Origin of the sequence: Streptomyces brasiliensis (genome assembly GCF_014647875.1) — a bacterium.
Classification (GTDB): domain Bacteria; phylum Actinomycetota; class Actinomycetes; order Streptomycetales; family Streptomycetaceae; genus Streptomyces; species Streptomyces brasiliensis.
On the sequence record NZ_BMQA01000015.1, the window covers coordinates 1 to 57671 of the forward strand.

The 57671-nt window shown below is 71.8% G+C and carries 43 protein-coding genes and 5 pseudogenes (1 of these 48 running past the window's edge); 26 read left to right on the forward strand and 22 right to left on the reverse strand.

Going from position 1 to position 57671, the window contains the following annotated elements; genetic code table 11:
- The 4 genes from IEZ19_RS22800 to IEZ19_RS22815 all read left to right on the forward strand — a co-directional run.
- The coding region (locus IEZ19_RS22800) for an alpha-glucosidase C-terminal domain-containing protein (RefSeq protein ID WP_189313131.1) at positions 1-229 on the forward strand (229 nt) is incomplete at its 5' end.
- A 31-nt stretch (positions 230-260) separates the two neighbouring features.
- Positions 261-1622: a maltokinase N-terminal cap-like domain-containing protein gene (locus IEZ19_RS22805; RefSeq protein ID WP_189313132.1), complete on the forward strand. Its 1362-nt coding sequence runs from the start codon at positions 261-263 to the stop codon at positions 1620-1622.
- A 4-nt stretch (positions 1623-1626) separates the two neighbouring features.
- Positions 1627-3849: a 1,4-alpha-glucan branching enzyme gene (gene glgB / locus IEZ19_RS22810; protein WP_189313133.1), complete on the forward strand. Its 2223-nt coding sequence runs from the start codon at positions 1627-1629 to the stop codon at positions 3847-3849.
- 104 nt (positions 3850-3953) lie between these two features.
- Positions 3954-5858, forward strand: coding sequence for an AMP-dependent synthetase/ligase (locus tag IEZ19_RS22815; protein WP_189313134.1), 1905 nt, complete (start codon positions 3954-3956; stop codon positions 5856-5858).
- A gap of 7 nt (positions 5859-5865) precedes the next feature.
- Here IEZ19_RS22815 and IEZ19_RS22820 read toward each other — a convergent pair whose 3' ends face one another.
- Positions 5866-6687 (reverse strand): methyltransferase domain-containing protein, encoded by an 822-nt coding sequence (locus tag IEZ19_RS22820; protein WP_189313135.1) that lies wholly within the window; start codon positions 6685-6687, stop codon positions 5866-5868.
- A 319-nt stretch (positions 6688-7006) separates the two neighbouring features.
- Here IEZ19_RS22820 and IEZ19_RS22825 point away from each other — a divergent pair, with 319 nt between their 5' ends.
- The 3 genes from IEZ19_RS22825 (at position 7007) to IEZ19_RS22835 (ending at position 11485) form a co-directional block, all read left to right on the forward strand.
- Positions 7007-8386 carry an NAD(P)/FAD-dependent oxidoreductase gene (locus IEZ19_RS22825; RefSeq protein WP_189313136.1) on the forward strand — a complete coding sequence of 460 codons (1380 nt, stop codon included), beginning with the start codon at positions 7007-7009 and terminating at the stop codon, positions 8384-8386.
- Between the two features lie 111 nt (positions 8387-8497).
- Entirely contained in the window at positions 8498-10771 is a 2274-nt protein-coding gene (locus IEZ19_RS22830; protein WP_229840644.1) for an FUSC family protein, read from the forward strand.
- 258 nt (positions 10772-11029) lie between these two features.
- On the forward strand, positions 11030-11485 hold the full coding sequence (locus tag IEZ19_RS22835) for a cyclic nucleotide-binding domain-containing protein (protein WP_189313137.1): 456 nt from the start codon (positions 11030-11032) through the stop codon (positions 11483-11485).
- Positions 11486-11575: 90 nt separating this feature from the next.
- On the opposite strand, the gene IEZ19_RS22840 is transcribed toward IEZ19_RS22835, so the two are convergent.
- Together IEZ19_RS22840 and IEZ19_RS22845 are read right to left on the reverse strand one after the other, a co-directional pair.
- Positions 11576-12877 (reverse strand): MFS transporter, encoded by a 1302-nt coding sequence (locus IEZ19_RS22840; RefSeq protein ID WP_189313138.1) that lies wholly within the window; start codon positions 12875-12877, stop codon positions 11576-11578.
- Between the two features lie 91 nt (positions 12878-12968).
- A complete protein-coding gene (locus IEZ19_RS22845) occupies positions 12969-13583 on the reverse strand; it encodes a LysE/ArgO family amino acid transporter (protein WP_189313139.1) in 615 nt (204 codons plus the stop codon).
- A 66-nt stretch (positions 13584-13649) separates the two neighbouring features.
- Here IEZ19_RS22845 and IEZ19_RS22850 point away from each other — a divergent pair, with 66 nt between their 5' ends.
- Positions 13650-14549 (forward strand): LysR family transcriptional regulator ArgP, encoded by a 900-nt coding sequence (locus IEZ19_RS22850; RefSeq protein ID WP_189313140.1) that lies wholly within the window; start codon positions 13650-13652, stop codon positions 14547-14549.
- A 188-nt stretch (positions 14550-14737) separates the two neighbouring features.
- Here IEZ19_RS22850 and IEZ19_RS22855 read toward each other — a convergent pair.
- A pseudogene (locus tag IEZ19_RS22855) lies at positions 14738-15430 on the reverse strand (TetR/AcrR family transcriptional regulator); the annotation flags it as partial.
- Positions 15431-15558: 128 nt separating this feature from the next.
- Here IEZ19_RS22855 and IEZ19_RS22860 point away from each other — a divergent pair.
- A complete protein-coding gene (locus IEZ19_RS22860) occupies positions 15559-16779 on the forward strand; it encodes a saccharopine dehydrogenase family protein (RefSeq protein WP_189313142.1) in 1221 nt (406 codons plus the stop codon).
- A gap of 165 nt (positions 16780-16944) precedes the next feature.
- Here the strand turns inward: IEZ19_RS22860 and IEZ19_RS22865 are convergent, their stop codons facing one another.
- The gene (locus IEZ19_RS22865; protein ID WP_189313259.1) at positions 16945-18219 is read right to left on the reverse strand and encodes an RNA-guided endonuclease InsQ/TnpB family protein; all 1275 of its coding nucleotides are present in this window, start codon (positions 18217-18219) and stop codon (positions 16945-16947) included.
- On the opposite strand from IEZ19_RS22865, the gene IEZ19_RS22870 reads away from it, so the two are divergent.
- Positions 18130-18366, forward strand: a complete 237-nt coding sequence (locus tag IEZ19_RS22870) for a WhiB family transcriptional regulator (protein ID WP_189313143.1) — start codon at positions 18130-18132, stop codon at positions 18364-18366. The two genes, IEZ19_RS22865 and IEZ19_RS22870, sit on opposite strands and share 90 nt — an antisense overlap.
- Positions 18367-18387: 21 nt before the next feature.
- Here the strand turns inward: IEZ19_RS22870 and IEZ19_RS22875 are convergent, their stop codons facing one another.
- From IEZ19_RS22875 to IEZ19_RS22890, 4 genes are read right to left on the reverse strand one after another with little or no spacing between them, the layout of a single operon-like run.
- Positions 18388-20211, reverse strand: coding sequence for a sensor histidine kinase (locus tag IEZ19_RS22875; RefSeq protein WP_189313144.1), 1824 nt, complete (start codon positions 20209-20211; stop codon positions 18388-18390).
- Complete coding sequence (locus IEZ19_RS22880; protein ID WP_189313145.1) at positions 20208-20918, reverse strand: response regulator transcription factor; 711 nt, start codon at positions 20916-20918, stop codon at positions 20208-20210. The genes IEZ19_RS22875 and IEZ19_RS22880 overlap by 4 nt, the downstream gene beginning before the upstream one ends.
- A gap of 10 nt (positions 20919-20928) precedes the next feature.
- Positions 20929-21696 carry a L,D-transpeptidase family protein gene (locus tag IEZ19_RS22885; RefSeq protein ID WP_189313146.1) on the reverse strand — a complete coding sequence of 256 codons (768 nt, stop codon included), beginning with the start codon at positions 21694-21696 and terminating at the stop codon, positions 20929-20931.
- 41 nt (positions 21697-21737) lie between these two features.
- On the reverse strand, positions 21738-23168 hold the full coding sequence (locus IEZ19_RS22890) for a M1 family metallopeptidase (RefSeq protein WP_373297037.1): 1431 nt from the start codon (positions 23166-23168) through the stop codon (positions 21738-21740).
- Between the two features lie 213 nt (positions 23169-23381).
- Here IEZ19_RS22890 and IEZ19_RS22895 point away from each other — a divergent pair, with 213 nt between their 5' ends.
- The gene (locus IEZ19_RS22895; RefSeq protein ID WP_189313147.1) at positions 23382-23732 is read left to right on the forward strand and encodes a DUF488 domain-containing protein; all 351 of its coding nucleotides are present in this window, start codon (positions 23382-23384) and stop codon (positions 23730-23732) included.
- A gap of 67 nt (positions 23733-23799) precedes the next feature.
- Here the strand turns inward: IEZ19_RS22895 and IEZ19_RS22900 are convergent, their stop codons facing one another.
- Together IEZ19_RS22900 and IEZ19_RS22905 are read right to left on the reverse strand one after the other, a co-directional pair.
- Positions 23800-25473 (reverse strand): FAD-binding dehydrogenase, encoded by a 1674-nt coding sequence (locus IEZ19_RS22900; protein ID WP_189313148.1) that lies wholly within the window; start codon positions 25471-25473, stop codon positions 23800-23802.
- A 17-nt stretch (positions 25474-25490) separates the two neighbouring features.
- The gene (locus IEZ19_RS22905) at positions 25491-26123 is read right to left on the reverse strand and encodes a TetR/AcrR family transcriptional regulator (protein WP_189313149.1); all 633 of its coding nucleotides are present in this window, start codon (positions 26121-26123) and stop codon (positions 25491-25493) included.
- Between the two features lie 128 nt (positions 26124-26251).
- Here IEZ19_RS22905 and IEZ19_RS22910 point away from each other — a divergent pair, with 128 nt between their 5' ends.
- The 3 genes from IEZ19_RS22910 (at position 26252) to IEZ19_RS22920 (ending at position 28976) form a co-directional block, all read left to right on the forward strand.
- Positions 26252-26878 (forward strand): alpha-ketoglutarate-dependent dioxygenase AlkB, encoded by a 627-nt coding sequence (locus tag IEZ19_RS22910; RefSeq protein ID WP_189313150.1) that lies wholly within the window; start codon positions 26252-26254, stop codon positions 26876-26878.
- Between the two features lie 85 nt (positions 26879-26963).
- Positions 26964-27710: an MBL fold metallo-hydrolase gene (locus IEZ19_RS22915; protein ID WP_189313151.1), complete on the forward strand. Its 747-nt coding sequence runs from the start codon at positions 26964-26966 to the stop codon at positions 27708-27710.
- 30 nt (positions 27711-27740) lie between these two features.
- The gene (locus IEZ19_RS22920; RefSeq protein WP_189313152.1) at positions 27741-28976 is read left to right on the forward strand and encodes a DUF4032 domain-containing protein; all 1236 of its coding nucleotides are present in this window, start codon (positions 27741-27743) and stop codon (positions 28974-28976) included.
- Between the two features lies 1 nt (position 28977).
- Here IEZ19_RS22920 and IEZ19_RS22925 read toward each other — a convergent pair whose 3' ends face one another.
- Positions 28978-29850, reverse strand: coding sequence for a universal stress protein (locus IEZ19_RS22925; protein WP_189313153.1), 873 nt, complete (start codon positions 29848-29850; stop codon positions 28978-28980).
- A 75-nt stretch (positions 29851-29925) separates the two neighbouring features.
- Between IEZ19_RS22925 and IEZ19_RS22930 the strand changes: the two are divergent.
- The 5 genes and pseudogenes from IEZ19_RS22930 to IEZ19_RS22950 all read left to right on the forward strand — a co-directional run.
- Positions 29926-30267, forward strand: a pseudogene (locus tag IEZ19_RS22930) (VOC family protein); the annotation flags it as partial.
- A gap of 139 nt (positions 30268-30406) precedes the next feature.
- Positions 30407-32083 (forward strand): NAD(P)/FAD-dependent oxidoreductase, encoded by a 1677-nt coding sequence (locus tag IEZ19_RS22935; protein ID WP_189313154.1) that lies wholly within the window; start codon positions 30407-30409, stop codon positions 32081-32083.
- On the forward strand, positions 32080-33531 hold the full coding sequence (locus IEZ19_RS22940) for an ATP-binding protein (protein WP_189313155.1): 1452 nt from the start codon (positions 32080-32082) through the stop codon (positions 33529-33531). The genes IEZ19_RS22935 and IEZ19_RS22940 overlap by 4 nt, the downstream gene beginning before the upstream one ends.
- The gene (locus IEZ19_RS22945) at positions 33528-33875 is read left to right on the forward strand and encodes a UBP-type zinc finger domain-containing protein (RefSeq protein WP_189313156.1); all 348 of its coding nucleotides are present in this window, start codon (positions 33528-33530) and stop codon (positions 33873-33875) included. The genes IEZ19_RS22940 and IEZ19_RS22945 overlap by 4 nt, the downstream gene beginning before the upstream one ends.
- 136 nt (positions 33876-34011) lie before the next feature.
- The gene (locus IEZ19_RS22950; protein WP_189313157.1) at positions 34012-36954 is read left to right on the forward strand and encodes a helix-turn-helix transcriptional regulator; all 2943 of its coding nucleotides are present in this window, start codon (positions 34012-34014) and stop codon (positions 36952-36954) included.
- A 22-nt stretch (positions 36955-36976) separates the two neighbouring features.
- Here the strand turns inward: IEZ19_RS22950 and IEZ19_RS22955 are convergent, their stop codons facing one another.
- Genes IEZ19_RS22955 through IEZ19_RS22970 form a run of 4 tightly spaced genes read right to left on the reverse strand, consistent with a single transcriptional unit; the run spans position 36977 to position 43600 of the window.
- On the reverse strand, positions 36977-38185 hold the full coding sequence (locus IEZ19_RS22955) for an SGNH/GDSL hydrolase family protein (protein ID WP_189313158.1): 1209 nt from the start codon (positions 38183-38185) through the stop codon (positions 36977-36979).
- The gene (locus tag IEZ19_RS22960) at positions 38182-40536 is read right to left on the reverse strand and encodes a glycosyl hydrolase family 95 catalytic domain-containing protein (protein WP_189313159.1); all 2355 of its coding nucleotides are present in this window, start codon (positions 40534-40536) and stop codon (positions 38182-38184) included. The genes IEZ19_RS22955 and IEZ19_RS22960 overlap by 4 nt, the downstream gene beginning before the upstream one ends.
- A 25-nt stretch (positions 40537-40561) precedes the next feature.
- The gene (locus IEZ19_RS22965; RefSeq protein ID WP_189313160.1) at positions 40562-42370 is read right to left on the reverse strand and encodes an alpha-galactosidase D; all 1809 of its coding nucleotides are present in this window, start codon (positions 42368-42370) and stop codon (positions 40562-40564) included.
- Positions 42371-42406: 36 nt separating this feature from the next.
- The gene (locus IEZ19_RS22970; RefSeq protein WP_189313161.1) at positions 42407-43600 is read right to left on the reverse strand and encodes an ROK family transcriptional regulator; all 1194 of its coding nucleotides are present in this window, start codon (positions 43598-43600) and stop codon (positions 42407-42409) included.
- 352 nt (positions 43601-43952) lie between these two features.
- Here IEZ19_RS22970 and IEZ19_RS22975 point away from each other — a divergent pair, with 352 nt between their 5' ends.
- From IEZ19_RS22975 to IEZ19_RS22995, 5 genes and pseudogenes are all read left to right on the forward strand, one after another.
- On the forward strand, positions 43953-45167 hold the full coding sequence (locus tag IEZ19_RS22975) for a serine hydrolase domain-containing protein (protein WP_189313162.1): 1215 nt from the start codon (positions 43953-43955) through the stop codon (positions 45165-45167).
- A 99-nt stretch (positions 45168-45266) separates the two neighbouring features.
- Positions 45267-46631 carry a CAP domain-containing protein gene (locus IEZ19_RS22980; RefSeq protein ID WP_189313163.1) on the forward strand — a complete coding sequence of 455 codons (1365 nt, stop codon included), beginning with the start codon at positions 45267-45269 and terminating at the stop codon, positions 46629-46631.
- 81 nt (positions 46632-46712) lie between these two features.
- A pseudogene (locus IEZ19_RS22985) lies at positions 46713-47389 on the forward strand (AIM24 family protein).
- 326 nt (positions 47390-47715) lie between these two features.
- The gene (locus IEZ19_RS22990; protein WP_189313164.1) at positions 47716-48675 is read left to right on the forward strand and encodes a threonine/serine dehydratase family protein; all 960 of its coding nucleotides are present in this window, start codon (positions 47716-47718) and stop codon (positions 48673-48675) included.
- A gap of 129 nt (positions 48676-48804) precedes the next feature.
- Positions 48805-49028: pseudogene (locus IEZ19_RS22995) on the forward strand (DUF2238 domain-containing protein); the annotation flags it as partial.
- A 40-nt stretch (positions 49029-49068) separates the two neighbouring features.
- Here IEZ19_RS22995 and IEZ19_RS23000 read toward each other — a convergent pair.
- From IEZ19_RS23000 to IEZ19_RS23015, 4 genes are all read right to left on the reverse strand, one after another.
- Complete coding sequence (locus IEZ19_RS23000; protein ID WP_189313165.1) at positions 49069-50052, reverse strand: aldo/keto reductase; 984 nt, start codon at positions 50050-50052, stop codon at positions 49069-49071.
- An 86-nt stretch (positions 50053-50138) separates the two neighbouring features.
- Positions 50139-50723, reverse strand: coding sequence for a TetR/AcrR family transcriptional regulator (locus IEZ19_RS23005; protein ID WP_189313166.1), 585 nt, complete (start codon positions 50721-50723; stop codon positions 50139-50141).
- Positions 50720-52213 carry an MFS transporter gene (locus IEZ19_RS23010; RefSeq protein WP_189313167.1) on the reverse strand — a complete coding sequence of 498 codons (1494 nt, stop codon included), beginning with the start codon at positions 52211-52213 and terminating at the stop codon, positions 50720-50722. The genes IEZ19_RS23005 and IEZ19_RS23010 overlap by 4 nt, the downstream gene beginning before the upstream one ends.
- 87 nt (positions 52214-52300) lie before the next feature.
- Positions 52301-53503, reverse strand: a complete 1203-nt coding sequence (locus tag IEZ19_RS23015) for an FAD-dependent monooxygenase (protein WP_189313168.1) — start codon at positions 53501-53503, stop codon at positions 52301-52303.
- A gap of 261 nt (positions 53504-53764) precedes the next feature.
- On the opposite strand from IEZ19_RS23015, the pseudogene IEZ19_RS23020 reads away from it, so the two are divergent.
- Positions 53765-54019: pseudogene (locus IEZ19_RS23020) on the forward strand (ABC transporter ATP-binding protein); the annotation flags it as partial.
- The gene (locus tag IEZ19_RS23025) at positions 54016-56367 is read left to right on the forward strand and encodes an ABC transporter permease (protein WP_189313169.1); all 2352 of its coding nucleotides are present in this window, start codon (positions 54016-54018) and stop codon (positions 56365-56367) included. The pseudogene IEZ19_RS23020 and the gene IEZ19_RS23025, both read left to right, overlap by 4 nt.
- 364 nt (positions 56368-56731) lie before the next feature.
- Here the strand turns inward: IEZ19_RS23025 and IEZ19_RS23030 are convergent, their stop codons facing one another.
- Both IEZ19_RS23030 and IEZ19_RS23035 read right to left on the reverse strand, forming a co-directional pair.
- Positions 56732-57187, reverse strand: coding sequence for an NUDIX domain-containing protein (locus IEZ19_RS23030; protein WP_189313170.1), 456 nt, complete (start codon positions 57185-57187; stop codon positions 56732-56734).
- A 371-nt stretch (positions 57188-57558) separates the two neighbouring features.
- Positions 57559-57671, reverse strand: the end of a protein-coding gene (locus IEZ19_RS23035; protein ID WP_189313171.1) for a ribonuclease H family protein. It continues 583 nt past the right edge of the window; only the last 113 of its 696 coding nucleotides appear in the window; the start codon falls outside the window, past its right edge — the gene reads right to left on this strand; its stop codon occupies positions 57559-57561.

The window sequence follows — 57671 nt, forward strand, 5'->3', positions numbered from 1 at the left end:
GCGCGAGTACCAGGACGACCTGGTGCTGTGCGTCCACAACTTCTCCCGGTTCGCACAGCCCACCGAACTGGACCTGCGGGAGTACGACGGGCGGCATCCCGTCGAACTGATCGGCGGGGTGCGCTTCCCCGCCATCGGTGAACTGCCCTACCTCCTGACCCTCGCGGGCCACGGCTTCTACTGGTTCCGGCTCTCCCGAGTCGCATCCCGCATCGGACGCCGCCGCTGACCGCCCGGCACCGAGGAAAGGACGCGTCACCATGTCGAAAGCCGTTTCGCACAGACCGGGAAGCACGACCGGCTCCGGCCGGCCCCTGGCCTCGCTGGCCGGGCTGCTGCGCGACTGGCTGCCGAGGCAGCGCTGGTTCGCGGGCAAGGACCGGCCCGTCACCGACCTCTCCGTGCTCTCCCTGACCGAGCTGTTCCCCGGTTGTCTGCATCTGCTGGTCCACACCGGCGGTGGCGTCCCCGCTCCCGGCGGCACTCCCCCGGCCGGCGACTGCTACCAGTTGCTGCTCAGCGTGCGCAAACAGCTCGCGCCGCGCCTGGACCGGGCGTTCATCGGCCGGGCCGAGGAGGGTTCGCTGGCCGGACTCGCCGTGTACGACGCCCTGTACGACCCGCGCGCTGCCCAGCTGCTCCTGGAGCGGCTGCGCCGGCCCGGCACGGCCGGCCCGCTGCGGTTCGAGTCCGACGCGGCCGCACGGGTGCCCGGCGGTCTCGCGCCGCGGCTGCTCGACGCGGAGCAGTCCAACTCCTCGCTGGTGTACGGCGACGCGTACATCCTCAAGGTCTTCCGACGCATCCAGCCCGGCGTCAACCCGGACCTCGAGGTGCCGGGGGCGCTGGCCGCACAAGGCTGTGCGCGGGTGCCCGCGCCGGTGGCCTGGTTCCGCACGGAGGAGCCGTGGCCCGCGACGCTCGGGGTGCTCCAGCCGTTCCTGCCCGACGCCGCCGACGGCTGGACGCTGGCCCTGCGCGCGCTCGTCGCGGGCGACGACTTCACCACCGAGGCACACGAGTTGGGGCGGGCCGTGGCCGAGGTGCACCTCGCGCTGGCCACAGCCTTCCCGCCCGGCGTGCACGGCGAGACCAGCCGTACGGTGGCGGCGATGACCGCGCGCCTCGACGCCGCGGCACGCTGCGTGCCCGCCCTGGCGCCGTTCGTGCCGGGGCTGCGCACCGCGTTCGCCGCGCTCGCCACCTGCGACGCCGGGCCGCCCGCCCAGCGCATCCACGGTGACGTGCACCTCGGGCAGGTGCTGCGGGCAGGCGAGGACTGGTTCGTCATCGACTTCGAGGGCGAGCCGTCGCGCCCCCTCAGTGAGCGGTGCAGCGCGCAGTCCCCGGTGCGGGACATCGCCGGCATGCTGCGGTCGTTCGACTACGCGGCCCGGCAGCGCCGCCCCTGGCGCCCGGATTGGGCCCGTCTGTGCCGGGAGGCCTTCTGCGCGGGGTACGCCGCACGGGCGGGCTGGGACCCGCGTACGAAACACGCGCTGCTGCGCGCCCATGAGACGGACCGGGCGGTGTACGAGGTGCTGTACGAAGCCAGGCACCGCCCGGACTGGCTGCCCGTTCCGATGGCCGCGATCGAGCGGCTCGCCGTCAGGGGAGGATGACTTCATGGCACTGCGCGACACCTCGCTCCCGGAGCCGTCAGGACCGCTGCCGCGCTCGGCCGTCCCCCTGGACCGCGCCGACCGTGAGCGTCTGCTGTCCGGCACGCATCACGATCCGCACGCCCTGCTGGGCGCCCACGCGGTGGCGGGCGGGACCCTGTTCCGGGCGCTGCGCCCGTTCGCCCGTTCGGTGAGCGTGCTGGCCGACGGGATGCGCAGCAGGCTGGTCTCGGAGGGCGGCGGCCTCTTCTCGGCCGTCCTGCCGTACGACGCGATCCCCGCGTACGCACTGCTGGTGGAGTACGACGACGGGGCGGGCGAGCACGAGGTGCACGACCCGTACCGCTTCCTGCCCGCCCTCGGCGAACTGGACCTGCATCTGATCCGTGAAGGCCGGCACGAGCAGCTGTGGAAGGCGCTGGGCGCCGAGCCGATGACGCACCAGGACGTCACCGGCACCCGCTTCACCGTGTGGGCGCCGAACGCCCAAGGAGTGCGGGTCGCCGGGGACTTCACCTGCTGGGACGGCACGCAGTACCCCATGCGCTCGCTGGGCGCGTCCGGAGTGTGGGAGCTGTTCCTGCCGGGGATCGGCGAGGGCGCCCGGTACAAATTCGAGATCACGTCACGGTACGGCGGCCGGTTCCTGAAGGCCGACCCGATGGCGCGCCGGACGGAGGTCCCGCCCGACACGGCGTCCGTCGTGACGGCCTCGCACCACGAGTGGGGCGACGCGGAGTGGCTGGCGCACCGCGCGGACACGCCCGTGCACGAGGCGCCGTTCTCGGTGTACGAGATCCATCTCCCCTCCTGGCGACCGGGACTGACCTACCGTCAACTGGCCGAGGAACTCCCGCCCTACGTCAGGGACATGGGTTTCACGCACGTCGAGCTGATGCCGGTCGCCCAGCATCCCTTCAGTGGCTCCTGGGGTTACCAGGTCACGTCGTACTACGCGCCGATGGCCCGCCTCGGTACCCCCGACGACTTCAAGTACCTCGTCGACGCCCTGCACCGGGCCGGTATCGGCGTGATCATGGACTGGGTCCCGGCCCACTTCCCCAAGGACGACTGGGCGTTGGCGCGCTTCGACGGGGATCCGCTGTACGAGCCCGGGGACTCACGGCGGGCCGAGCATCCGGACTGGGGGACGTACGAGTTCGACTTCGGGCGGACCGAGGTGCGCAACTTCCTCGTGGCGAACGCCGTGTACTGGTGCGAGGAGTTCCACATCGACGGCCTGCGCGTCGACGCGGTCGCCTCGATGCTCTACCTCGACTACTCGCGTGACTCCGGCCAGTGGACCCCGAACGTGTTCGGCGGGCGGGAGGACCTGGACGCGGTCGCCTTCCTCCAGGAGATGAACGCCACCGTCTACCGGCGGGCACCGGGCGTGGTGACCATCGCCGAGGAGTCGACCGCCTGGGACGGCGTGACCCGGCCCACGGACAGCGGCGGCCTGGGGTTCGGCCTGAAGTGGAACATGGGCTGGATGCACGACTCTCTGGAGTACGTCAAGCACGAGCCCGTGCACCGCAAGTACCACCACAACGAGATGACCTTCTCGATGGTGTACGCGTACAGCGAGAACTACGTCCTGCCCATCTCGCACGACGAGGTCGTCCACGGCAAGCAGGCGCTCGTCTCCAAGATGCCCGGCGACTGGTGGCAGCGGCGCGCGAACCACCGTGCCTACCTGGGCTTCATGTGGGCGCACCCGGGCAAGCAGCTCCTGTTCATGGGCCAGGAGTTCGCCCAGGGCGCGGAGTGGTCGGAGGCACACGGTCCCGAGTGGTGGCTCCTCGACTCCGGGTACTGCGCCGAGGCCGATCACCGGGGCGTGCGCGACCTGGTCCGCGACCTCAACTCCGTGTATCTGGATTGCCCGGCCCTGTGGCAGCGGGACACCGATCCGACCGGCTTCCAGTGGGTGATCGGTGACGCGGCCGAGGACAACGTGTTCGCCTTCCTGCGTTTCGACGCCGAGGCGAACCCGCTGCTCGCGGTCTGCAACTTCTCCCCCGTCGTCCGCCACGACTACGGGCTCGCCGTCCCGAAGGGCGCGACCGTGTGGCGGGAGGTGCTCAACACCGACAGCGCGCGGTACGGAGGCAGCGACGTGACCAACTCCGGGCCGATCCCGGCCGAGGAGGGAAGCGTCCGGCTCACGCTCCCGCCCCTGGCCACCGTGTGGCTGACGCCGCAGTCCCCCACCGGCCAGGAGTAGTTCGGGGTTCGCGACACCAACCGCGCTCATCTGGGCTAGATTCTGCACCGTCGACAACGGTACCGATCGGCAGGGTCACCCTCCGCACATCCCGGGAGCAGCGCATGCGCGACTTCGCCCTCGCTCCAGCCATCGCCCCGGCCCTGACCTGCGGGCTCGCCGACAGCGTCTTCGACACGGCGGCCCGCAATCCGACCCTGCCCGTGCTTGCACGCCGTCTCGAGGGTGTCTCCTCCGCCTGGGAGGAGGTGACGGCCGTGGAACTGCGGGACGAAGTGACCGACGTGGCCAAGGGGCTGGTCGCCTCGGGCATCTCGCCGGGCCATCGGGTCGCCGTGATGTCGCGCACGCGGTACGAGTGGACGGTGCTCTGCTACGCGCTGTGGACCGTGGGCGCCGAGGTCGTCCCGATCCATCCGGCGTCGGCGCGCGAACAGGTGGCGTCCATCCTGCGGGACGCCGGGTGCGTGGCCGTCCTGGTGGAGGACGAGCAGGGCGTGATGACGGTGGGCACCGTGTGCGCGAGCCTGCCCCGGCTGCGGCACGTGTGGCAGCTGGACGCCGGTGCGCTGAACCAGCTCACGGAACGGGGCCGGTTCATCCCGGTCACCACGGTCGACTCGCTGCGCCGTATCGTCCTGCCGGACTCGACCGCGGCCGTCGCCTACACCTCCGGCACGTCGGGCCGCCCGCTCGGCTGCGCGCTGAGCCATCGCGGCCTGGCATTCGCCTGCGACACGCTGCTCGCCGGCTGGGGGCACACGGCGGCACCACCCGGTGAACAGCCGGCCGTGCTGGTCTTCCTGCCGTTCTCCCATGTCTACGGGCTCATGATCCAGACGGTGTGCCTGCGCGGCGGACTGCTGATGGGCCACGAACCGGAGATGACCACGGCGGCGCTGGCGTCGGCGCTGCTCACGTTCCGGCCGACGTATCTCTACGGCGTCCCCTCCGTCTTCGAGAAGCTGTACAAGACGTTCCTGCGCACGGCCCAGCAGGCGGGCCGGGGTGCGCTGTTCGAGCGGGCGGCGCAGACCGCGCGGGACTTCGCCCTGGCCGAGGAGCGGCGCCGGCTCGGCACGGGGCCGGGGGCCGGGTTCGACCTGCGGCTGCAGCACGCGCTGTACGAGCGGACGGTGTACCGCAGACTGCGGGCCACGCTGGGCGGGCGCGTGGTGCGGGCGACGTCCGGCGGCTCGGCGCTCGACCCAGAACTCTCGTACTTCTACGAGGGCATCGGCCTGTACCTGCACGACGGCTACGGGCTGACGGAGACCGGCGGCGGGGTCACCATGCAGCCGCTCGGCCGGGAGAAGGCCGGGACGGTGGGCCAGGCGCTGCCAGGCATCGAGATCCAGGTGGCCGGCGACGGGGAGATCCTGGTGCGCGGTCCGTCGGTGTTCCAGGGGTACGTCAACGACGAGTCCGCGACGCGGGCCGCGCTGCACGGGGGCTGGCTGGCCACCGGGGACATCGGGCGGCTGGACTCCGAGGGGTATCTGTCGATCACGGGCCGCAAGAAGGACGTCATCATCACGAGCACCGGAAAAACGGTGGCGCCGGCGCCGCTGGAGCAGCGGCTGCGGATGCATCCGCTCGTCCACCAGGCGGTGGTCATCGGTGACGACCGGCCCTGTGTGGGGGCACTGATCACGCTGGATCCGGATTTCCTCGCGCACTGGCGCGGCAGGCTGGGGCTGCCGCGGGACGTGCCCGGGCGGGAGGCGCGGGAGGAGAACGCGCTGCGGGACGAGATCGCGCGGGCGGTCGCCGCCGCCAACAGCGTCGTGTCGCGCGCCGAGTCCATCCGCGTCTGGCGGGTCCTGCCGGAGCCCTTCGACCCGGCCAACGGTCTGCTGACGCCGTCGATGAAGCTGCGCCGGGACGCCATAGTGCGGCACTACGCCGGCGAGATCGACGCGATGTACGAGGCCAGGACCCGCGTCCCGCGGAGACTGCCCGTGACGGAACCCGCCGACTGGGACGACTCGGACAGCGTGTTCCGCTGAGGCCCGGTCAACGGGGTCGGTGGGCGATCACCCCGAACATCGTCACCGACATGTGCAGGCCGCCTCGTTCGGCCGCCTCGGCCAGGTTCGCGTACGCGGTGTCGCGCTGGGACTCGGTGAGCAGGCCTCGGCGTACCGCCGACTCGCCGAGCAGGCGGATGATCGGCCAGGCGACCGAGCGGTGGTCCTGGAGCAGCGCCTGGGAACCGCGGTCGTCGACGACCAGCCCGGCCGCGCTGGCCTGTCCGACGAGCCGTCGGCCCGAGTAGGGGTTCGCGGCGCCGGCGAGCGCGCCGGAGGTGAGCGCCCGGGTGATCACCGGGTCACCGGGGTGCAGGATCGTGGTCGCCCAGTCGGTGTCGAGCAGCGCGATACGGCCGCCGAGACGCAGCACCCGGACCATCTCGGCGACCGCCCGCTCCGGCTCCGTGAGGTGCTGGAGGACGCGTTCGCACCACACGACGTCCACCGAGCCGTCGGGCAGCGGCAGGGCGAGGGCGTCGCCGTCGGTGAACAGCGCCCGGCCGCCCGCGGCACGCTCCTCGGCGACGGTGCGCAGCGCGGGGTTGGGTTCGACGCCCAGGGCGGAGCCCTCCGGTCCGACGGCGTCGGCCAGGACCCGGGTCTGCGATCCGGTCCCGGAGCCGACGTCGGGCGCCCGCTCGCCGGCGCGGAGACCGAGCGCCTGGTGGGCCCGGTCGCGCAGCCGCCGTACACCGGGATTGGCGTCCTGGACGTCGAGGGCGCCCACCAGCCGTGCCGTGGTGCCGGGGTCGTCGGTGTCGATGTTGCGCGTCTGGAAGGCCGAACCGTGTCGTGCCTCCGCCATGGCCCGCACTCTACGGCCCGGACGGCGTTCGGGGGGCCGACTCCGGGCGACCCGGTCGCTCCGGTCCGCCGGGACCGCCGCGCATCCGACGGCGGCGGCCCTCGAAACCGCCGCGGGCCCGGGAGTACCGGACATATCCGGACGGCACGCGGGTCACTCCGGACCATGTGGGGGCATGCTGGTGCCCTGGCGTACGTCTGCCTGCCGCGCCCCGCTGGCGGAACGGCCCGGCGCACGGTGGGATCGGTGTGGTGCGAAGCGCAGCGTTCCGGGGCACGCGGACGGCGTCGAGTCGGACCGCCTGGAGCCGCAGAAAGGGATGAGCACCGTGACACGACCCAGGATCCTGGTGGTTGGCGCAGGCTTCGCCGGTGTGGGCTGCGTCCGCCGCCTCGAGCGGAAACTCGCCCCTGAAGAGGCCGACGTCACGCTGGTGACTCCGTCCGCCTACCAGCTCTATCTCCCCCTGCTGCCCCAGGTCGCCGCCGGAGTGCTGACCCCGCAGTCGATCGCCGTCTCGCTGCGCCGCAGCAAGCGGTACCGCACCCGGATCATCCCTGGCGGCGCGATCGGCGTGGACCTGCGGTCCAAGGTCTGTGTCATCCAGACGATCACCGACAAGGTCGTCGACGAGCCGTACGACTACATCGTGCTGGCGCCGGGCAGCGTGACCCGCACCTTCGACATCCCCGGGCTCACCGAGCACGCCTACGGGATGAAGACCCTCGCCGAGGCCGCCTATGTGCGCGACCACGTCATCTCGCAGCTCGACCTGGCCGACGCCAGCGACGACCCGGCGGAGAAGGCCTCGCGGCTGCAGTTCGTGGTGGTCGGCGGCGGGTACGCCGGCACCGAGACCGCGGCCTGTCTGCAACGGCTGACGCACGCCGCCGTACAGCGCTACCCGCGAATCGACCCGGCTCTGATCAAGTGGCATCTGATCGACATCGCGCCGAAGCTGATGCCCGAGCTCGGCGACAAGCTCGGGCGCAGCGCCCAGGAGATCCTGCGCCGGCGCGGGATCGACATCTCGCTCGGTGTGTCGATCGACAAGGCGGGACCCGAGGAGGTCACGTTCACCGACGGCCGGGTGGTGCCCACCCGCACGCTGATCTGGACGGCCGGCGTGGTCGCCAGCCCGCTGATCGCCACCCTGGACACCGAGACCGTGCGGGGACGGCTCGCGGTGACCCCGGAGATGGTCGTGCCCGGCCAGGACGGGGTGTTCGCGCTCGGTGACGCGGCCGCCGTCCCGGACATCGCCAAGGGCGAAGGCGCCATCTGCCCGCCCACCGCCCAGCACGCCACTCGCCAGGGCAAGTCCGTCGCCGACAACGTCATCGCGACTATGCGGCGCGAGCCGCTGCGGCCGTACAGGCACAAGGACCTGGGCCTCGTCGTCGACCTCGGCGGCAAGGACGCCGTGTCCAAGCCGCTCGGCGTCGAGCTGCGCGGTCTGCTCGCCCAGGCCGTGGCCCGCGGCTACCACTGGTCGGCGCTGCGCACCAATGTCGCCAAGACCCGCGTCCTGACCAACTGGCTGCTGAACGCGGTCGCGGGCGACGATTTCGTGCGCACCGGCTTCCAGGCGCGCAAACCAGCGAAACTCAGGGATTTCGAGTTCACCAACGCGTATCTGACACCGGAGCAGGTGCGGGCGCACGTCGCGTCGCACGGCACCGACGGCCTGCCGGACTGACCGGCTGACGCGAGCCGCCCCGGTCGCCGGCAGCCACGGGGTCTGCGGCCGGCGGTCCCGTGCCATGCTGGGTCAAAGATCACGATGTGACACAGGAGAGAGCGCGGCGGCGTGAGGCGAGCAGGACGGTCGGTACGGGCGGAGCTGTGGGACCGGGTCTCGGCGTCCGACCCTGGGCTGCTCCGGCTGTCGGCGGGGCTGCGCACCGTGACCTCGATCGCGCTCGCCCTGTTCGTGATGGCCCTGATGCGGGCCGATGTGACGCATCTGGTCGCCGGGGCCATGGCGGCGATGGTCTCCACGTTCGCGATCCGGGAGAAGCAGCGGGACCGGCAGGCGGTCACGCTGGCGCTGGGCCTGCCGGTCGCGCTGGCGTCGGTGTCCCTCGGCGCGCTGCTGAACGCGCGGGTCGTGGCCGGTGACCTGTTCTTCGTCGTGCTCATCTTCTGCGCCGTGTACGGCCGCCGGTTCGGCGAACGCGGCACGGCGCTGGGGCTGATCGGCTTCCAGGTCTACTTCCTGTCCCTGTTCGTGCGGGCGACCACGTCGGCGTTGCCCGGCCTGTACGGCGCGATCGTCGTGGCGTTCGTGTGCAGCGCGCTGGCCCGCTTCGTCCTCGTGACGCAGACGCCCGCGGGCACCCTCGACCGGCTGCGCCGCGCGTTCCGGGCCCGACTCGCCCAACTGATCGCGGCACAGATCGAGTTGCTCGACGCCGACCCGGACGACATGGACAAGGTCCTTGAGCTGGTGCGGGTCAGGACCGCCCGGCTGCACGAGACCGCGCTGATGATCCAGGGCCGGCTGGAGGACGGCACCTCGGACGAGGCGGTGGCACGGCTGGTGCAGCGGCGCATCGCGGACGCGGAGATCGCCGCCGAGCGCCTCGGGCTGATGCTGCTGACCGCGCGCAGCGCCAAGCGCGCGGACACGCTGACCATGCATCTGCCGGGGGCGCCCGTCCCCTCCGGTGGCGAAGTGCGGGTGCGCGACGAGGAGACGGCCGCGCTGCGCCGGGACCTGGAGGCGCTGCGGCTGCTCGTGCTGCAGCCGGTCACCGAGAGCCACGGGACAGGGACGGCGGAGCTGCGCAACCGGCTGCTCGGCTACCGCGAGGAGGAGAACCTGCCGCCAGGCTCGGGCGCCGTGCAGGACGTCTTCCGCGGGCTCGGCGAGGCGGCGCGCGCGGTGCTGGGGCTGCGGATCGCCCTCGACGGGCCGCAGGACGAGTCGGACGACACGCCCGCGACGACCCGCTCGCGCGAGGAACTGGACGCGGAGGACGCCGCGATCGGCGGCGACGAGAGCGCGGACCAGGAGGAGGAGAAGCCCACGGGCCTGCGGCGCCCCACGACGCGCGCGGCCGTGCAGGTGGCCGTCGGGTCGGCGCTGGCCATCGTCGGCGGCGAACTGCTGTCCAGCCATCGCTGGTACTGGGCGGTGCTGACCTGCTGGATCGTGTTCATCAACACCGCGTCGACCGGCGAGATCCTGGTCAAGGGCTATCGGCGGCTGCTGGGCACGGTCCTCGGAGTCGTGGCCGGAATCGGGCTCGCGGGGCTGGTGGGCCATCACACATGGACGGCGTTCGCGCTGGTCCTGCTGTTCATCTTCGCGATGTTCTACACCGCGCCGCTGTCCTACACGCTCATGTCGTTCTTCGTCACCGCGATGCTGGGCCTGCTCTACACGCTGCTCAGCACCTACAGCCTGTCCGTGCTGGTGCTTCGGGTGGAGGAGACGGCGCTCGGGGCGGCCTGCGGTGTCATCGCGGCGGTGCTGGTCCTGCCGGTGGACACGAACCGCCGTACCAACGAACTCCTGGGGGCCGTCCTCGACCGGCTGGGCGAGGTGACACGGGCCGCGGCCGACCAGTTGAGCGGCGCGCCGCCGGTGGATCTGCTCGAGAAGGCGCGCGAGCTGGACCAGGCGCTGGCCGACCTGCGGGCCTCCACACAGCCGCTGACACATCCGATCACCCCGATGCGGGCCCGGCGGGACACGGCCCGCTATGTCGTGGCGCTGCTGGAGACCTGTGCGTATCACGCGCGTTCGCTGGCGGCCACGGCCGAACTCCTGCCCTCGAAGCCGTCGATCGCGGCGGATCCGCGGCTGAGCGGGGTCGGCAGCCGCATCGTGCACAACATCGAGGCGATCCGTGAGCACGTGGCCGACCCGCAGGCCGCGGCAGAGCTGGTGACCGGGCCGAGTATCGCCTCCCTGCTGCAACCTGGCACCCTGGCCACCCCGCGCTACGGCCATGTGACCGACCGGGTGCTACGGCATCTGCAGCGGCTGGACGAAGCGGTGATGGGACTGGCCCGGCCGCTGGGGGTGCCGGTCCCCCGGCGCACGAGGGAGAGCGGAGTGAAACAGGTCACGTGACCGGCTCGCGAGTACGCGAAACCATTCGAAATGGTTTACCGTTCATCCATACGTGGTCATGGAGTGGACCGTGCATGTCCTCCTGCGCCACCGTTGACTGCCCTGGCTGGTTTCCCCCGTCCAGCCAGGGCTCTTTCATGTCTGCGAACAGATCTTCCGCGAATTGTTCACCCGCCCGAGGTGCCCGGGGCGGCGGCAGCGGCTGAAATGGGCGTAGGGAAAACACCGGAATCCCCCGCCGGCAAGGAGCCCTGCGCCATGACCAAAGCGATAAAACTGCTGACCGCCCTTCCGCAAGCGCAGCGCGAGCGTCTGATGGAGCTGGCGCACGAGGTCTCCTTCCCGGAGGACGCCCGCATCTTCGAGGCGGGCGGCACCGCCGACCGCTTCTGGGTGATCCGGTCGGGCGCGGTCAATCTCGACCAGCAGGTCACACCCCAGCAGCGGGTGACGGTGGCCAGCCTGGGCGCCGGCGACCTGCTCGGCTGGTCGTGGCTCTTCCCGCCGTACACCTGGGACTTCGGCGCGGTGGCCTTCAGCCAGGTGCGCGCCTACGAGTTCGACGCCTCGGCGGTTCTCGCCCTGTGCGTGGAGGATCCGCTGCTGGGGCTGTCGCTGGTGCGCAGCGTCGCCGAGATCCTCGCACACCGCCTGGAGACGACCCGCGGCCGGCTGATGGAGCAGTACACGCTCCACCGACGCAGCCTCCTCTAGTGCTGTGGCCGGGAAGGTCTGGCGTCGCGAGCCGGTGAAACCTTTCCGGTCACAGCACCAGCGCCCCGGATCCGGCACCGGACCGGTTCGTCAGATCCGGTAGCGGCGCAGGGCCGGGACCGTGGCGGCCAGGGCCAGCATGACCGCGACGACGAGGAGGCCGCCGCCCGCGACCGCGGCGCGCGGGCCGAAGATCGAGCCCGCCGTGCCGTGCAGGACGTCGGCCAGGCGCGGGCCGCCCGCGACGACGACGGTGAACACGCCCTGCAGCCGGCCGCGCATCTCGTCGGTGGCCGCGGACAGCAGGATCGCCCCGCGGAAGACCATGGAGACCATGTCGGCGATGCCCGCGGCGGCGAGGAAGCCCAGGGCGACCCAGAGGTTGCGGCTGAGTCCGAAGGCGGCGACGGCCAGGCCCCAGCCGACCACCGCCCAGATGACCATCCAGCCGTGCCGCCGGGCCCGCGAGAACGTCCCGGAGAACAGGCCGCCGATCACCGCACCGACGGGAATGCCCGCGAACAGCACGCCGAGCGCGAGCCCTTCGCCGTAGGAGGCGTACGTCTCGGCGGCCAGCTGCGGGAACAGGGCGCGGGGCATGCCGAGGACCATGGCGATGATGTCGGCGACGAAGGAGAGCAGCAGCACCTTGTGCAGAGAGATGTAGCGGAAGCCGGCCGCGATCTCCCGCCATCCGGCGCGACGGCTGACCTGCTCGCCGAGCGGCGGCAGCGCGGGCAGGCGGAACACGGCCCACACGGTGACGCACAGGGCCAGCGCGTCGATGAGATACAGCGCGGGCAGGCCGATGACCGGGATCAGCACTCCGGCGAGGAGCGGTCCGGCCACCAGTCCGGTCTGCATGACGGTCGAGCCGAGGGCGTTGGCGGCGGGCAGTTCCTCCGTGGGGACCAGGCGGGCGATGGAGGCGTTGCGGGCCGGGGAGTTGAGGCCGAAGAACGCCTGCTGCAGCGCGAGCAGGACCATCAGGACCACGACCGATTCGAGCCCGCTGACGGCCTGGACCCAGAACAGCAGGGAGGTCACGGCGATGCCGATGTTGGTGACCAGGAGCAGCTTGCGGCGGTCCACGGTGTCGGCGACGGCTCCGCCCCACAGCGCGAACACGACCATGGGCACGAGTCCGGCGAGGCTCGCGTAGCCCACCCAGGCCGAGGAGTGCGTGATGTCGTAGATCTGCTTGGGCACGGCGACGGCGGTGAGCTGGCTGCCGACCGCGGTGACGATGGTCGAGGACCACAGCCGGCGGAAGGCGGGGCGGCGCAGGGGGCGCGTGTCCATCGCCCAGCGGCGCCAGCCGCGCCGCGGCGGCGAAGGCGCGAGGGCGGGGGTGGCGCTGTGGGGTTCGGTGCTGCTCTCGCTGGTGTCCACGGGGTCCTGGTCGCCGTTCCTGGTTGGCTGCTACATCCTTCGATCCGGGTTCACTATCCCAGCAACTCCTGTGGCAGCTGAAACGGTTGTCTCAGGATCCGGCTATGAGCGCGACGCCGAGCCCGATCATGGTCGTGGCGACCAGTCCGTCCAGGACGCGCCAGGCGGTCGGCCTCGCCAGGAAGCGGCTGAGCAGGCGGGCGCCGAAGCCGAGAGCCGCGAACCAGCACAGGCTCGCGAGGGCGGCACCGAGGCCGAACGTCCAACGCAGCGGTCCGCGGTCGGCGGCGAGGGATCCGAGCAGGAACACGGTGTCCAGATAGACGTGCGGATTGAGCCAGGTCATCGCCAGGCAGGTGAGCACCGCGCGCCGGCGCGAGCCCGTCGCCTCGCCCTCGGTCCGGAGGCCGGTGCCGGGCTTCAGGACCCGGCGGGCGGCGAGGACGCCGTAGCAGAGCAGAAAGGCGCCGCCGATCAGACCGACCGCCCTCAGCGCGCCCGGCCACGCCACCACGACCGCGCCCACGCCGCCGACGCCCAGGGAGATGAGCAGTGCATCGGACAGCGCGCAGATGCCGACGACGGTGAGGACCGCGTCACGGCGGATCCCTTGGCGCAGGACGAAGGCGTTCTGGGCGCCGATGGCGACGATGAGCGAGAGGCCGGTGCCGAATCCTGCGGCTGCGGCGGTCAGGGCGTTGGACATGTCCTCGACGCTAGGCGGGGAATCACCGTAGGTACAGCTAAAGATTTTTACGTATCATTAGCGCTCGTGATGCCGGAACTTCCGCTCGACCAGGTCCGTACGCTGCTCGCGGTGATCGACGAGGGCACCTTCGACGCGGCGGCCGCCGCCCTGCATGTGACGCCGTCGGCGGTGAGCCAGCGCGTCAAGGCCCTGGAGCAGCGCACGGGCCGGGTGCTGCTCCAGCGCACCAAACCGGTGCGGCCGACGGAGTCCGGTGAGGTGCTCGTGCGGTTCGCCCGGCAGCTGGCCCGGCTGGAGAGCGACGCGCGTGGTGAGCTGGGGATGAATGGAACCGGCGAGCCGACGCGGGTGTCGGTCGCCGTGAACGCGGACTCCCTGGCCACCTGGTTCCTCCGGGCGCTGCGGCGCGTGCCGCCCGAGCCGGTGATCTGTTTCGAGCTGCGGCGCGAGGACGAGGACCACACGGCGGCGCTGCTGCGCGAGGGCCAGGTGATGGCCGCGGTGACCTCGTCCCCCGACCCGGTGCCGGGCTGCTCGGTGCGCGCCCTGGGCCGGATGCGCTATCTCCCCGTGGCCGCCCCGGAGTTCACCGCAAGCCACCTCACCGGGCCGCTGCGGGACGCGCTGACCGAGGCGCCGGTGGTGGTCTTCGACCGGCGCGACGACTTCCAGGACGCCTTCGTGCAACGGCTGCGGCGCGGGCAGGGTGCCGCCGGCGCGCTGCGCCACTACGTGCCCACCTCGGAGGGCTTCGTCGAGGCGGTCACCGTGGGTCTGGGCTGGGGCATGGTGCCGGAGGCCCAGGCCGAGCCGCTGCTGCACGCCGGCCGGCTCGTCCACTTCGCTCCGGAGCACTGGGTCGACGTCCCGCTGTACTGGCAGCAGTGGAAGCTCGACTCCCCGGCACTGGTGACAGTGGCGGAGGCCGTGGCGGGTGCGGCCCGGGAAACGCTGCGCGGTTAGGGGCTGGGCCGGTCCGGGGCCGTTGCATCGCCGTGCGAGACGGTGCACGGCTGGGACTCGGGCCGGTCCGGTACCGTCGCTTCGCCGTACGAGAGGCTGCGCGCCTGGGACCCGGGCCGGTCCGGGGCCGCCGTGTCGTCCTGCCCCGATCCGCCGGACGCGTTTCGGTCCCTGTTCGTCTCCAGTGCGGCCAGCTGCCCCTCCGCGCTGTCCAGGAGCATCTCCAGGGCCGTCGGATACGCGCTGGTGAGCATGCGCGTCGTCAGGTGGGGGGCCGCTTCGGCGATGCGCGGGTGGGTGCTGCGCGGGAGGTGGGCGTAGGTCGAACTCCATTTCGCCTCGTCGGCGCGCAACGATGCGCTCGGCAGGGCCAGGGACGCGGCGTCGAGGGCGGCGAAGGCGAGGGTCTGGTCGATGAACGCGTGGTAGACGCGCACGGTGTCGGGCAGCGGGAAACCCGCCGTGCGCAGGACGTCCAACACGGCCTCGTCGGCGGCCAGTTCATGGGCCCGGCCCGTGACGCGGCTGGTGGTGAGCAGGGCCGCCTGGGGGTGGGCGACGTACGCGGCGTGGATGCGCAAGCCGATAGCGCGCAGGTCCGCCCGCCACTGTCCCGTCGGCGCCCAGCCGGCCAGCGCCTGCCCGATCAGCGCGTCCCCGATGGCCAGGGTCAGGTCGTCCATGCCCCGGAAGTACCGGTACAGGGTGCTCGGGTCGCAGTCGAGGGCCAGGCCGAGACGGCGCGCGCTCAGTCCGGCGCTGCCGTGCTCGCGCAACAGGCGCAGCGCGGTGTCGACGATCAGACGCTCGGACAGCACGGTGCCGCTCCTGGTGGGACGGCGCCGACGCCGCTTCTCCTCGGGTACCACCGGTTTCGGCACGGTCCGTCTCCCTCCCGTAGGCCCGATGGAGCCTTACGCCAACACCATTGACCTTACGTGAGGGCGGGGCGTTGTATGCCGGGCAGGGCGCCCCCGTACCTCGCTGTCGTACGAGAAGGAGTTTCGCCATGCGTGTGCTGCTCGTGGGAGCGGGCGGTGTCGGCACCGCCATCACCCGGATCGCCGCCCGGCGTCCGTTCTTCGACCTGATGGTGGTCGCCGACTACGACCCCGCCCGGGCCGAGGCCGCCGTCGCCGCGCTCGGTCCCGACGCGTCGCGGTTCCGCGCCGCGCGGGTGGACGCGGGCGACGAGGCGGCCGTGGCCCGGATGCTCGCCGAGCACCGCTGCGACGTCCTCGTCAACGCCACCGACCCGCGCTTCGTCATGCCCCTGTTCCGGGCCGCCCGGACGGCCGACGCCACCTATCTCGACATGGCGATGTCGCTGTCGCGGGCGCACGCCGAGCGGCCGTACGAGGAGTGCGGGGTGAAGCTGGGCGACGAGCAGTTCGCGCTGGCCGCCGACTGGGAGAAGGCGGGCGCGCTCGCGCTCGTCGGGATGGGTGTGGAGCCCGGTCTGTCGGACGTGTTCGCACGGTACGCGGCCGACGAACTCTTCGACGAGATCGAGGAGATCGGCGTCCGCGACGGCGCGAACCTCACCGTCGACGGCTACGACTTCGCCCCGTCCTTCAGCATCTGGACCACCATCGAGGAGTGCCTGAACCCGCCGGTCGTGTACGAGGCCGGGCGGGGCTGGTTCACCACGGCGCCGTTCAGCGAGCCGGAGGTGTTCGACTTCCCGGAGGGCATCGGTCCGGTGGAGTGCGTGAACGTGGAGCACGAGGAGGTGCTGCTCGTCCCCCGCTGGGTCGACGCGCGGCGCGTCACCTTCAAGTACGGCCTCGGACGCGAGTTCATCGAGACGCTGAAGACGCTGCATCTGCTGGGCCTGGACCGCACCGATCCGGTGACCGTGCCGGGCCCCGACGGCAAGGTCGCGGTGTCGCCCCGGGACGTCGTCGCCGCTTGTCTGCCGGACCCGGCGACGCTGGGCGAGCGGATGCACGGCAAGACCTGCGCGGGGACATGGGTGCACGGCAGCAAGGACGGCCGGCCGCGCGAGGTGTATCTGTACCACGTTGTCGACAACCAGTGGTCGATGGCCGAGTACGGCTGCCAGGCTGTGGTGTGGCAGACGGCGGTCAACCCCGTCGTCGCGCTCGAACTCCTCGCCACCGGCGCGTGGTCCGGCTCGGGCGTGCTCGGCCCGGAGGCGTTCCCGGCCCGCCCGTTCCTGGACCTGCTGACGGCGTACGGCTCGCCGTGGGGCCTGCGCGAGCACTGACCCGTACTCGGATCCCCCGCAGCTTCGCCGTTTGACCCGCCCGCACACCGGTGACCCGGACGCGGGCGGCGCCCATCGGACGGCAGAGTCGACACGGACGGATCGCAGGTGACTTCGGTGACTCCACCCAGGACTGAAGAAGTCGAGGGCTTCCTGTGTCGGTGGCTAGGCCGCCGCGCAGAGGGCCGGCCCGGCCCTGTCGAGTACGTTCGATGCGCCGACGTGGTCCGCGTTCGCGGTGAAACCGCACGCCGTGCACTGGAACCTCGCCTGAGTGACGCGGTTCTCCTTGGCTACGTGCCCGCATCCTCCGAGGCTGGGCGGGCACGTGCGGGAGGTGTTGCGGGGGTCCACCGGGATCACGCGGCGACCGGCACTCTCAGCCTTGTCCGCCAGGATCACCAGGAACTGCCCCCAACCCGCGTCCAGGATGCTCTTGTTCAGGCCGGCCTTGGCGGCGGCGCCGTTCGGGCGGAACGCGCCGTCCTGGTCCGGGTCGGGCTTGGGCGCAGCCGTCTTGGTCATGCCCGCCGTGTTCAGTCGCTCGTGCGCGATCACGTCGTGGTCGCGGATCAGCGCGCGAGCGGTCTTGTGGTGGAAGTCGAGACGCTTCCTGCGGGCCTTGGCGTACACGTTGGCGACCTTCCGCGCGGCGGCCCGGTGCGCCTTGGTCCGGCGGCGGGTGCGTTGGGGGAACGTCGCGAGGTGCCGCTGCGCCTCAGCCAGCTCCTGCGCCACCGTGCCGAGAAAGCGCGGGTTCGGCTCGTGCTCGCCTTCGGAGGCGGTCAGGAAGTGCGTGGTGCCCATGTCGATGCCGATGACCGCGTCGGTGGGCGGCAGCTCCTCGGCAGGCACCTCGTCGCAGGCGAGGATGACGTACCAGCGCCTGCCTTCGCGTTTCACCGCGATCGTCTTGACGCGGCCCTGGACGGGCCGGTGCTGGTGGACCCGCACATGCCCCACGCCCTGCAGACGCAGCCGGGTCTGCGTGTCGTGCGGGGTGGAGTCCCAGCGGCAGCCGTCGCCGTCCCTGGGGAACACCACGGTGTCGAAGTGCCCGCTGCCCGTGAAACGGGGATAACCCGGCGTCTGCCGTGCCTTGACGCGCTGGAAGAACGCGGTGAACGCCTTGTCCAGGCGGCGCAGGGCCGCCTGCTGGAAGGCGAACGACCAGCGGCCCCGACGCTCGGGGTCGAACGCCCGGATCTCCTTCAACTGCCCGGACTGATCCCCGTACTTGACGCTCGTCTTCGACGGATGCCGGTAGGCGTCGCGGCGTTCTTCCGCAACGCCATCCCCGAATCGAATCCCCCACCGGCTGAAGCCGGTGCGCCACTCGAAAGGACTCTGATGGACGACTGGCGCGACCTCGCGGCGTGCCGCGACGAGGACCCTGACCTCTTCTTCCCGATCAGCGACACGGGCCGGTCGCTGGCGCAGACACGGCGGGCGAAGTCGGTCTGCCACCGATGTCCCGTCCGGGAGCCGTGTCTGCGATGGGCACTGCGGACCGGGCAGGCCGCGGGCATCTGGGGTGGCACGACGGAGGCGGAACGGCGGGTGTTCTCACGGCAGTCCACCGGCTGAACGAACGGGAGTGGCGGACCGTCACCCGTCCTCCGGTGCGGGCGCGCCCGGCAGTCGTAGCGTGAACACGGCGCCCTCTCCCGGCTCGCTCGCCGCCTCGGCCGTACCACCGTGGGCGGCGACCAGGTGGCGGACGATGGGCAGGCCGAGTCCGCTGCCGCCGGTGCGGCGGCTGCGGGACTTCTCGGCGCGCCAGAACCGGTCGAAGACGCGCGGCAGATCGTCGGGCGCGATACCGGTGCCGGTGTCGGTGACCGTGAACACCACCTGGCCGCCGTCCGGGTGGGCGGCCAGGGTGACGGTGCCGTCGGCGGGCGTGTGCCGCAGGGCGTTGGAGACGAGGTTGCCGAGCGCCTGCCGCATCCGTACCGGATCGGCGTCCAGCCAGGGGGTGTCCTCGGACCGAGTATGCAGGGTGACCCCGGCCGCGTCGGCGGCCACGCGGTGGGCGGCGGCGACCTGGTCGAGCAGTTCGTCGGCGCGGACCGGCTCGCGGTGCAGGCGCAGGGTGCCCGCGTCGGCGGCGGCCAGGTCCTGGAGGTCGTCGATGACCCGCTGGAGCACCAGCGCCTCGTCGTGCAGGGAGTCGAGCAGTGCGGGGTCGGGTTCGACGAGGCCGTCGCGGGTGACCTCGAGCCAGCCGCGGATGTTGGTGAGGGGACTGCGCAGTTCGTGGGCGATGTCGCTGACCATCGCCTTGCGCTGGGCCTCCAGGCGTTCACGGCGCTCGGCCAGGTCGTTGAACGCCTCGGCCAGGATCCCGGTCTCGTCCCGTGTGGTGACCGGCACCCGCACATGGAGTTCGGGTGGCTGCTGGGCGGCGGCGGTGAGGGCCCGCAGGGGGCGCACGAGGCGCGTGGCGACCAGGGCCGTGACGACGACGGTGACCGCGAGGACGAGACCAGCCGCGCCGACGACCTTGGCCTTGTTGGCCGGTGACATGTCGAACCGGGCACTGGGCTGGTCGCCGATGCCGAGGAACAACTCGGCCACGGGGGCGACGTACGGGTCGAGTTGGGTGCGGTGCGCGCTGTCGATGCAGCTCTGTACGGTCCGCATGTCGGCGGCGTCACCGGCCTTGGCGTATTTGGCGGCGAAGCGGCTCGCGTCGGTGTGGCCCTTCGGGTCGAACGCGAGGAAGAGCGGTGCGTCGCCGTCGAGTCCCTTGCGGTTCAGACAGGAGCGGGTGCCCTCGGTCAGCCCGTCGAGGGCCTTCTGCTCGATGGGTGTCGGGTTGTTCAGCTCGTAGCCGCACTCCGTCGGGAAGTAGCCCGTGGGCTGTTCACCGTCGGGGTCGGTGAGATAGGGGCGACCTGCCGGGGTGTGCGCGATCTTCGTCTCGAGGCCGGAGCGGTCGTAGCAGACCCGGCGCTTCCTGGCGACCGCGTCCAGTCGCTCGCGTTCCTTCGCGGTGAGCCGGTACGGGCCCACCGCCCGGGGGTCGATGCCGCTGAGCTGGGCGCCGGACTCGGTGTAGGTGTCGGTGTGCAGAGGGTCGACGGTGGCGGCGGGACGTGGTGGCAGGGAGGTGCCGCGCGGCGCGGAGTCGGCGAGGGGCACGCGGTCGCCGGTGGTCAGGGCGACGCGCCGGCCGGTCTGCGCGGCCAGGACGCTGACGGTGTGCTGGACGCCCGTCCAGTCGCGGTGCGTGGCCGCGTACCCGCTGAGCCGGGCGAGGATGCTGTTGTCGGCGGCCAGGTCCTGGCCCTGTTCCTCACGCAGGGCACTGGTGGTCGTGGTGACGGCCAGCCAGGCGGTCGCCGCGACGGAGCACACCGCTATGAGCACCGAGGTGATGAGCATCCGGACCAACAGCCGCTTGCGCAGCGGTATCCGGGGCTTCACGGCCGACCGCCGCTGAGCTTGTAGCCGACCCCGAACACGGTGAGGAGCCGCGCCGGCTTGCGCGGGTCGGCCTCTATCTTGCGGCGGAGGTTCATGATGTGGACGTCGACGGCCCGTTCGGTGGAGGACCGGTCGAAGCCGCGGGTGCACTGGAGCAACTGCCGCCGGGAGAACACCCGGTCCGGCTCCCCGGCCATGGACAGCAGGATCTGGAACTCGGCCGGGGTGCACTCCACCGGCACACCGTCGCAGCGCACCTCGTGCCGGACCGGGTCGACGGATATCCCGGCGGCGCGTACCGCGGGATCGTCGGGCGTGTCGGCGGCGGTGCGTCCGCTGCGGCGCAGGACGGTGCGGATGCGGGCCATCAGCTCGCGCGGGCTGTACGGCTTGGTCATGTAGTCGTCGGCGCCCAGTTCCAGGCCGAGCAGCACGTCGTCCTCGTCGGAGCGGGCGGTCAGCATCAGCACGGGGATGTCGACCTGCCCCTCGGCGCCGCCGCGCAGCACCCGGCACACGCCGAAGCCGTCGATCACCGGGAGCATCAGATCGAGGACGACGAGGTCGGGCCGCAGTCTACGGGCGGCGTCCAGCGCCGCCGCACCGTCGTGGACCACGGTGGCGGTATGGCCCTCCGCCAGCAGCGAGCGGCGTATGAGTTCGGCCTGCATCTCGTCGTCCTCGGCGACCAGCACATGTGCACACACGCGGCGGATCCTAAGCCGCTCGGTCGGCGAGCAGGTCGGCGTACCCCAAGACGACGACCGGATGCCGGTCCGGGTCGAGGGTGCGCAGCAGCTGTTTCATGTGCGCCTTGGCGAGGCTGACGCAGCCGTGGGTGGGGCCGCCGTGGTCGACGTGCAGCCAGATGCCGCCGCCCCGCTTCGCGCCGAGGGGGCGGGTCCAGTCGAGCGGCGAGGTTCCGGGCTTGCGGTTGTAGTCGATGGCGATGACGTAGTCGAACGACCCGGCGAGCGGCTCGCCCTCGAAGCCGGTGCCGGGCGAGTAGAACCCGCCGGAGTGGTGGTACGGCAGCCGGCTGCCGGGGTCGCGGAGCAGTCCGCCTGCGTCGCTGAGGGTGTAGATCCCGTTCGGCGTGCGCAGGTCACCGCCCATGTGGTGGTCGCTCCAGCCACGCAGGGCGGTGTGCGCGGGCCAGTCGGGGCCGGCCCGCCAGCCGAGTGCGGTGCGCTCGTACAGGACGACCGTGGAGCGCGAGGAGTCCTTGCCGCGCCCGGCGACCACGACGACCTGTCGGGCGCTGCCGGGTATGGCTGCCGCCGTTCTGGGGCCCAGGCCGGGTATTCGCTCGGGTGCCGCCTCCGCGGAGAGTTCCGGTGCCGGGGGCGCCGACGCGTGTGTGGTGGGTGCCGGGTGCGGTGCCGCCGCCGGGCCCGCCCCGCGCGTGGTCGCTTCCACGCCGCCACAACCGCTGAGCAGGAAGGGTCCCGCCAACAGCGTGACCGCGGTTCTGCGAGTGATCATACGTCGACCTTCGCCGACAGTTGTTTGGAACCGGTCAGGTTCTAGGCTCTGTTCGGCTTCCCGCGCTCGTACAGCCAAATCCTGAACAGAGACTGCAAGTTCTTCCCGGACACCCGCTCGGCCAGGTGCGTGAACTGTGCGGTCGTACCGTGCGCGTTGTGGTGCTCGGCGGCCCAGGCGCGCAGGATCCGGAAGAACGCCGGGTCCCCGACGGCCTTGCGCAGCTCGTGCAGGACCATGGCGCCCCGGTCGTAGACGGGTGTGCCGAAGATGTTCGCGCCGGTACCGGGGTCGCCGGGCGGGAACTCCCACAGACCGTCGCTCACCGGACGGGCGTACAGCGCGTCGAAGGCCTTCTGGGCGCTCGCGCCGCCGTGCTGCTCGCTGTAGAGCCACTCGGCGTACGTGGCGAAGCCCTCGTTGAGCCAGATGTCCTTCCAGGTGCTGAGGGAGACGGAGTCGCCGAACCACTGGTGGGCGCTCTCATGGACGAGGGTGGACAGGCTGGGTGCCGAGGCGTAGACGGGCCGGGTCTGGGTCTCCAGGGCGTAGCCGATGTCCGGGGCCCGGTCGACGATCGAGCCCGCGGCGCGGAACGGATAGGGGCCGAAGAGCCCGCTCTCCCACTCCAGGACGGACGGGAGCTTCTTCAGCACCGGCGCGGCGGCCTTCGCCTCGCGCGGGTCGACCGCGTTGTAGACCTGGATGCCGTCGCGGGTGGTGTACCGCTCGACGTCGAACTTTCCGACGGTGGCGGTGGCCAGGCAGGCGGCCATCGGCTCGGTCTGCCGCCAGCGGAAGGTGGTACGGCCGTGCGCGGTGTGCTGTCCGAGGAGGACGCCGTTGGCCACGGCGGTACGGCCCTGGGGGACGGTGATCGTGACGTCGTACGAGGACTTGTCCCCGGGGTGGCTGTTCGCCGGGAACCAGGTCATCGCACCCTGCGGCTCACCCGCGACGAACGCTCCGTCGTCGGTGGGGCTCCACCCGTCCGCCGAGCCGTCCGGATCGGTGACCGGTCTGGGGGTGCCCCGGTAGGTGACCGTGACCCGGAACTCCTGGCCCTGGCGCAGGGCGCGGCGTGGGGTGACGAGGAGTTCCTGGCCGTTTCGGCGGTGGCCGGCCGCGGCGTTGTCGACGGTGAGGCCGGTGACCTCGAGGCCCTTGAGGTCGAGGTCGAAACGGGTCAGGCGCTGGAGGGCGCGGGCCGTGAGCACCGCCGTGCCGTCGAGGTGGCGGGAGGCGGTGTCGTAGCGGAGCGTGAGGCCGTAGTGCCGGACGTGGTAGCCGCCGTTGCCGGAGAGCGGGAAGTACGGGTCCCCCGCCCCGGCCGAGCCGATGGTTCCGGCGGTTGCCGGTCCGGCGGCGAGCAGTGCGGCGACGGCGACCGGGACGGCGGCGCGGACCGCCTCGCGGCGCAGGACGGTGCTGTGTCGTCGTGGTCCTGTGGCCTGTGCTCCGTTACGCGTCACATGGGCTCCCTGGGTCGTCGGGGGCTTTCCGGGTCATCCGGGTCCTGCTGGGTCCTCGGGAGACGGCCGACGGCAGACCTTCCTCAGCCTAGGCTCCGACCCGGTCCGCGCGCCGCCCACGTTCCGGTCGAGTCACCCCGCGTCGCCGACCGGCCGGGCGGCTTCGCGGCAGTACGCTCGCGGCACCGTCCACGACCCGAGAGGGGACCCACCGTGACCGTCCGCGTACGCCGGATCTACGACGAGCCCGAACCCGACGACGGCCTGCGCGTCCTGGTCGACCGGCTCTGGCCGCGCGGCGTCGCCAAGGACGCGGTGCACGTGGACGAGTGGCCGAAGGGCCTCACCCCGTCCACGGAACTGCGCCACTGGTACCACGCGGGCGACGGCTCCTACGAGGAGTTCCGGCGCCGGTACGAGGCGGAGCTGACGGCCCCCGAGGCCGCCGAACTCCTCGCCCGCCTGCGGGAGTCGGCGCGCAAGGGCCCGGTCACTCTGCTGACCGCGTCCAAGAGACCGGCGGAGAGCCACGCGTCGGTGCTGGAAGGGCTGGTGCGGGACTGAGGGCACGGCCGAGGGCACCGCTGTCTCCCGCACTGTGCCGTCCCCGGCCCTGGCGTGAGCCGACGGCTCACCCCGTCTGCTGCGCCGCCGCCCTGCCCGCAGCCCGTCCCGAGAACAGGCAGCCGCCCAGGAACGTGCCCTCCAGGGCGTTGTAGCCGTGGACGCCGCCGCCGCCGAAGCCCGCCACCTCGCCCGCCGCGTACAGGCCGCCGACGGGCTGCCCGTCGGCGGCGAGGGCGCGGGAGTCCAGGTCGGTCTGGATGCCGCCGAGGGTCTTGCGGGTGAGGACGTGCAGCTTGACGCCGATGAGCGGGCCGGCCGCCGGGTCGAGGATGCGGTGCGGAGTGGCCACGCGGCCGAGACGGTCGCCGATGTAGCGGCGGGCGTTGCGGATGCCCTGGATCTGGGAGTCCTTGCTGTAGGGGTTGGCGAGCTGCAGATCGCGGGCCTCGATCTGACGGCGCACCTCGGCCGCGTCGAGGAGCGGCTTGTCGGTCAGCGCGTTCATCTTCTCGACGAGCCGTTCCAGGGTGCCGGCGGTCACGAAGTCGGCGCCGTGCCGCACGAAGTCCTGTACCGGTCCGGGCGCGCCCTTGCCGAGCAGCCGGTCGCGCAGCACCGCCTTGCGGTCCTTGGCGGTGATGTCCGGGTTCTGCTCGGAGCCGGACAGCGCGAACTCCTTCTCGATGATCTTCCGGGTGAGGATGAACCAGGAGTGGTCGTGGCCCGTGAGGTCCTCGGTGGTGCGCAGGTACTTGAGCGTGTTGAGGGTGTCGTACCCCGGCAGGCAGGGGTCGGGCAGCCGGCGGCCGAGCGCGTCGAGCCACATCGAGGAGGGACCGGGCAGGATGCGGATGCCGTGGCCTGGCCAGACGGGGTTCCAGTTCTGCAGGCCCTCGGTGTAGTGCCACATGCGGTCCCGGTTGACCAGCCGTACGCCCGCCTCGGCGCTGATGTCCAGCATCCGGCCGTCGACGTAGGCGGGGACGCCGGTGACCATCTCGGCGGGCGGGGTGCCGAGCCGTTCGGGCCAGTGGCGGCGGACGATGTCGTGGTTGGCGCCGATGCCGCCACTGGTCACGATCACTGCCTGGGCGGTGAGTTCGAAGTCGCCGGTGCGGTCACGGTTGGAGGCGGCGCCGCGCGGTGCGTCGTCGGGGGCCAGGACGGTGCCGCGCACCCCGCGCGCCTCGCCGTCCTCGACGATCAGTTCGTCCACCTGGTGGCGGTGGTGGAAGGTGAGCAGCCCGTCACGCGCGGCCTGCCGGGCATGGTTCACGAAGGGTTCCACGACGCCGGTGCCGGTGCCCCAGGCGATGTGGAAGCGCGGTACGGAGTTGCCGTGCCCGCCCGCGCGCAGGTCACCGCGCTCGGCCCAGCCGACGGTGGGCAACAGGTCGATGCCGTGCCCGGCCAGCCAGGACCGCTTCTCGCCGGCCGCCCACTCGACGTAGGCACGCGCCCAGCGCACCGCCCAGGAGTCCTCGTCCTCGGTCCGGTCGAAGCGGGCGCTGCCCTGCCAGTCGTTCCAGGCGAGTTCGAAGGAGTCCTTGATGCCGAGGCGGCGCTGCTCCGGGGAGCCGACGAGGAACAGCCCGCCGAAGGACCAGAACGCCTGGCCGCCGAGGTTGGCGGCGTTCTCCTGGTCGACCAGGGCGACGCGCCTGCCCCGGCTGGTGAGTTCGTGCGCGGCGACCAGGCCGGCGAGGCCCGCTCCGACGACGATGACGTCCGCGTCCATACGTCCGTTTTCCTTCCCTAGTCGGCTCGTTCGGGGGCGCCGCCGTCGGTCAGCAGCGCGGTGAGCAGTTGCCCCAGCCAGGCGCGAGCACGCTCGACGTCCCGGTCCAGGAGCAGTTGGGTGGTGACTCCGTCGTACGCGGCGACCACGGCGTGGGCGGCGCTGTCGACGTCCCCGAGGACGGCGGGGAGCCGGGTGTGACCCTTGGCGCGGGAGAGCCGGTCGGCGATCGCGTTCCTGAGGCGTGCCCGGTGGTCGAGGAGCGCCTGGGCGACGCCCGGGTCACGGGCGGCGTGGACCAGGAAGTCCGTCTTGACCAGGAGCCAGTCCACGTCCAGGAGGAGCACCTCGGTGACGCGTGCCACGGTGGCGGGCACGTCGAGGCCGTCCCCGTCGAGTGCGAGCGCCTCGGTCACCTGCTCGGCGATGAGGTCGGCCCGCTCCTGGTAGAGGGCGAAGAACAACTCGTCCAGGGTGGCGAAGTTGGAGTAGAAGGCGCCCCGGCTGAAGCCGGCGGCCTCGCAGACCTCCTCGATGGACACCCGGCCGAAGCCCTTGGCGGCGAACACGGTGAACGCGGCGTCGAGCAGCCGGGCCCGCGTCCGTGCCCGGCGCCGGGTCACGCGCCTGCCCGTCTCCCGCGTCTCCACCGACCTCCGACCTCCGTTCGATGCGCGAATGTATCGGATACATCGACGTATCAAAAGGTCCCGGACGGAGAAGCTCGGAGCCGGAGACAGAAGTGAACACATTTTCGAATTAGGGGTACGCTGGGCCCATGGCCACGCACCTCCAGGGCTCACTGTTCGACCAGACCGACGAACTGAGGCTCGGCCCGCTCGACGGGATCCGCCGGACCGAGCTGGGCTCCGGCGCCTGGATCGACGTGCTCCCCGGCTGGCTGAGCGGCGCCGGCGCCCTGTTCGGGCAACTCGCCGCGGAGGTCCCGTGGCGCGCGGAGCGGCGCAAGATGTACGACAACGTCGTGGACGTGCCGCGCCTGCTCGCCTTCTACGGCGCAGGCGACCCCCTGCCGCACCCGGTGCTGGCCGAGGCGCGCGACACGCTCTCCCGGTACTACGCCGGTGAACTGGGCGAGCCGTTCACCACCGCCGGGCTGTGCTTCTACCGCGACGGCCGGGACAGTGTCGCCTGGCACGGGGACCGGATCGGGCGGGGTGCGCGGGAGGACACGATGGTCGCGATCCTCTCCGTGGGCGCGCCCCGCGATCTGCTGCTGCGCCCGGTGCGCGGCGGTGACACGGTACGGCGTCCCCTGGGGCACGGCGACCTGATCGTGATGGGCGGCTCCTGCCAGCGGACCTGGGAGCACTGCGTGCCCAAGACCTCGCGCGCCGCGGGACCGCGCATCTCCGTGCAGTTCCGCCCGCAGGGTGTGCGGTGAGCGGACGGGACCTGGTCAGCACGCCGCCCCCGGCGTCTGGTTGGCTGTGTCGCGTCGGGCCGGACGCTCACGACTCGGGGAGATCATGACTGCGGAGATACACCAGGTCGCCGACGGTACCTATCTGGTGCACGGCAGCCACACCAACTGGGTGATCCTCACGGACGGGGACGCCGCGACGCTGGTGGACACCGGATACCCCGGGGACCGCCGGCAGGTCCTCGACTCGCTTGCCGCCGTAGGCAGTTCGCCGGAGGCGGTGGCGGCCGTGCTGATCACCCACGCGCACAACGACCATCTCGGCTCGGCCGAGTACCTGCACCGCACCCACGGCACGCCCGTCCAGCTCCATCCGGCCGAAGTCCCGCACGCGCGGCGGGAGTTCCTGCAGCAGGTGTCCGTCGGCGCAGTGCTGGGCAACGCCTGGCGGCCGGGCGTCGTACCGTGGCTGGCGCATGTCCTGCGAGTCAGGGGCACCGAGCAGCATCCGGTCACTGATCCCACGGCGTTCTCCGGCGAAAGCCCGCTCGATCTGCCGGGCCGGCCCGTCCCGGTGCACACGCCCGGCCACACGGACGGACACACCGCCTTCCAGCTGCCCGACCTCGGCGTCGTCATCTCCGGCGACGCCCTGGTCAGCGGCCACCGCACGTCCCGGATCGAGGGCCCGCAGCTGCTCCTGGACATGTTCCACCACGACCGCACCCGCGCGCTGGGCTCGCTGGACGTGTTCGCCGCGCTCGACGGCGACATCCTGCTGCCCGGGCACGGGCCGGTCCACCGGGGCTCCGTGCGCCGGGCCGCCGAGCAGGCCCGCGACCGGGCGGTCTGAGCTCGCGCCCGCTGCCTTAAGGTTTCTGCCATGGCCTTGCAGATCAACGCCACCCACGCGGAACATCCCGCGCTCCTGCTCGAACTCCCCTGGGACGTACCGCTGGAGGAGTGGCCCGAGGACTACCTCGTCCCGCTCCCCCGCGGCATCTCGCGGCACGTGGTGCGCTACGCCCGCGCCGGCGACGAGGTGATCGCCGTCAAGGAGCTCGCGGAGCGGCCCGCGCTGCGCGAGTACGAGCTGCTGCGCGACCTGGACCGGCTCGGCATCCCCTCGGTCGACCCGCTGGCCGTACTCACGGGCCGCACCGACGCCAAGGGCGCTCCGCTGGAGCCGGTGCTGGTCACCCGGCATCTCGGCGGCTCGATGCCGTACCGCTCGATGTTCGAGACGACCATGCGCCCGGCGACCATGCACCGGCTGATGGACGCCCTCGCCGTGCTGCTGGTCCGGTTGCATCTGGCCGGCTTCGCCTGGGGCGACTGCTCGCTGTCCAACACACTGTTCCGGCGCGACGCGGGGGCGTACGCCGCCTATCTGGTGGACGCGGAGACCGGCGAGCTGCACCCGCGGCTCAGCGAGGGACAGCGGGAGTACGACCTGGACCTCGCGCGCGTGAACATCAGCGGCGAGCTGCTGGACCTGGAGGCGTCCGGGGCGCTGCACCCTTCCGTGGACGCGATCGAGTTCGGCCACGAGATCCGCACCCGCTACCACGGTCTGTGGGAGGAACTGACCCGCACCTCGGTGTACCCGGCGGGCAAGTACCACTACATAGAGCGCCGGATTCGGCGCCTCAACGACCTCGGCTTCGACGTCGCCGAGATGCAGATCGAGCACTCCTCCAACGGCGATTCGGTCACCTTCGTGCCCAAGGTCGTCGACGCCGGCCACCACCAGCGCCAGCTGCTGCGACTGACCGGCCTGGACACCGAGGAGAACCAGGCGCGGCGGCTGCTGAACGACCTGGAGAGCTGGATGGCCACCCAGGACGACTACGCCCCGGGCGACCCCCTCGCCGCACGCCCCGAGGTGCTCGCGCACCGCTGGGTGCGGGACGTGTTCCGGCCGACCGTACGGGCCGTGCCCGTCGAGCTGCGCGGCTCCATGGACCCGGCGGAGATCTACCACGAACTGCTGGAACACCGCTGGTATCTGTCGGAGCGCGCGCAGCACGACATAGGCCTGGACACGGCGGTCCAGGAGTACATAACGAACATCCTGCCCAAGGTCCGGGAGTCGCTGGAGCCTACGGGCCCGGAGTGAGTCAGTCGTGCGGCACCACGGCCACCGGGCAGTCCGCGTGGTGCAGCACCCCGTGGGCCACGGAGCCGATACGGGCGCCGACCGCGGTGCGGTGCGCGCGCCGCCCGACGACCATCAGCTGGGCCCGTCCGGCCACGGACAGCAGGACCTGTCCCGCGCTGCCCATCTCCACGTGCTCGGACACGCGGACGTCCGGGAAGCGCTCGCGCCACGGCTGGAGGGCGTCGGCGAGCGCCTTCTTCTCGTACGGCTCCAGACCCCCGGCCTCGTCCAGGAGCTTCAGCGAGCCCGGGCTGTAGGCGAAGACGGGCGGCAGGGTCCAGGCGCGTACGGCCCGGACCATCGCGCCACGGGCGGCGGCCGTCTCGAACGCGAACCGCAGTGTGGCGGCACTGTCCTCCGGTGCGCCGTACTGCCCGACGACCACGTCACGTCCATCCGCCTCGGCCGCGGGCTTGTCGCCGGCGCGCACGAGGACCACCGGGCGGGTGGACTCGGCGATGACCTGCTGTCCGACGGAGCCGAGCAGGAAGCCGACGACCGGCCCGTGGCCGTGCGAGCCGAGCACCAGCATCTCCGACCCGTCCGCGGCGTCGAGCAGCGTCCGGGTGGCGTGCCCCTCGACGACGTCCACGGACACCCGGAGTTCCGGGTGGCGCTCGATGACCGTGCGCATGGCCTCGGTCATCGCGTCCCGCACCCACCCGTGCTGCGTGTCCCGGTCGCCCACGCCGATCGATTCGTACGACTGGAACCGCCAGGCGTGCACCACACGCAGGGGCAGATCCCGGCGTACGGCCTCCCGGGCCGCCCACGCCAGCGCGGCCAGGCTCTCCTCCGTACCGTCGATCCCTGCCGTGATCGGGCGTGCCATGCTCGGGCCTCCTCGTCGTTCACCGTCCCCGGTGTTCCCCGGGTTTCCCGGACAGTCTTCACCAGGCTCACCGTCGTGGTCCTGCAATGGGAACAGGTGAACGTGGACGCGGCCGACCCGGTGGCTCTCGGCCGCTGGTGGGCCGAGGCGCTCGGCTGGACCGTGGTGGACGACCCGGCCGACGAGTACGAGATCCGGCCGGAGCCGGACCGGCTCCCCGGACTGCTGTTCGTGCCGGTGCCCGAGAAGAGGACGGTGAAGAACCGGCTGCACCTCGACTTCCGGCCCGAGGACCGGCGCGCCGAGGCCGCCCGGCTGCTCTCCCTCGGGGCCCGGCCCGCGGACGTCGGACAGGGCGAGCAGCCGTGGGTGGTGCTCGAGGATCCCGAGGGCAACGAGTTGTGCGTGCTGAGCGCGTGCCCCTGGTCGGGGCGGGCTCACGGTTACCGGAGCGAACCCGGACGATCGAACATACGATGGGCGGGAACCGGTGCGGTGGCCGCGCTCCCCGGAGGGTCCGCCGCCCCGTGGACCAACGGCTCGGGGTGGGAGACGTATGGCACAGGCCGCCGACGCAGCGCGCACCGTCATCATGACCGTGGACGACGACCCGGGTGTGTCCCGCGCCGTCGCCCGGGACCTGAGACGGCGCTACGGCGAGTCGTACCGGATCGTGCGCGCGGAGTCCGGCACGTCCGCGCTGGAGGCGCTGCGCGAGCTGAAGCTGCGCGGGGATCTGGTGGCCGTGATCCTGGCCGACTACCGGATGCCGCAGATGAACGGCATCGAGTTCCTGGAACAGGCCCTGGACGTGTATCCGGGTGCCCGACGCGTGCTGCTGACGGCGTACGCGGACACGAGCGCGGCGATCGACGCGATCAACGTCGTCGACCTGGACCACTATCTGCTCAAGCCGTGGGACCCGCCGGAGGAGAAGCTCTACCCGGTCCTCGACGACCTGCTGGAGGCCTGGCGCAGCAGCGACTACCGCCCGGTGCCCAGCACCAAGGTGGTCGGGCACCGCTGGTCGGCGCGCTCCTCGGACGTGCGCGAGTTCCTGGCCCGCAATCAGGTGCCCTACCGCTGGTACTCGGTGGAGGAGCCCGAGGGGCAGCGGCTGCTCACGGCTGCCGGGCAGGACGGGCAGCGGCTGCCGCTGGTGATCACCCCGGACGGTTCGGTGCTCGTCGAACCGGAGGCGCCCGAGCTGGCCGCGAAGGTGGGCCTGGCGACCACGCCGACGGCGGACTTCTACGACCTCGTGGTCATCGGCGGCGGCCCGGCCGGGCTGGGCGCGGCCGTGTACGGGGCGTCGGAGGGGCTGCGCACCGTGCTCGTGGAGCGGTCGGCGACCGGCGGGCAGGCCGGGCAGAGCTCGCGGATCGAGAACTACCTGGGCTTCCCCGACGGCGTGTCCGGCGCGCAGCTCACCGACCGGGCGCGGCGGCAGGCGGCCAGGTTCGGCGCGGAGATCCTCACCGCGCGTGAAGTCACGGGCCTGGAGGCCAACGGGGCGGCCCGCATCGTGCGGTTCGCGGACGGTACGGCGGTGGCCGCGCACAGCGTGATCCTGGCCACCGGTGTGCAGTACCGGCAGCTGACGTCGCCGGGCGCCGACGACCTGAACGGCTGCGGGGTGTTCTACGGCTCGGCGCTGACCGAGGCGGACGCCTGCCAGGGACAGGACGTGTACATCGTCGGCGGCGCCAACTCGGCGGGTCAGGCAGCGATGTACCTGTCCCGAAGGGCCAAGTCGGTGACGCTGCTGGTGCGCGGTCCCGACCTGTCGGCGTCGATGTCGTACTACCTGATCCAGCAGATCAACGAGGCGCCGAACATCTCGGTGCGCTGTCACACGGTCGTCGACGCCGCGCACGGCTCTGACCACCTGGAGCAGCTGACGCTGCGTCACGCGGTGACCGGCGAGAGCGAGTGCGTCGACGCCCAGTGGATGTTCGTGTTCATCGGCGCGGCCCCGCTCACCGATTGGCTCGGGGAGACGGTGCTGCGCGACGAGCGCGGGTTCATCCTGGCCGGGCCCGATCTGACCGCCGACGGGCGGCCGCCGGCCGGCTGGGAGCTGGACCGGCCGCCGTACCACCTGGAGACCAGCATTCCCGGCGTGTTCGTGGCGGGCGACGCACGCGCCGAGTCCGCCAAACGCGTCGCGTCCGCCGTCGGAGAGGGAGCCATGGCCGTGATGCTCGTCCACCGGTATCTGGAGCAGTCATGAGCGGGCCGGTGATGCCGTGCAACCCGGGCGAGATCAGCACGCTGTTCCTGTTCGAGAAACTCGAGCCCGGGCAGCTGGGCCGGTTGTGCCGTGAGGGTCGGGTGGAGCTGTTCCAGCCCGGGCCCGTCTACCTCGAGGGCGATCCGGCGACCTGCTTCTATGTGATGCTCGAGGGCACGGTCGTCCTGTCGCGCCGCGTCGGCGCCGACGACGTCGAGGTCAGCCGGACCTCGCAGCGCGGGGTGTACGGCGGGGCGATGCAGGCCTACCTCGGCGACCGGGTGCGGCAGGCTTACAACAACTCGATGCGGGTGACGGAGCCGACACGGTTCTTCGTGCTGCCCGCCGACACGTTCGCCGCGATCATGCGGGAGTGGTTCCCCATGGCCGTGCATCTGCTGGAGGGCCTGTTCTTCGGCTCGAAGAACACGCAGGCGGCCATCGGGCAGCGCGAACGGCTCCTGGCGCTGGGCTCGTTGTCGGCCGGGCTCACCCACGAGCTCAACAACCCCGCGGCGGCGGCCGTCCGGGCGACCGCGACGCTGCGGGAGCGCGTGGCGAAGATGCGGCACAAGCTCGCCGTGATCGCCGAAGGCCCCTTCTCCCGGGAGGCGTTGGCCGGCCTCATCGAGATCCAGGAGCGCACCGCCGAGCGGGTCGCCAAGGCGCCCTCGCTCAGCCCGCTGGAGGCCAGCGACCGGGAGGACATCCTCACCGACTGGCTGGAGGACCACGGCATCGAGCACGGCTGGCAGCTCGCGCCCACGTTCGTACAGGCCGGACTCGACGTGGACTGGCTGGAGCAGGTCGCGGCGGCGGTGGACGAGGAGATCCTGCCCGGCGCCGTCGGCTGGCTCAACTACACCGTCGAGACCGAGGTGCTGATGAACGAGATCGAGGACTCGACGACCCGCGTCTCGCATCTCGTCGACGCGGCCAAGCAGTACTCGCAGCTGGACCGGGCGCCCCACCGGGTCGTCGACGTGCACGAACTCCTCGACAGCACGCTCCTGATGCTCTCGGGCAAGATCGGCCCGAGCATCGACGTCGTCAAGGAGTACGACCGTTCGCTCCCGGAGGTTCCGGCGTACCCGGCGGAGCTCAACCAGGTGTGGACCAACCTGATCGACAACGCCGTCTCGGCCATGAACAGCGCAGGCGGACAAGGCACGTTGACCGTCCGGACCGCGCTCGACCACGAACGCCTGCTGGTCGAGTTCCGCGACACGGGGCCAGGGATCGCACCGGAGATCCGGGGCCGTGTCTTCGACCCGTTCTTCACCACCAAGCCGGTCGGCGAGGGTACCGGGCTCGGTCTGGACATCTCCTGGCGGATCGTCGTCACCAAGCACCACGGCACGCTGCAGTTCGACTCGGTGCCGGGCGACACCCGCTTCCAGGTCCTGCTCCCGCTGACCGCACCAACCCCCGAGGAGGAGTCGGCATGAGTGACGCCGTGATCGATCCCAGCGTCCCGCCGAGCGGCATCGGCTGTGTGGAGTGCGACGAGGCCGGCGGCTGGTGGTTCCATCTACGGCGGTGCACGCAGTGCGGGCACATCGGCTGCTGCGACGACTCCCCCGCCAAGCACGCCACCGCCCACTTCCACGCCACCGGGCATCCGCTGATCCGCAGCTTCGAGCCGGGCGAGGCGTGGTTCTGGAACTACGAGACCAACGAACTGTACGAATCCGGGCCCGAGCTGGCTCCCCCGATCGCCCACCCGGCGGACCAGCCCGCCCCGGGACCGGAGGGACGGGTGCCCGCGGACTGGGCGCAGACGCTGCGCTGATCCCTGCCGAGGGCGCCTGGGTCTTCCCCGAGAGCGTGTTGGCCTCCCCCGAGGGCGCAACGGTCCCTGCCGAAGGCGCGTCGATCTCTCCCGATCTCCCGGCCGCGTTGTCGGTGGTGCGTGTCAGGATGGGGGCGTGTCGCAGATCGCCTTCAGTACGCCGCCGCTGATCGGCCGGGACGAGGAAGTCGCCCGGCTCGCCGGTGTGCTGGAGCGTGCCCGGGGCGGTGAGGCACGCGCGGTGCTGGTCGCCGGGGACGCCGGGGTCGGCAAGACGCGGCTGCTCGACGAGGTGGCCGGGCGGGCGGCGGACGCCGGGACGACGGTGGTCACCGGACACTGTGTGGACCTCGGTGACGTCGGTCTGCCGTATCTGCCGTTCACCGAGATCCTCGGAGTGCTCGCCGCCGACGAACGGTTCGCGCCCGTCCTCGCCGCGCATCCGGTGGTGGACCGGCTGCTCGGCGGCGGGCCGGGCGGCGAGCGCGATCCTGACGGCCGGCTGCGGCTCTTCGAGGGCGTGGCGGCCCTGCTGGCCGACCTCGCCGAACCGGCGCCGCTCCTCGTCGTCCTGGAGGACCTGCACTGGGCGGACCAGTCCTCGCGGGACCTGCTCCGGTTCCTGCTCAGCCGCGGCGTCCTGCAACGCGGTGCGCCCGCGCACCGGCTCGCGGTGTTCGCCTCGTACCGCGCGGACGATCTGCACCGTCGTCATCCCCTGCGCCCGTTGCTCGCCGAGCTGGTGCGGCTGCCTTCCGTCGAGCGCCTCGAACTGCGGCCCCTGGCGGACCGGGAGGTCACCCGGCTGGTGCGGGCGCTCGAGGACCGTCCGCTGCCGGAGGCCGCCGTCCGCAGCATCGTGGAGCGCGCCGAGGGCAACGCCTTCTACACGGAGGAACTGGTCGCGGCCACCGACGCGGACGCGGGCGGGGTGCCCAGCGGGCTCGCCGACCTGCTGCTCATCCGGGTCGAGCAGCTGTCGGAGACGGCCCAGGAGGTGCTGCGCACGGCGGCCGTCGCCGGGCGTCGGGTCGGGCACTTCCTGCTGCGGAACGCCGTCGGGCTGCCCGAGGACGAGCTGGAGTCGGCGCTGCGCGAGGCCGTCGGCCGCCAACTGCTCGTCCCCGGCGACGGGGACACGTACTCCTTCCGGCACGCCCTCGCGCGGGAGGCCGTCTACGCCGATCTGCTGCCCGGCGAACGGTCGCGGCTGCACGGCGCGTTCGCCCGGCTGCTTTCCGCCGGTGGCCGTACGGAGGAGAGCGCGGCGGAACGCGCGCACCACTACCGCGAGAGCCACGATCTGCCCGAGGCGCTCGCCGCGTCCCTGGAGGCGGCGGCCCATGCCCACCGGGTGGGCGCCCCCGCCGAGGAGCTACGGCATCTGGAGAGCGCGCTCGACCTGTGGCCGTCGGTGGCTCCGGCCGGACGGCCGTCGGGCGAGGGCGTGGACCGGGTCACGCTCACGCTGCGCGCCTCGGCGGCGGCCGCGCACGCGGGTGAGGGACACCGGGCGGTGTCCCTCACCCGGTCCGCGCTCGCCGGCGTCGGCCAGGACACCGACGCCGAACTCGCCGCCCGGGTGCGCTACACGCTCGCGGGGAACCTGCTGAGCGTCGACAGTCTGACGGCCGCGTTCACCTACAGCAGCGAGGCGCTGGCGATGATCCCCGCCGAGCCTCCGTCCCGGACCTGGGTGTGGGCGGCGGCCACGCATGTCATCGCGGCGCGTCAGGTCGGGGCGGACGAGACCGCCCTGCGGGTCGCGCGCCAGGCGCTGCGGGTGGCCGAGGAGTTGCGGTTGCCCGACGCCCAGGCCGACCTGCTGATCTCCCTGGCCGCGCTCGAAGAGGGCGGGCGCCGCACCCGGGAGGGGCGCGAGCGGCTGAGACAGGCCCGGGATCTGGCCCGCGCCGCCGGGCACACGACCGTGGAGATGCGGGCGCTGTACAACCTCGCCGTGGGCTGCTTCGAGTCCGGCGAGCTCCAGGAGTGCCTGCCCCTGCTGGAGGACGGCCTGGAGCGGGCGCGCCGCGCCGGGCTGCTGTCGGCGCCCTATCCGCTGGAGATGCGCTATCTGCGGCTGCTGGTGCTGTACACGCTGGGTCACTGGGACGAGTGTCTGAAGGCGGCGGCCGAGGCCGACGAGGTGCCGGGGGCGGCCAGGTTCGCGGCCGGGCCCGCCCTGTACGTGGCGCTGGCCCGCGGTGACCTGGAGGCCGAGGAGCGGGCGCGGGCGCTGCTGAAGGGGCCGTTCGACTGGCTGGCGACGCTGGTCGCGGGCATCGCGCTCACGGACGCCGCCGGGCTGCGCGGTGATCCGGAGGGGGCCGTCGAGCGGATGCGGACCACGGACGCGGCGCTCACCGACGATGCGGGCAACCGCCCCGACGTCACGCTCCGGCTGGCCACGCTCTGCCTCGCCGCGGTCGCCGACCGCGTCGCCGAGCTGCGCCTGACCGGCGACGAGGCGGGGGTGCGCCGCTGGACGGACACGGCCGCCGAACTCGTACGGGACGCACGGGACCTGGCCGGGCGCGGTAGCCCCCAGGGGCCGGAGGGCGTCGCCTGGCTGGCCCGCGCCGAGGCCGAGTGGACGCGGACCGTGTCCGGTCCGGACGCGGCGGCCTGGGAGACGACGGTCGACGCGTTCTCGTACGGCGACGTGTACGAACAGGCGCGGTGCCGACTGCGGTTGGCCGAGGCCCTGCTGGTGGCCGAGCGCCGGGCGGAGGCGGCCGTCCAGGCCGGCGAGGCCCGCGATGCGGCCGCCCGGCTGGGTGCCGCGCCGTTGCTGGAGCGGATCGACACGCTGATACGCCGGGGCCGCCTCGCGGACCCCCCGTCCGGCGCCGGGCGCCCGTCACCGCTGACGGCGCGCGAGCAGGACGTGCTGCGGCTCCTCGCCCTCGGCCGCAGCAACCGGCAGATCGGCGAGGAGCTGTTCATCACCGGCAAGACGGCGAGCGTCCACGTCTCCAACATCCTCGCCAAGCTGGGCGCGGCGAGCCGTACGGAGGCGGTGGCGATCGCCTACCGCGAGGGGCTGATCGAGCCGGAGCCGACGGCACCGGCCTGACACGCCCCTCGCGGGGTGCGGTTCACGAGGTGCTGTGGTCGCAGTCGAGCGCGGCGAGGTCGACGGCATCGGCCATGGCCTGCATGCCCTTGTCGTTGGGGTGGAGGTGGTCGCCCCCGTCCAGGAAGGGCAGGATGCGTTCGGGGTCGTAGGGGCTGCGCAGGACGTGGTCGAAGTCGGTGACGGCGTCGAACTCCCCGCTGGTGCGGACGAATTCGTTCACCTCCTGGCGTACGGACTCGGCGTCCGGGTCCCACTCCGACCAGCCCTTGAACGGGGCGACGGTCGCGCCGACGACGCATTTGCCGGCCGCACGGGCCCGGGCGGCGATCTCGCGGTACCCGGCGATCAGGTCTTGTGCGGTGACGCCGGTGTGGGCCTTGAGGTCGTTGACGCCCTCGAAGACGAAGACGGTGCGGACGCCCGGCTGGGACAGGACGTCGCGGTCCAGCCGGTTGAGGGCGCTCTGTCCGGCGCCGTCGGCCAGGACCTTGTTGCCGGAGATCCCTTCGTTGGCCACGCCCTGGACGTCGGTGCCGGCGGTCTGGAGCCGGCGGGCGAGGTAGTCGGGCCAGCGGCGGTTCATGTCGGAGGTGGACTGCCAGCCGTCGGTGATGGAGTCGCCGAGCGCGACCACGGCGGCGGTGGTCGCGCTCCGCGGGCGGACGGAGACGGCATCGAGGTAGAGCCAGGAGCCGGTCGTGCCGGTCCAGTGGGTGGCGGCCTCCTCGCCGGTGTGGTCGCCGTCGGTGACGTACGACGTCTGCATGGCCATCCCGTGCCCGGTGGCGGGGCCGGCCGCGTCCGGGCTGTGGAGGCTGACGACCAGGTTGGTCCCGGCCGGCAGCTTCCCGGGCAGCGGGTCGCTCCACACGGTGGCACCCGCCGCAACGGTGACCGTGTGGGCGCCCGCGAAGGTCAGCGGACGGTTGCTGCCCCTCTGCAGCGCGGCTCCCTGGTCCTGGAGACCGGCGTAGACGCTGTCGAGGGTGAGCGGCCGGTCGCCGAAGGCGTTGGACAGGCGGATGCGCAGATCGCTGCCGGCAACGCTGGTGTGCACCACGAGCCGGTAGCCGCGGCCGGCGACGCCGTCGCCCAGGCGGTCGGCGCTCGCCGCCCAGGTGACGACGTCGTGCGGGGCGTCGGCCGCCCCGGCGGGAAGGGTCTGGCAGGCGACGGCCGCCACCAGAACGGCGGCCAGCCGGACGGCACGCGCCAGCCGGCCGGTCACCGGGCGAAGTCCTTCAGCGTGACGGACTGCCCGGGGCTCAGGCTGACCTTCCGGGACGTCCCGCCGAACGCCACCGTCGTCGTACGGCCGCCGCCGCTGCGGATGCACGCCTCGGTCGGCCGGCCGTCCTGCCATCGCAGGTCGACGACGAAGCCGCCGCGGGCGGCGGCCCCGGTGACGGAGCCGGAGGCCGCCCAGGCGTCCGGAAGGGCCGGCAGCAGTTCCAGGTGGCCGGGCCGGGAGTACAGCAGCATCTCGCTCATCGCGGCCGGGGTGCCGAAGTTGGCGTCGATCTGGAAGATGCCCCGGCCCTGTTCGACCTGGTAGATGTCGAAGAGGTTGGGTGCCGTGCCGTTGCTGCCGCCGGTCGAGGGGCGGAGGTTGTTCACGATCAGCTGGTAGGCGTTGTCGGCGTTCTTCAGCCGCGCCCAGCACAGGCTGCGCCAGGCGTTGGCCCAGCCGAAGCTCTCCATCCCGCGGGCGGTGAGCAGCGCGGTGGCGCCGTCCACGATGTCCTTCGGGGTGGAGCCGTCGGGGCGGATGCGGTCGCCGGGGAACAGACCGACGAGCGGGGAGAGATGGCGGTGGGTGGTCTCGCCCAGGTTGTCCGGGGACATCCACTCCTCCAGCCAGCCTGTGGTGGGGCTGACCCGGGGCAGGTACAGCTTCTGGCGCAGCGCGGCGATCGTGCCCGAGTAGCCGGAGTCCTTCTTCAACTCGGCGGAGGCGACGCAGTAGTTGCCGAACAGCGCCCACACCAGTTCCTGGGCGTAGGTGATGCCCTTGGCGTCCAGCGGGCCCTGTTCGGGCGACCAGTCGCTGTCGGCGATGAGCATGTCCTGCGAGGTGCCCGGCAGGGTGGTGGTGAGCAGCCGGGCCTCCCAGAATTCGCAGGCGCCCTTGAGCAGCGGGTAGATCCGCTCGAGGTGGCTGCGGGAGCCGGTGAACTCGTAGTGCTCGAACAGGGTGTTGCACAGCCAGGCGTTGCCCGCCGGGTGCCACCACCAGCCGCCTCCGCCGTAGGGGTTGGTGGAGATGGCGACGGTCCAGCCGGCGTTCTTGCCGGAGGAGTTGCGGTACCGGTTGCGTGAGTCGTTGAACAGCCGGCGGGTGAGGTCCGTCCAGGACGGGAGCTGGGCGAGGCAGTAGTCGGTGAGCGCGTCGAAGCACGACGACAGGCCGGCGCGGTCGGCCATCCAGTAGTTCATCTGGATGTTGATGTCGGTGTGGTAGTCACCCATCCAGTCGGGGTCGTTGCCGTCGAGCCACAGTCCCTGGAGACCGAGCGGCAGGCTCCTTCGGGAGCCGGAGACCATCAGGTAGCGACCGAACTGCAGGTAGGCGGCCTCGAGTTCAGGGTCGGGGGCGCCGTCGCGGGCACGGGCCTGGATCCGTTCCCAGGTGTCGAGCGCGCGCTGCTCGGGTGTCGAGGTGCCGAGGGAGAGGCCGAACCGGCCGAACAGGTCCCGGTGGTCGGCGACATGGGTGTGCAGCAGCGTGTCCGCCGAGTGGCGGGCGGCGGCGCGCACCTTGGTGCGGGCCAGCGCCTCCGGATCGAGGGACGGGTCACGGTAGTCTGCGGCGGCGTCCGGTGCGTAGTTCGTGCCGCCGCTCACCACCACGGTCAGCTCCCGGCATCCGGAGAACGCGACCTGCGAGCCGGTCACCTCAACGCTGCCGCCGCTGCCGTACGCGGCGACCGCGGCACCGTAGCGCAGCCCGTTCGGGAAGGACCCGGCGAAGGACTCCGCGCGCGAGCTGTCCTCGCCGTGGGTTCCCTCCAAGGTGAGGGTGCCAAAGTAACGGCCGCCACCGCTCTGGGTGAGGTGCAGGACGATCACGTCGTCGGGGCGGCTGGCGAACAGCTCGCGCCGGTACGTCACTCCCGAGCGGACGTACGACGTGGTCACGACGCCCCGGTCCAGGTCGAGGGTGCGCCGGTAACCGGACACGGCGGACAGGTCGTGGTCGGGGAGGTCGACGGTGAGGCGGGCGAGGAGGGTGAAGGAGCCGAAGTCGGTACGGCCGTAGGGGAACTGGCCGTCGGCGTCGAGGGTGTCGTTGAGGCCGCCGGTCCACATCGTGGCGTCGGTGACCAGGAGGAGTTCGCGACCGGAGTCGTTGCTCGCGAGGGCGCCGAGACGACCGTTGCCGACGGGCAGGCCCTGCTCGATCATCGAGTGCTCGTCGGCCGGCGCCTGCCACCACAGCGTGTTGCGCGAAGTGCCGCTCTCCGCAAGGGAGTCAGGTCGCTGGGGTGCGGCGGTGGCGGTGAAGGCGGGCAGTGAGGCGAGGGCTCCGGTCGCCGCGGCTAGGGCGAGGAAGCCGCGTCTGCTGGGAACGTGTTCCATGGCGGGCTCCGAAGGCTCGGTCGCTCTAGCGGGGGGACTTGGGGACGTCGATGCGGTCGATGTCCGGCGCGTACCAATTGGCGCTGTCGAAGGTGATCGTGTTGGCGCCGGCCTTCAGCGACACCGGCACGCTCACCGTCTCCACGGTTCCCCAGTCACCGGTGGACGGGAACTTGTGGCTGGTGGCGCCGCCGCCGTTGGCGGACACGTCGGCCGAGCGGGCGTCACCGCTGACGTAGGCGACCTTCACCAGGTAGGTACCGGGCTTGTCGACGACAACGTTGTTGAAGGTGAGCTTGCCACCGAGGTAGAGGTTGCCGACCTTGTTCCCGCCGGAGCAGGCGGAGCAGCCGGCGACGGACGCGTTCCCGGCCAGGGTGTTGGTGGTGGACTCGGCCTCGTAGCCGGTCGTGGTGAGGGCGGAGCCGCGCGGGGTGACGGTGAACAGCCGGGAGCCGTGGGCGGGCAGAGCCTCGGTGATCTTGTTCTGGTAGGTGCCGAGGTTCTCGTGGTTCCACAGGTCACGCACGGCCGCCTTGCCGGTGAAGCCGAGGGTGGAGAAGTCGGCGGTGACGGCGGCGGGGGCGTCGGCGAGGTTGAACAGGGCGACGGTGTAGGTGCCGTCGGGGTTCTTCGCGGCCCACACCTGCTGGGCGTCGGAGGGGGTGACCGGCCGCGCGGGCGGCGTGTTGCCCTGGTTGACGGCGATGACCTCGCGGTTGGTGAGGAGCTTCACGCCGTAGTCGTCCAGCTTGGTCAGGTCGTCGCCGGTGTACAGCGGGGACTTGGCGATGGCCCACAGGGTGGCGTAGCTCTGCCGCTCGGCCTTGGTCAGGCCGTCCATCTCGCCGTTGCCGACGTCGAGGGAGTCGAGGTCGTTCCAGCCGCCGGGGCCCGCGTGCCGGGTCCAGCCGGGGGTGTCGTCCCAGCGGTCGTTGACGGAGTTCTCCCAGCTGACCAGGGTGTTGCAGTAGCACTCGACGTCGGTGTCGACGCGCCAGCCGTTGGAGTACTTCTTCCAGTCGTCCACATGGCCGATGTCCAGCGACCAGGACAGCTCCAGGTGGATGGGGCGCCCGGTGGCGGCTATCGCCTTCTGCCATGCGGCCACGTCGGCGACGTTGTTGTACTGGTCGCCGCTCTTGAAGGAACCGGGGCCGACGCCGTCGAACTTGAGGAAGTCGTAACCCCAGTCGGCGATCGCCTGGGCCTGGGAGTCGATGTACTTCTCCGCGCAGGGACGCGAGAAGTCCAGTTTGTACGCGCTGTCCCAGCCGTTGGTGGTGCGCAGGTCGGGGTAGACGATGTCGGCGGTGGTGCAGCCGGGGGCGTTCCAGATCGGCGAGTTGCCGTTGTTGTACGCCTCCTTCTCCAGGCCGACGGGCAGGTAGATGCCGGCCTTGAGGCCCTTGGCGTGGATGTGGTCGGCGACCGCCTTCATGCCGTGCGGGAAGCGGACCGGGTCGGCGGTCTGGCGCGCGTACTGGTCGAACTCGGGCTTCCAGGCGTTGTCGCGCCACCAGCCCGCGTCGATGTTGACGTACTCGTAGCCGAAGTTCTTCAGCTTGGCCGCGAGGGCGTCGGTCTGCTTGAGGACGTTGGCCTCGGTGAGATAGCTGTAGTCGCCGTCCGGGTTGAGGCCCGGGTACTTCGACGACTGCATGCTCCAACTCGACCAGCCCATGTAGGGCTTGGCGGCGACGGTCGACGCCGGGGTGGCGGCCGGGACGGCGTGGGCGGCCGGGACGGCGGTGGCGAGGCCCGCGGTGAGGGCCAGGACGAAGACGGCTCTGAGCCCGCGCGCGGGCAGGACGGAGTACGAGGGTGACCGCATGGGCCGTACCTCCAGTGGGTTTCGGGTCGGGGCGGCTCAGCCCTTGCCCGGCCTGTGGGTGGGAGTCGAGGTGATGAAGGACTGGATCGCGGCGGCCGCGGCCCCGCGCGCCCACTCCTCGAAGGGGAGCGGGCGAGTCTGTACGTCGCACTGCGCGGCGGAACCGAAGGCGGCCGCGCCGAACGAGTCACGGATCTGCTCGGCGAACAGGTCGTAGGCGGTCAGGCCCTCCCCGGAGATGATCACTCGTTCCGGGCCGAGGAGGTTGGCCACGGTCGCGATACCGCGGCCGATCGCCTCCCCCGCCCTCGCATACACCTCACGGGCTCCGGCGACACCCTGGTGAGCGAGGGCTACGGCCTCGGCGGTGTCCGCCACCGGACGTCCCGTCACCTCCCGCATCCGGGCGACGATCGCGGCGTCCCCGGCGATCGCCTCCACACAACCCCGGTTGCCGCAGTGGCAGGGCGGCCCGGCCGGGTCGATGGCCACATGACCGATCTCCCCCGCGACCCCGTGCGCGCCCGCGACCACCTGGCCGTGGACGACGAGCGCGCAGCCGATGCCCGCGCCGACCGTCACCACGGCGAAGTCCGAAAGCCCCACTCCGGCGCCGAACCACTGCTCGGCGATCGTCAGGGCGCGCACGTCGTTGTCGAGGGTGACGGGCAACCCGGTGGTCATGGCGGCGAGTTCGGCGAGCGGTACGTCCCGCCACTCCAGGAAGGGCGAGTAGCGGACGACGCCCTCGGCGCGGTCGACGTCACCGGAGACGGCGATGCCGAGGCCGAGCACGGCCACGCCCAGGTCGTCGGCGCCGGCGCGCAGTTCCTGCACCAGGCCGGCGGCCGAGGCCAGCACCGCCCTGGTGGCGCGGTCGGTGAGCGGGACGCGCCGGGCGAGGCGGATACGGCAGCACAGGTCGGTCAGGACACCGATGATCTCGTCGCCGGTGACCTTGACGCCGACGAACAGCGCCCGGCCGCCGTCGACGCGGACCAGATTCGCGGGCCGGCCCAGCGCGGGGCGGGCGGCCTCGTCGGCGTCCTCCACCAGGTAACCGGCCTCCAGCAGCGGGCGGACCGCCTTGGTCACGGCGGCCGCGGACAGCCCCGCCCGCCGGGCCGCGTCGAGCCGCGTGAGGGGGCCATGGGACAGCACCGTGGTGAAGATCTGCGAGGCCGCCGGGGTGTGTGCCGGGAACGTCTCGGTGCGGGAGGTCGAGCCCATGGCCGGGAACCTAGGGCCATTATTTTCCGCTGTCAATAAAAGAAACAGGGGTTGTCGAGGCGGCAGTTGATCCCGAGTGGCGAGGGCCGGTCCGGGCCGCGGCGCGCGGCTCCCACGCCTGACGCATCGGAGTACGCGGACGCGTGGGCACTTCCTTCGCCCGAAGGCGTCCGGGATCCCAATGGCCGCTTTTCAGGCTTATATGACATTTCTTTACACATCAATGCCACAGGGTGATCGTCTGACGATCAACTGTGTGTCGTCGCAGGAGATGTGACGGAGCGCGACTAAGTTTCCTCGCCGGAATGTGACCTGAATCGCACCGAAAACAGCAGAGATGGGAGGAGACCGCATGGTCTCAGGAACGGTGGGCAGCGGCGCGGTGCTCGGAGCGGTCGTGCTCTCGCTCCTTGCGGTACCGGCACAGGCCGCGACCGGCGAGGCGCGGGCCGGGGCACCGAACGGACTGCCTGCGCCCGACACGACGGGTCTGCGCGGTGTGCTGCGCACGGCGGTGAGCCAGGGCGCGCCCGGCGCGATGGCACGGATCGACGACCACGGCACGGTCCACACGATGACGCAGGGCGTCGCGGACCGGAGCACCGGGCGGGCCATCGCCACGGAAGACCGCTTCCGCATCGGCAGCGTCACCAAGACCTTCTCGACCGTCGTCCTGCTGCAGCTGGTCGACGAGCACCGGCTCTCCCTGGACGCACCGGTCAACCGGTATCTGCCAAAACTGCTCCCGGACGACCGCATCACGGTGCGCCACATCCTGAGCCACCGCAGCGGCCTGTACGACTACACGAACGACATGTTCGCCAACTCCGTCTCCGGCTTCGAGGCGGTGCGCAACAAGGTCTTCACCTACCGTCAGCTGATCGCCCTCTCCCTGAAGGGGAAGCGCACCAACGCGCCCGGCGCCGCCTACTCGTACTCGAACGCCAACTTCGTGGTCGCCGGCCTGCTCATCGAGAAGCTGACCGGCCACTCCGTGCGGACCGAGTACCAGAACCGCATCTTCCAGCCGCTGAAGCTGAACGACACGTTCTACGTGCACCCCGACACCAACCTGCCCGGCCGGTACACGCGCGGCTACCTCACCGCCGGTGCGAACGGAGCCTACGTCGACGCCACCCGGCAGACCGTCTCCTGGGCACAGAGCGCGGGCGCCATCATCTCCAGCACGCGCGACCTCAACACGTTTCTGTCCGCGCTGCTCGGCGGGCGGCTGATGTCGTCGGCGCGGCTCGTGGAGATGGAGCGCATGACGAAGGTGAACAGCACCATGGCCTACGGCCTCGGCCTGCGCCGCCGCGACCTGTCCTGCGGCGTCTCGGTGTACGGCCACACGGGCACCGTCCAGGGCTACTACACGTACGCCTTCGCCTCGAAGGACGGAAAGCGCAGCATCACCGCCGTCGCGAACACGTCCGCCAACACGACCGTGCAGGACACGATGGCGCGCACGCTGGAATCGGCGTTCTGCGGCAAGAAGGCGAAGTCGCGGTGGGGCTCGGTGGTGGAGCGGCACGAGGACATGGCACCGGGCTCGGCACGGGACTGAGCCGAAGCAGAGCCACTCCCCGTTCGTCCTCGCCCCCGGAAACCATCTCGCCGTCCCGCACGTTGTCCGCACGAAGCCTCACCTGCTGCGGGCGGTGCGATGAGCGAGCTGGTTGCCGGGGGCAATGTGCCTCTTCCGGGTGGCGCGCTCACGTTGCGCGTGCCCGGTCCCTTCGACGTGTCGGCGCTCGTCACCGGTGACAGCGGCAAGGTGAGCGGCGACGCGGACTTCGTGTTCTACAACCAGCCCGCCGCTCCCGGTGTCCGGCTCCGAGGTGACACGCTCACCGTCGATCCGGCGGCGCTGCGGGCCGGGGCCTCGCGTGTCACCGTGACCGTCAGCGCCGCCGACCCCGGCACGCCGCTCGGTACGCTGCCCGCGCCGACACTCCGGGTCAGCGACCGACAGGGCCGCAGCGTCGCCCGGTTCGTGCCGCCGCGCCCGCAGCGGGAGACGGTGCTGCTGCTCGCCGAGCTGTACCGGCGCGGCACGGGCTGGAAGCTGCGGGCGATCGGGCAGGGCTACGCCGACGGACTCGCCGGGCTGGCACGGGACTTCGGCGTGCAGGTCGTGGACGAGCCGGTGACCCCCGCGAACCGAGCCGTCGTACCCGCTCAGCGGCGCAGCCCCACCGGGGCCGCGGTCACCGACGCCGCCCGTCCGCCCCGGCCCACTGCGCCCCCCGCACCCGACCCCGACGGATTTCTCGGCCTCGTCAATTCCGCCCGCGCACAGGCCGGTTCACCTCCCATAGACCTGGACGCCCGTCTGACCTCCGCCGCTCGCGCCCACGCCGCCGCGCTGGCCGCCGCCGGGCGCCTCGACACCGAGAGCCAGGACGGCACGTCCGTGCACCAACGGATCAGCGCCACCGGCTACACGTACGTCACCGTCGGCGAGCACCTCGTCTCCGGTCCGCGCACCCCCGCCGAGTTCGTCGCGTACTGCCTGCGCACCGAGCAGGCCCGGCGCACGCTCCAGGACCCGGCGTTCACCCACGCGGGGCTGGCCTACGTCCGCGGCCGCACCGGAGACACCTACTGGACCGCCCTGTGGGCCAGGCCCCTCACGCCGGGCGAGTTGGTCCGCACGTGTGCCGAGGTCGTCGAGCTCACCAACCGCGAGCGGCGGCGGGCGGGCCTGCCGCCGCTGGCCGTCGATCCGCTGCTCCAGGCCGCCGCGCAGGCGCACAGCGCGGACATGGTGACCCGGGACTTCTACTCCCACACCTCGCCCGAGGGCTCCCAGCCCTGGGACCGGGCGGCAGCGGCGAGGTCCCGGCGGCGCACGATCGGCGAGAACATCGCCTGCGGCCAGCGTTCGCCGGCCGAGGTGGTGAAGGGCTGGATGAACAGCCCGGGTCACCGCGCCAACATCCTCAAACGCGACTTCACCCACATCGGCATCGGCTTCGCCGGGGGCGGCCGGGCGGGGACGTACTGGACCCAACTCTTCGGCGCCTGAGGGCGAGGGCCGGAGGGCCGGACGAGACCGGCACACACCGTGATCTTGGCGGAACGACGCCCTCCGGGCCACCATGCCCGCATGAAGGGTGATCTCTTTTCCAGTGAGCACGTGGTGCAGCCGTCCGTCGAGGCGGGCATGTCCGTCGAGAACGCCAAATGCGTCAAGTACGCGGTGAACGGCGAGATGCTCGCCCGCCAGGGCGCGATGATCGCCTACCGCGGCGACCTCCGGTTCGAGCGCAAGGGCCAGGGCGTGGGCGGCATGCTGAAGCGCGCGGTCACCGGTGAGGGCCTGCCCCTGATGACGGTGCGGGGACACGGCGAGGCGTGGTTCGCGCACGAGGCCCAGAACTGCTTCATCGTCGAGATCGAGCCCGGCGACCTGTTCACGGTCAACGGCCGCAACGTGCTGTGTTTCGACGCATCGTTGGCGTACGAGATCAAGACGTCAAGGGCGCGGGGATCGCCGGCGGCGGGCTGTTCAACAGCGTCTTCACGGGGTACGGCCGGCTCGGTCTGGTCTGCGAGGGCAACCCGCTGGTGATACCTGTCTCCGCGCAGTATCCGGTGTACGTCGACACGGACGCAGTGGTGGGCTGGACCGCGCATCTGCAGACCTCGCTGCACCGGTCGCAGTCCATCGGCTCGATGCTGCGCGGTGGCTCCGGGGAGGCGGTGCAGCTGATGCTGCAGGGCGAAGGATACGTGGTGGTGCGGCCGAGCGAGGCGACCCCGCAGAAGGCCCAGCAGCACTGACGCGCCGCACCGTGATCCGGGTCCCGGACGCGACCCCTCCGGCCGTACCGACGTCTTGATCCACAACGATGCGACACCCCGGCCTTCACGGCCGGGGCACTCCCCTGCACGCCGTGTGGCGAAAGGCACCAGCACATCGACGACGTGCTGGGGATCTGGGGCGACCCGGCCGTCACGGACAAGTCCGTGCACGGCGATCTGCGGGCGCTCCTGGAGTTCCTGCTGCGCCGCGAGGTCTGAATCCTGCTTGACCTGCACGGCCCTCGCGAGGAAGGGTGCGAATCGGCGCGGTCTCTCACCCCACCGCGCCGGAAAGGGTGACAGCCTTGATCGGCATCTCGGACATCGAAGCCGCGGCGCAGCGCATCGCCGGCCATGTCGTACGCACCCCGACCGTGCCGAGCCCCGGCCTGTCCACGCTCCTCGGTGTCCCGGTCACCGTGAAGTTGGAACTGCTGCAGCGCACCGGCTCGTTCAAGGCGCGCGGCGCGACGGCGAAACTGTTGTCGCTGACCGAAGCCGAGCGGGCGGCGGGCGTGGTAGCGATGAGTGGCGGCAACCACGGGGTCGCCGTCGCGGTGATGGCCGCCGCGCTCGATGTGAAGGCGACCGTCGTCATGCCACGTACCGCGCCGGCGCGGTCCATCGCCCTCGCTGAGGAGGCCGGTGCCTCGCTGCGGCTCACGGACGGCATGGCCGAGGCGTTCCAGCTGGTCGATCGGCTGCGCGATGAGGGGCTCACGCTGGTCCACCCCTTCGACGACCCGGTGGTGATCGCCGGGCAGGGCACGGTGGGGCTGGAGTTCGCGGACGACGCCGACGAGCTGACGGATGTGCTCGTCAGCGTCGGCGGTGGTGGTCTGATCGCCGGTGTGGCGGCCGCGCTCCGGGCCCGCCGCCCGGACGTCCGGGTCTGGGGCGTGGAGACGGCGGGCGCCGAGGCCATGTCCGAGGCACTGGCGGCCGGTGGCCCCCTGCCGGTCGCGCTGTCGTCGGTCGTCACCACGCTGAGCGCTCCGTCCGTGTCCCAGCTGACGTACGACCATGTGTCGACCCTGGTCTCCGAGGTCCTCGTGGTCCCCGACCAGGAGGCGGTGGAGGGCTGTCTGGACCTGGCCGAGCACGCCAAGTTGTGGACGGAACCGGCAGCCGGCTGTCTGCTGCCCGCGGCCCGTCAGGTACGGAAGCGTGTGGGCGACGACGCGCGGCTCGGACTGGTGGTGTGCGGGGGCAATACGACGACCCGCGAGATCCTGGGCTGGGCGGAGCAGTTCGGACTGCTCTGAACGCGCAGGCCACGGCTGGCAGTTGAACAACAGGCAGAAACGCGTGGACATGGTCCAGCGCCTGGAGGACCTCCAGCGCGCGATCGGCACCTGCCTCGACGCGCTGCGCGGGGTGAGTGGCCGCGCGGGGCCCCGCTCACGGTGTGCGCCTGCCTGGCCTTCAGCGCGTGCTTCGAGCTGCTGGAGTGGGCGGCGGCCGAGATCGGCGGCCACGGTGCCGACGCGTTCCTCGCCACCCAGGGCGATGTGTGGGACACCCAGTGGGACATGTTCTGCGCCCTGACCGGGTCGGTCGTCTCGCTGCTGCTGCTCAGCCGTGTGCCGACCGGCAGTTGGCGGCGCTGGACGCGTGACAGGGGCGGTCCGAACCGGCCGCCCCTGCCGGTGCGTGAGCTACCAGCGGTTCTCGACCTGGTCCTTGATCCGGTGGTCGTAGAGGTCCCGGATCTCGGTGAGCGTCTCGGCGGGCAGGTCCGGCAGCTTGGCGGCGGCCGCGTTGGCGCGGGCCTGCTCCGGGTTGCGGGCGCCGGGGATCACCGTGGTGACGCCGGGCTGCTCGATGATCCAGCGCAGGGCGAGCTGGGCCGGGGTGTAGCCCTCGGGGGCGAGGGCGGCGAACTCGGCGGCCGCCTCGACCCCGGTCCCGTAGTCGACGCCGGAGAACGTCTCGCCCTGGTCGAAGGCCTCGCCGTGCCGGTTGAAGGTGCGGTGGTCGTTGGCCGCGAAGACGGTGTCCTTGGTGTACTTGCCCGACAGCAGGCCGGAGGCCAGCGGCACGCGCGCGATGATGCCGACGCCCGCCTCCCGGGCGGCCGGCAGCACCTCGCGCAGGGGCTTCATGCGGAACGGGTTGAGGATGATCTGCACGCTCGCCACGCCCGGCCGGGCGATCGCCGTCAGTGCCTCCTGGCAGGTCTCCACGCTGACGCCGTACGCCGCGATGCGCTCCTCCTCGACCAGGGTGTCTAGCGCGTCGAACACGGCGTCCGTGGAGTAGACGGGGGTCGGCGGGCAGTGCAGCTGCACCAGGTCGATGCGGTCGACGCCGAGGTTGCGGCGGGAGCGGTCGTTCCAGGCGCGGAAGTTGTCGAGGACGTAGTTCTCGGGGATCTGGTCGACCCGGCGGCCCATCTTCGTGGCCACCATCACATGCAGATCCGGCCTGCCGCGCAGGAAGGTGGCGATGGTCTGCTCGCTGCGCCCGTCGCCGTACACGTCGGCCGTGTCGAAGAAGGTCACACCCGCCTCGGCGGCCGCCTCCAGTACGGCGAGCGCCTCCTTGTCGTCGACGTCGCCCCAGTCGGCGCCGAGCTGCCATGTGCCGAGGCCGACGACCGATGCCCGCTGTCCCGACCTGTCGATTACGCGTTCGTCCATGGCGACAGTCTGTCATCCGTCACCGACACCCGCGGAACGGACTGCTCCGGGCGCTCACCTGCGCATCCTTCGCCCACACGGGTGATTCAGGACGCGGGCGTCAACTGATCCTGTACGACGGGGCCGTAACGCTCGGCGATGTCGTCGGCGGTGGCCGCGCGCAGATGGGGGCTGCGGGCGATGCCGTACATCACGCCGAGTCCGACCAGGGCGCTGACGGCGAGTTCCGCGCGCAGGCGGGCGTCGGGGCCGGGGAGACGCCCGGCGAGGCGTTCGGTGACCTGGGCGCGGAAGTTGGCGCGCAGGACCTCGCCGTGGTCGCCGTGCAGGGGCGCGAAGGCGATGCGCAGCAGCGGGTCGGCGCCGCGCTCGCGCTGGCTCTCCACCACGCAGCGGACCATGTGGGCGCCGAGGTCCGCCAGGGGCGCGTCCAGCAGCGCGTCCGCGTCGGTCTCGAAGGACATCACACGGGCGAACAACGCGTCCTTGTTGCCGAAGTACTTGAGGATGAGCGGCGGGCTCACCCCGGCGCGTTCGGCGACGGCCTTGAGGGTGATGTCGGCGTGCGCGTGCCGGGCCAGGAGATGGCGGGCGGCCCCGAGGATGGCCGCCTTGGTCGCCTCGGCGTCCCGGCGGGCGGGCGTGGCGGTGCGGGTACTCACGGCACTCATGCTCTCTCCATCGCCTCGTCGCGGGCGTCCGGAGCGGCGGCGCGCGCACGCGGGGAGTCGGCGCGGGCGCGGTCACCGGGGATGGACAGGGCGGCCGCGCAGGCGGCGAGCGCGACGGCGCCGGCCATGGCGAACGCCAGCAGGTAGCCGTGCAGCGTCGGCACCGGGACGCCACCGAGGGGGCTGCTGTGGTGCACCAGGACGGTGGCGACGGCCGCGCTGGAGACTGCCTGGCCGATGGTGCGCATCAGGACGTTGACTCCGTTGGCGGACGCGGTCTGCCCGGCCGGTACGGCCCGGAGGATCAGGGTGGGCAGGGCCGAGTAGGCGAGGGTGGTGCCCGTAGCCACCACCGTGGCACCGAGGATGATCATCCACAGGTCGCGGCTGTCGACGATACGCAGCACGTACCCGCAGGCGATGACGGCGGCGCCCAGGGCGAGGGTGATGCGCGGCCCGCGTGCGGTCGAGATGCGGGCGGACAGGGGCGAGATCAGCAACATGGTGACGCCGCCGGGCAACAGGCACAGGCCCGTGGCGACGATGGACAGTCCGAGCCCGTAGCCGGTGGCCTCGGGCGCCTGCACCAGCTGGGCGGTGACCAGGGAGTTGGCGTAGAAGGCGAATCCGGTCAGCAGGGCGGCCACATGGGACAGACCGACCCTCGGCCGCGAGACGAGACGCAGGTCGACCAGCGGCTGTCCGGTGCGCAGCTGCTGCCACCACCACAGGGCGAGGACGACGGCCGCGCCGAGGAAGAGCCCCAGGACGGGCGGGCTGCCCCAGCCCCACTGCCCGCCCTGTGACACCCCGAGCAGCAGACAGGTCAGGCCGACGGCCAGGCCGAGCGTGCCGAGGACGTCGAAGCGCCCCGGCTCCCGCACCGGCGACTCCTTGACCGCCCAGGACACCGCGGCCACACCGAGCGCCCCGAGCGCGCTGGTCAGCCAGAACATGGTGTGCCAGTCGGCGTACTGCACGACGAGCGCGGCCAGCGGCAGGCCCAGGGCCGCGCCGATACCGACGGTGGAACTCATCAGCGCGACCGCGGAACCCCGCCGCTCGGGCGGCAGTTCGTCGCGCAGGATGCTGATCGACAGCGGGACGACGGAGGCGGCGGCGCCCTGCAGCGCGCGGGCGGCGATCAGCAGACCGATGTCGGAGGTCAGGGCGCACATCACGGAGCCGACGGTCATCAGGGCGAGCGCCGACGTCAGCACCCTGCGCTTGCCGTACATGTCGCCGGCCCGGCCGAGCACCGGAGTGAGGCCGGCGCCGGACAGCAGGGTCGCGGTGACCATCCAGGAGACGGCGCCCGCCGAGGAGCCGGTCAGCCGGGGCAGATCCGGGAGCAGCGGCACGACGACGGTCTGCATGACGGCCATGAGGATGCCGCCGAAGGCCAGCACGGGGATGGTCAGCCGGTCCCGTATGCGCGTCGCCCCGGTGCGGTCACCGGGCGGCTGGGATATCGGGGCAGGCTGGTCCATCGGCGCTCCATGAGGTCGCGGAAAGCATGAGGTGAATGCCAATTCACCCTATCGAGTGAATTGATATTCACCAAAGTTGCCCGGTCCTCACGGACGGGAGCCCGAGGACCCTGCGTGCAGGGCCCGCGCGGCCCGTGGGCCGAGCCGGCGCTTGAGCCTGCGCAGCACCTCCAGCTGTCCGGCCGCCTTGTCGATGCCGTAGTACAGCTGCGGCGGGACGTACGGCAGCAGGGGTGAGTGGCGCCGGCCGAGCAGGGCGAACATCCGGTGCGGGGGCAGGTGGATGTAACGGGGCAGGTTCTCGTACCACTCGGCGCTGTGGCGGGCCGCACTCTGCACGGAGAGCAGGTCCGAGGCGCGCTGCCGTTCGTAGGCGGCGAGTGCGTCGGGGAGGGCGGCGTACTCGTGCAGGGCCGTGGCGAGGCACATCGCGTCCTCCAGGGCGAGGGTGGTGCCGGCGCCGATGGAGTAGTGCGTGGTGTGGGCGGCGTCGCCGACGAGGACGAGGTTGTCGCGGTACCAGGTGCGGTTGGTGAGGGTGGGAAAGGTCTGCCATGGACTGCCACCGCCCGGGCGGCGGATCAGGGGGTGGCCGTCGAGCACGTCGGCGAACAGCTTCTCCAGCAGGGCCAGGCCGTCGGCGTCGCCCAGCCGGTCCAGGCGGAGGCCGGCGAAGGTCTCGGGTGAGCATTCGACGACGCAGGTGCTGTGTTCGTGGCTGTAGCTGTAGCCGTAGCACCAGATCCAGCCGTGGTCGGTCTCGACGAAGGCGAAGGTGAAGGCGTCGAAGACCTTGGTGGTGCCGAGCCAGACGTAGTGGTTGCGCCCGGTCGTGATCCGCGTGCCGAAGTGGCCGTCGTGCCGGGCACGCAGGGCGCTGCGGATGCCGTCGGCGGCGACGACCAGGTCGGCGTCGCAGGGCGGGGCGGTGACCTGGCTCGCGAACTCCAGCCGTACGTCCAGGGAGCGGGCCCGTGCCGCGAGGACCTCGAGCAGCCGGTGGCGGCCGATGGCGAACCCGGGGTCACCGTTGTGACGGATCGTCAGGTCCCGTACGTGGGCGATGCCTTCGCTCCAGCGGACGGAGTGCTCCTCGATCGCGCGGACAGACTCGGGGTCGTGCGCGGCGAGTCGGTCGAGCAGCCCGCGCCAGTAGGTGACGCCCCAGCCATAGGTCGAGCCCTCGGGGTCGCGTTCGTGGACGGTGACGTCGTGGTCGGGGTTCCGCAGCTTGAGCAGGATCGAGAGGTACAGGCCGGCGGGCCCGCCTCCGACACAGACGACCTTCACGCGCTCACCCCTGGAAGTCGCTGAACGTAGCCGATCCGGACGCACAGTAGCAGGGCGGTCGAGCCGTTCGGTCGCGTCAGTACGCGGCGGTGAGCCACGCCACCCGGACGGGCGCCACCGGCGAAAGATCACCGGAAATGGGCATGCGAAGTCGGCAACCGATCGTCCCATGAGGCCCCGCATGCCGGAACTCTCGCGCGGCGACGGGTCACCGGAACCGCCGGATGCAGGGGCGCCCGACGGGCGGTCGCCACCACGACCGCGGTGGCCCGGGCGCTGATGAACCGGCCGGCGCTGCTCCTGGCCGACGAGCCGACCGGGGCCCTGGACACGGCCGCCGGACAGGACGTCAGCAGGCTGCTCACCGGCCTCAACGCCGAGGGCCAGACCATCGTCGTGGTCACCCACGACCTGGCTTTGGCCCGGTCCTGCACGAACCGTACGGTCCGGATCGCCGACGGCCGGATCACCGAAGACGTACGGTCGCAGGCCGTCGCCCCGGAGGCCGTCCGATGAGCGCGCTCGGCAAGGTGGTGCGCTCGGGGGTGGGGCGACGCCGGGTGCAGACGCTGGTGATCGGGCTCGCCACGATGATGGCGGTGGCCGCCTCCGTCCTCGGCGGATCGCTGCTCGTGGTTTCCGGCGCGCCCTTCGACGACGCCTTCGCCAGGCAGCACGGCGCGCATCTGTCCGTGCAGTTCGACGCGGGCACGGTGAGTGCCGGGCAGCTGTCGAAGTCCAAGGACACAGAAGGAGTGAGCAGTGCGGCCGGGCCGTTCCGTACGGCGACGGTCACCCCGCGGTCGGACGGGGCGGGCGGCCCCGGGTGGCCGATGACCGTGGTCGGCCGGGGCGATCCCGGCCGGGACGTGGACGAGGTGGCACTGCTCGACGGGCGGTGGCCCACGCAGTCCGGCGAGATCGTGCTGTCCGCCGACTCCTCGCTCTTCCCGACCATGGGCATGAAGATCACCTTCCCGGATCTGTCCGGCAGTCCGACACTGACGGTGGTCGGTGTGGCTCGCTCGGTCACGCAGACCGCTGACGCCTGGGTGGTTCCGTCCCAGATGCCGGCGCTCACCGCGCCCGGCAGCGGCGGCTACCAGATGCTCTACCGCTTCACCGACGCGGGCACCGCCGCGCAGATCACCGCGGGCGGCAAGGCTGTGACGGATTCCCTGCCGCCGGGAGCGGCCGTCGGCGAACATTCCTGGCTCACCGTCAGGAAGACCGCCGAGCGCGACACCGCCCTCTACGTCCCCTTCCTCATCGCGTTCGGCGCTCTGGGCCTGGTCATGTCGGTGCTCATCGTCGGCAACGTCGTTGCGTCGGCCGTGGGCACGGGAACGCGCCGCATCGGCATCCTCAAGGCCGTCGGCTTCACCCCGGCCCAGGTCGTGCGGGCCTACGTGGGCCAGGCGCTGATCCCGGCCGTCGTCGGCACGGCCCTCGGTGTTCTCGTCGGCCACGTGCTCGCCGTCCCGGTACTGGCCGAGACCGAGGAGGTCTACGGCACCTCGTCCCTGGCCGTCGCCCCCTGGGTCGACCTGGCGGTGATCGCCGGGGTGCTCGGCCTGGTGGCGGTGACCGGGTGTGCGAGTGCCTGGCGGGCCGGGCGGCTGCGTACGGTCGATGCGCTCGCCGTCGGGCGTACGGCTTCGGCGGGGCGCGGCCGGTGGGCGGCCCGCCTGGCCGGACGGCTGCCGTTGCCGCAGCCGGTCGCCCTGGGCCTGGCCCGGCCCTTCGCGCGGCCCGCCCGCGCGCTGGCCATGGGTACGGCGATCCTGTTCGGCGCCATCGCCGTCACGTTCACCGTGGGGATGGGCGCCTCGCTCGGCCAGGTGATGAAAGCCAAGGCCCACGCCGCCGCCGATGTCGTCGTGCCCGCGCCCTTGCCGGACTTCGGCCCCCAAGCCCCTGGCCCCGAGAAGCAGCCCACGGCCGATCCGGCTGCAGTCGCCGCGGCCATCGAGGCCAGCGCCGGAACCGGGAAGTACTACAGCTCCGCGACGGTGGGGGCGACCGTGTCCGGCCTGACCGGCACCATCGACGTGATCGCCTTCACCGGCGATGCTTCCTGGGGCGGCTACACGATGGTCTCGGGCCGCTGGATCGACAGGCCCGGCGAGGCCGTGGTCCCGACCCCCTTCCTGACTGCCACCGACACCCGCATCGGCGACACCGTCACCCTGAACGGCCTGGCCGAGCCGGTCACGGTCCGAATCGTCGGCGAGGTCCTCGACCCCCGCAAGGACGGCATGCAGGTCTTCACCGACGCCTCGACCCTCACGGTTGCACATCCCGACCTGACGGAGACGAGCCATCACATCGCGGTCACGTCAGGCACCGCCGTCTCCGACTACGTCGACGCACTGAACAAGGACCTGGCACCGCTGGGGGTCACCGCCCGGGCCGGCGGGCTCGACGCCGGCGGCGACATGGTCGTCACGCTCAACGCGCTGTCCGCGATCCTCACGCTGATGCTCGTCGCCGTTGCCGCGCTCGGCGTGCTGAACGGCGTGCTGCTCGACACCCGCGAGCGCGTCCGGGAGATCGGTGTCCACAAGGCGCTCGGCATGACCCCCCGGCAGACCGTCGCCATGGTCCTCACCTCGGTCGTCGTGACCGGACTGGTCGCGGGCGCTCTGGGCGTGCCGCTCGGCGTAGCCCTGCACAGTTGGGTCATCCCCGCGATGGGTGACAGTGTGGGGCTCCGCCTCCCTGGTTCCGTCATCGCCGTCTACCACGGGGCCGAACTGCTCCCGCTCGCACTCGGCGGCCTGCTCATCGCCACCCTGGGTGCGCTCCTGCCCGCCGGCTGGGCCGCCAGGGCCCGAACCGCCGCGGCCCTGCACACCGAATAGCAGGTCAGGTTCAGAGCTCATGCCTTGGACCCCCACCGCAAGGAGCGGTGGGCTGCTTCCCTCCAACTGGCGCAGGACGCGGGAGTTCCGGACCTCTTTCAGCTCCGGGATGTCGTTGTAGAGCGTGCCGAGGGAGACGCCGAGGATCTTGGCGAAGGTGGTGACACTGTCGGTCGGGGTGGGCAGCATGTCGCGGGCCGCGCGGACGAGGTCTCGTTGACGACGGTGGGGCGGGTATACCTCGGCGAGGGTCGCGGAGCTGTCCGAGGGCGACGGCGAGTTCGTTGCGGAGCCGTTCGCTCTCCTCGTTTCAGAGGCATCAACGCCGCCGTCCGCTACCAGGCGACCGCGCTGATCGCTGTCCTCAACGAGTGATTGTGACCGACGCCCTGCCACTGACAAGCATGCGGAGAGCGTCGGCAGCCGCTGGAGACAGCATGGTGTCGTCCTGCAAGTCGGCCAGAGGGATCCATACCGCCGCCTCGGTGGAACCATCGATCTCGGTCACCGTCAGCGCTCCGCCCTTGAGAGTCACGGCATAAAACAGCGCGGTCAGGCTCCAACTCACGTCGTTCCGCTGGACCGCGTATGTCCGCGCGTCGAGCAGCCGAGCCTCGGTAAGTTCAAGCCCCGTTTCTTCCAGCAGTTCACGAGCCAGGGCCTCGACGGGCTGTTCGCCAGGGTCGATCCCCCCGCCGGGCAGGTGAAACAGACCCGGCATGAAGACCGGTGAAGCGTCCGACAGCCGAACCAACAGCAGCCGATCGTCCTCGGCAGCGATCGCGTACGCCGATATGCGGGTCCGTACCTGGGCGTTCATGGGCCCCCTCCCTGCACCGAACCTTCCCGGCAGAACACCAACGCTCAAGATCGACTTTTGCCGGTCCAGACCCGGGCATACCCGATCCAGATGTCGGCGGGAATCGCGGGCAGGGCGTGCGGAGTTCGGATGGCTCCATAGGCGCGTTCATGCCGATGATCTCCTCAAAAGGCGTTGTCCGCTCGATTGTTGAAGACCAGGGTGGCCGAGCCACTTGCCACTTCGCCGTAGCTTCGGGTACACGGCCGGGTCGGCGGGCCGACGACCACCGGGGTCTCCCCCAACGCCCCGGAGTGCCGATGAATCCGTGGAACGACGTGCGTCCGGCGGGTCTGCTGGACCACACGGCGTTCCACACGTCCGACGTCTGATCAGGCCTCGGCGGTACGGCACTCCGGGTGGCCCCAGCCCTGCGCGTTCTTGGCGATGGACTCGCCGGCCGCGTAGGCGCGGCCGCACAGGCAGCGACCGGGGAACTTGGCCT

Coding starts and splice junctions, on each gene's coding strand:
- IEZ19_RS22805 (WP_189313132.1), top strand. CDS start 261: ATGTCGAAAGCCGTTTCGCACAGACCGGGAAGCACGACCGGCTCCGGC.
- glgB (WP_189313133.1), top strand. CDS start 1,627: ATGGCACTGCGCGACACCTCGCTCCCGGAGCCGTCAGGACCGCTGCCG.
- IEZ19_RS22815 (WP_189313134.1), top strand. CDS start 3,954: ATGCGCGACTTCGCCCTCGCTCCAGCCATCGCCCCGGCCCTGACCTGC.
- IEZ19_RS22820 (WP_189313135.1), bottom strand. CDS start 6,687: ATGGCGGAGGCACGACACGGTTCGGCCTTCCAGACGCGCAACATCGAC.
- IEZ19_RS22825 (WP_189313136.1), top strand. CDS start 7,007: ATGAGCACCGTGACACGACCCAGGATCCTGGTGGTTGGCGCAGGCTTC.
- IEZ19_RS22835 (WP_189313137.1), top strand. CDS start 11,030: ATGACCAAAGCGATAAAACTGCTGACCGCCCTTCCGCAAGCGCAGCGC.
- IEZ19_RS22845 (WP_189313139.1), bottom strand. CDS start 13,583: ATGTCCAACGCCCTGACCGCCGCAGCCGCAGGATTCGGCACCGGCCTC.
- IEZ19_RS22860 (WP_189313142.1), top strand. CDS start 15,559: ATGCGTGTGCTGCTCGTGGGAGCGGGCGGTGTCGGCACCGCCATCACC.
- IEZ19_RS22870 (WP_189313143.1), top strand. CDS start 18,130: ATGGACGACTGGCGCGACCTCGCGGCGTGCCGCGACGAGGACCCTGAC.
- IEZ19_RS22885 (WP_189313146.1), bottom strand. CDS start 21,696: ATGATCACTCGCAGAACCGCGGTCACGCTGTTGGCGGGACCCTTCCTG.
- IEZ19_RS22900 (WP_189313148.1), bottom strand. CDS start 25,473: ATGGACGCGGACGTCATCGTCGTCGGAGCGGGCCTCGCCGGCCTGGTC.
- IEZ19_RS22910 (WP_189313150.1), top strand. CDS start 26,252: ATGGCCACGCACCTCCAGGGCTCACTGTTCGACCAGACCGACGAACTG.
- IEZ19_RS22915 (WP_189313151.1), top strand. CDS start 26,964: ATGACTGCGGAGATACACCAGGTCGCCGACGGTACCTATCTGGTGCAC.
- IEZ19_RS22920 (WP_189313152.1), top strand. CDS start 27,741: ATGGCCTTGCAGATCAACGCCACCCACGCGGAACATCCCGCGCTCCTG.
- IEZ19_RS22925 (WP_189313153.1), bottom strand. CDS start 29,850: ATGGCACGCCCGATCACGGCAGGGATCGACGGTACGGAGGAGAGCCTG.
- IEZ19_RS22935 (WP_189313154.1), top strand. CDS start 30,407: ATGGCACAGGCCGCCGACGCAGCGCGCACCGTCATCATGACCGTGGAC.
- IEZ19_RS22940 (WP_189313155.1), top strand. CDS start 32,080: ATGAGCGGGCCGGTGATGCCGTGCAACCCGGGCGAGATCAGCACGCTG.
- IEZ19_RS22945 (WP_189313156.1), top strand. CDS start 33,528: ATGAGTGACGCCGTGATCGATCCCAGCGTCCCGCCGAGCGGCATCGGC.
- IEZ19_RS22960 (WP_189313159.1), bottom strand. CDS start 40,536: ATGGAACACGTTCCCAGCAGACGCGGCTTCCTCGCCCTAGCCGCGGCG.
- IEZ19_RS22965 (WP_189313160.1), bottom strand. CDS start 42,370: ATGCGGTCACCCTCGTACTCCGTCCTGCCCGCGCGCGGGCTCAGAGCC.
- IEZ19_RS22970 (WP_189313161.1), bottom strand. CDS start 43,600: ATGGGCTCGACCTCCCGCACCGAGACGTTCCCGGCACACACCCCGGCG.
- IEZ19_RS22975 (WP_189313162.1), top strand. CDS start 43,953: ATGGTCTCAGGAACGGTGGGCAGCGGCGCGGTGCTCGGAGCGGTCGTG.
- IEZ19_RS22980 (WP_189313163.1), top strand. CDS start 45,267: ATGAGCGAGCTGGTTGCCGGGGGCAATGTGCCTCTTCCGGGTGGCGCG.
- IEZ19_RS23000 (WP_189313165.1), bottom strand. CDS start 50,052: ATGGACGAACGCGTAATCGACAGGTCGGGACAGCGGGCATCGGTCGTC.
- IEZ19_RS23005 (WP_189313166.1), bottom strand. CDS start 50,723: ATGAGTGCCGTGAGTACCCGCACCGCCACGCCCGCCCGCCGGGACGCC.
- IEZ19_RS23010 (WP_189313167.1), bottom strand. CDS start 52,213: ATGGACCAGCCTGCCCCGATATCCCAGCCGCCCGGTGACCGCACCGGG.
- IEZ19_RS23025 (WP_189313169.1), top strand. CDS start 54,016: ATGAGCGCGCTCGGCAAGGTGGTGCGCTCGGGGGTGGGGCGACGCCGG.
- IEZ19_RS23030 (WP_189313170.1), bottom strand. CDS start 57,187: ATGAACGCCCAGGTACGGACCCGCATATCGGCGTACGCGATCGCTGCC.